Genomic DNA, 57671 nt, shown 5'->3' with positions numbered 1-57671 from the left:
AAATCCTGTCATCAAAATTACATCGTTATGCATTCCTGTTTCCGTTGCACATTTTATTGTTCCATCAGTATTAATCGAGACTTTATTTTGAGATGGATTATAGACAGTAGATAAAACTGCGTTATTGGCTGTTTGAATTGGTAAATCATTGGAGTCAGTGGCATCAAAGACAATTTGAGAGGCCGAACTTCCCACACTTGAACAGACAATTGGAACTCCTGCCTGAAAACCGACTTTAGCCGGCGAAGGAGCTTGATAGTTATAGGTCACATTCCCAATAACATGCAAATCCTCTGATCCGTTAAGCGAAACTTGAACCGCACTTGACGATCCTGTAAAAATCACAGAAAAAAGTGTGATTTTTGAGATTCTGCTGATATATGAATGAATTTTCATATTTTTCATAATATTAAATTGTTTTTAAAGGGTTTTAATTAACGTTTGCACGCATTTTATCTTCTTTTAAATTTTACTGTGTTAAAAGTTCGTTATAGGGGTTAAAATATTTGCAGATTTTCAATAAAACAAGAGGATTTCATGAAAAAAATTGCAACATTGCTTCTGATTCTACCATTTTTTGCTCTTAAAGCTGAAAATATTTTTGATAAAATGGATGATAAAGATGCTATAAGTACTGGAATTTACAAACTTTCTGATGATGAAAAGGAAGCGTTAGCGAAGTGGTTAAAGCACTCTGAAAAAGAAATCATAAAGAAAGAAAGACAAAGAAACGTAGGTTTTGACCCAAGCACCAGAGAAAGAGATGCTATCTATTCTTATGTTGAAGGAGAGTTCAATGGTTGGCAAGGTGATGAGGTTTTCAAATTAGGAAACGGACAAACCTGGAAACAAATGGACAACGGTACAACATTCTACATTCCGAAAAGAACCAATGCAGAAGTTGTCATAAAACCAAAATCCATGGGAGCATGGTATCTCTACGTTACCGGTTATAACAAAGGGGTCCGCGTTAGAAGAATAGAGTAAAACTTTCGAGTTTTACTCTATAAAACCTACTTCATTAATTTGCTTTGAACGATTTTTTCTAGTTTTTAATCGATCCAGTATCACATACCAGACAGGGATTAATAGCAGAGTTATTACTGTTGCAAATAAGATACCGAAAGCCAGTGATATTGCCATAGGAATAATAACTTTAGCTTGGAGTGAGGTTTCCATTAACATCGGAACTAACCCAAAAAATGTTGTTAGCGAAGTTAATAAGATCGCTCGAAATCTGTGAGTTCCGGCTTTCATTGCCGCTTCCAGCGTTGAATGACCGGTCAACCTGTATTTGTTAATGAAGTCAACCATCACCAAAGAGTCATTCACAACCACTCCACCAAGAGCAATCACACCGAATATCGAAATCATACTCATGGTATATCCCGTTATCCAATGACCAAATATCGCACCGGTCACACCAAAAGGAATCACCATCATAATAATCAACGGCTGTGTATAGGATTTTAACGGAACAGCCATCAGCATATAAATAAACAACAACGCAATCACAAATCCTTTCATCAATGAAATCGCCAGTTCAGCCATTTCTTTGGAAACTCCATCGGCAGCCGATTTAACTGAAGGGTATTTTTTCATCAACTGACTAACAAAACCACCTGGAGCTCTCAATTCGGACATTATTGAATTAGGATCAACCAACCTTAAATCCGCATCTCCTGTAATTGTACTGGCTCGTTTGCGGTCAATTCGGGTAATTACATCACTGGCTTTGCCCAAAGTAATATCTGCGACGCTGGTAATTGGAATAGCCGTTCCGTCTTTTAAACGGATACGCATATTATCCAAGGTTGCCATTGTTTCTCTTTCTGCCAAAGGATATTTCAACATCACTTTGACTTCGTCAACTTCGCGTTGAATCCTTTGAACTTCCTCTCCGTAAAAAGCCTGTCTGACCTGATTGGCCAAATCCCTTTGAGTTAACCCTAAATTTCGACCTCTTTGCTTGAGAGTTAATTGAACCTCATCTTTACCCTCTTTCATGGAATTACGAATATCAGTCACTCCGCTGTACTCGCGAATTTTGTCGGCCAACTCAGCTGATGCCATGCTTAATTCTTCAATGTTATCCGAAGTCAGCTTGAATGCAATTTCAGGACCATCTCCGGGACCAACTAATGAGCCATATGCCAAAACTTCCGCTCCGGTAATTTGACCGACTTTTTCTCCCCAAAGTTTTAAAACTTCGTCACCGTTAAGAACCGCACTATCATCTTTAATCAACTCAACGACAATTCGTCCATCCAGTTGGTTTTGTTTCACAACAGACATGTGTTCAACAACCAAACCTTTGTCCTTACCATTTTTTGCGGAATACTCTTTATCAATGTCTAAAACAGCTTGTTCAACCAAAGCCAAAGCAGCTTCGGTGTCTGAATCGGATGTTCCTTCAGTCATTTGAACCTGTGCAAACAAGAAATCCGCCGTAAAAGCAGGATTCATCACAAAACGAACCACTCCGGTTTTCACCATGGCTATAGAAAGAACAAAAACACACAGAAACACAAGGCTCGATAAATAAGGTCTTCTGACCGCTTTGTGTAGAATCGGTTGATAAATCTTTTCAATGAAGTTATCTAAAACACGATTGACTCTACGTTGAATTCTTAACAAAAATCCCGGATGGTCAGTTCCCATATCCTCAACTTTCATGTGAGCCAGATGAGCCGGCAAAATCAATTTAGACTCAACCAGAGAAAACAGCAAATTAAGAATCACCACCCAACCAATAGCTTCAAAGAAACTACCAAACATCGTTCCAACAAACAACAAAGGTACAAAAGCAGCAACGGTCGTTAAAACTCCAAATGTCGCAGGTAAGGCGACTTTTTGAGCTCCTTTCACTACACTTTCGACCGAATGTCCTTTGTGCTGAACTTCTTTATAAGCACTTTCACCAATAACAATGGCATCATCAACAACAATACCCAGCACCAGAATAAAACCAAAAAGGCTGAGCATATTGATGGTGATACCCATATAACCCATCACCATGAAAGTTCCTAAAAATGCAACCGGCAATCCAACCATCACCCAGAAAGCCACTTTCATTCTCAGAAATAGAGTTAAAATCAACAATACCAGAATTGCACCAAGAAAAAGGTTCTTAGTCATCAAATCAATACGTCCATTGACATAGTGAGAAATATCCGACCAATGCGCCATTTTGATTCCTTCAGGCAATTTGCTTTGCTTTGCAGCCACATAACCTTTCACTTGATTGGTCACATTGATAATGTCATCATCACCAATCGCATCAACGCGAATCGAAATGGTTTTTAACCCGTCAAAAGTAGCAAAACGGGAAGACTCAGCAAATCCATCGGTGATTTCAGCAATATCTTTCAGTTTCAGAATTGTTCCATCAGCATAGCTGCGAACCACAATTTCGCCAAAATCATCTTTCGTATCCGCCTGACCCAAGCTGCGAAGCAACACATCGCCTTTATTGGTTTTAACAGCACCGGCGGGCAAATCCAGAGAAGATGAACGAATAGCCAAAGCGATTTCATCAAAGGTCAGTTGATATTTTCTCAGAGTGTTTTCGCTCACTTCAATCCTGACTTCCAAATCATTCGCACCAACGACTTCTGCTGAAGAAACTCCGTAAAGATCATTGATTTCATCACGAACATCCATGGCGTAGCTACGAAGTTGCTTTTCATCAACGTCTCCGTACAAGGAAACAAAGATTGCCTGCATTTCAATATCAATTTGATTGATAATTGGTTTCTCAACCTGCTCGGGAAAGGAGTTAATGCCATCAATTTTGTTTTTAATGTCATTGGTGACATCACCTAAATCATAAGCATCATCGACTTCAATAAGAGTTGTTCCGACATTTTCTGAGGCTGTACATGTGAGTTTATCAATTCCATTCACCGGTGATAATGCTTGCTCTACTTTCAAACAAACAGCTTCTTCCACTTCTGAGGGCGATGCTCCGGGAAAAGCAACGGTCACATTCACCATGTTGATTTGTGTGGATGGAAACATTTCTTTACGAATGGAAGATAAAGAGAACAGTCCGACAATAATAATGATAGCCATCAGCAAATTAGCTGCAACCGGATTGACCGCAAACCAATAAATCAGACCTTTACGCCAGTTTAGTATTTCTTTCATAGTATAGAGTCTCGGTTATAGGTTTGGGTTCGTATCCAATTTCAATTTGCTACCTGATTTCACGCCGGATAATTTGGTTGTGATGATTTCACTACGACTCGTCAATCCACTTGAAACATAAAAATTTTCCTCATCCGAATGAGCTATCTCCAACTGCTTAATTTCCAACTCTGATTGAGAATTCAACAAATAAACCTTATTACCAAGCAACACATAATCTCTACTCACAGGGTAAACAGAATTCAATGTTTTACCGGCAAATTCAACATTTACGAAACTATTAAAACGCAATGGAATATCGTTTTGTGAGAACGGTTGATTCACCTCAATAATGGCATAATTTAGCAATGTTCGAGAGTCTCTTTGAGCTTCAATATGAGCCACTTTGCCTTGCCAAGTGTTGTTATTTGTTTCCTCGCTAGTGATGGTTACAAGAATTTCATTGATTAATGTATTCAACCGGCTGTTTTGCATTTGTTCATCAGACAGTGCGATTTTGATTTCAGCAGTTTCAATAGAAGCAATTGTTGCCAGCGTCATGCCAATATTGACAAATTGTCCGATATCGACACTTTTACCAATAATAACTCCATCAAAAGGAGCTTTGATGCCGGTTTTTTCCAAATTACGCTGTGCCAGCAACAAATCAGCTTGTGCACCGGCAAGAGCCGCTTTTGCACTATCGACTTGTGGTAAATTCAAATTCAAAGCTGATGGTTCACCTTTTTTACCATACTTTCCCCAGTCAGATTTTGCCAAATCAGATTTTGCTTGCTCCAAATCCAATGCAGCCTTTTGAGCAGCCACATTAGCTTTCGCACGGGTGATTGCCAATTCATAATCTCGAGGATCAATCTGCACCAACACATCATCTTTTTTAAACTGACCACCATTGGTGAATTGCGGAGCCACATAAGAAACTTTTCCGCTGATTTCTGAAGCAAAACTGATTTGTGTTTTTGGTAACACCATGCCTTCAGTAACAATTGGCACCACATAATCAATCGGTTCCACTTTAATCGTTTTCACGGTCGGAATGACAACTGCGTCTGCTTTTTTCTCATTGACCGGTTGTCTCATTTTCATCAACATGATAAGTACAACTGTGATTGCTACCACAATTAACACAGGTATCAATGAGCTTTTTTTTCTGCCTCCGGTTGGAGCAATTATAGGACTATTTTCTGACATGGTTTTTTCTTTAAAAAGTTGTAATTTTAATATGTTGATGAAATGATTCAAATAGACCAGAAGTCATTTATTTGTCGGTTCAACTCTTCACAAGCCATTGAAGCTCTGCTTTTGTAGTTCTCTTGACTGTCCCCGGCAAAAATAATTCCTCTGGAACTGGAAATAATCAACCCGGAATGCTCCGAATTTTTTATCAATCCACTTTTCAGAGTGGCTTCAACATCGCCACCTTGAGCACCTATTCCGGGAATCAACAACGACATATCGCCAACTATCTGACGAATTTCAGCCAATTCCTGCGGATAAGTCGCTCCAACCACCAACAAAACATTGTTATTAGAGTTCCATTGGTTTGCTGCATTCTCAGCAACTTGTTGAAATAAAAACTGACCATTCTCCAGTTTTAAGTTTTGAAATTCATTAGAGCCACCATTGGATGTTTTACAAAGTGCAATCACACCTTTATCTGCATAATCTAAAAATGGTTGCAACGAATCCTGACCCAGATACGGATTGACTGTGACTGCATCCGCTTGATATCTTTCAAAGGCTTCCAAAGCATATCTTTCAGCGGTCGATCCAATATCTCCGCGTTTAGCATCAAGTATCACCGGAACATTTGGATAGTTATCGTGAATGTATTTGATTATTTCTTCCAGTTCATTTTCTGCTGAAAGTGCCGAAAAATGAGCAATTTGTGGTTTAAAGGCACACACTTTATCTGCAACAGCATCAACAATATTTCTCAACCAAATCGAAAGTTCAACACCTAACTGATTGATTCTGGAGATATCAGGATCTAATCCAACGCAAACTAATGATTGATTCGATTTTTGACAACTGTATAGTTTCTTGATGAATTTATTCATTCGACAGCTTGATATTTTCAAACAGGGACTTATTTTAACTGAACTTTATTGCTATTTGTTAGACTATTAAAGTTATGAGACAAATTATTCTAATATTCGGTTTTATTTTTTCTGCCAATATTTTCGCAGGATTGCCAACAGAAGTTGATGGTATCAAAGTTCCGTCTTTAGCTCCAATACTGCAAAAAGTCACGCCGGCAGTGGTTAATATTCACTCAACATCCAGACAAAAGATTAATAGTAGAAGCCAATCTTTTTACAGCTGGTATTACGGTTTACCAAACTATCCTCAAGAACGTGTGACTCAATCGTTGGGCTCAGGCGTGATTGTGAATGCCGCAAAAGGCTACATTCTTACCAATAATCACGTCATCGAAGACGCGGATGATATTCAGGTTTCCTTACAGGATGGCAGAAGCCTTACCGCCAAATTGATTGGAACCGATGAAGGAACTGATGTCGCCGTGATACAAATTGATGCGGATAATTTATCCGAACTCAAACTGGCAAGTTCTGAAACGATGCAAGTTGGTGATTTTGTGGTCGCCGTTGGAAATCCATTCGGATTGGGTCAAACCGTCACCTCAGGAATTGTTTCCGCATTAGGTAGAACCAATATTCAGGGCTTAGGCTATCAAAACTTTATTCAAACCGATGCCTCAATCAACCCCGGAAATTCAGGCGGTGCATTAATCAATCTCAAAGGTGAACTTGTAGGAATTAACACCTCAATTTATTCTCCAAGCGGAGGAAATGTCGGAATCGGTTTTGCCATTCCTTCTTCTCTGGCAGAAAGAATCATGAGACAACTTGTTCAACACGGACAAGTTCGTCGTGGCTCATTAGGCGTTGAAGTTCAGGATATTACAGAGAATCTGGCTCGGGCGTTTAACCTGGTCAAAAACAGTGGAGTGATTGTTACCAATGTTGAAGAAGATTCACCGGCTCATATTGCCGGTCTAAAACCCGGAGATATCATCACTCACTTGAACAATACAAAGGTCAGTAATCAACACGACTTTGAAAATCAAGAAGGCTTATTTGAACTGAACACTCGCATAAAAATCAACTATATTCGTGATGAAGATGAAGATCAAACGACTGCCAGTATCACAACTTTTGATAGAAAAGAATTCGATGGAGATGAACTGCATTCAGGATTGGAGGGAGCTCACTTCGTCAATCTTCCGTCACGATTGAAAGACACTTACCAAGGTGTTTTAATTGATGAAATTCAACGAGGAAGCCCAGCCTGGAATCAAGGATTAAGAAGTGGAGACCTGGTGACCTCAATCAATAAAAAGTCCGTTAACAACCTCAAACAGGTAAAAAATATCCTTGATAATTCAAAAAAATCACCGGTTCTGAATATTTATCGAAATTATCGCAACTATATTTTGGTGCTTGAATAAACTAATTTGACAATCTAATAGACATTGAGTGGGTAAAAATTTAATATAACGCTTGTTTTATCGACTCAATGTTTGCTGGTGAATAATTCACAAATCGACCATATCTTTGAATGTTGCAAAAAAGGTGACACTCAACAGCTACTGGATGCGCTCAACAGCATTGAAAATACCCATATCACCGACGACAGAAAAAATTCTGTTCTGACGCTTGCCCTAAAAAATGGCCACTTCCCAATGGCAAAAGCCTTATTGGAGAACAATTTCACATTCCATCAAGCTGAAAAACCACTACTTATTTCAGCCTGTCAATGCATGCAGGATGATATTTCAGGGATTTCCATGATATTGAACGTATTTGATGACGTTAATATTCAGAATGAACAAAAGCGCACCGCTCTGATGACTTCTTGCCTGATGGGACATGAAAATAAAACCAAAAAGCTCATTGAACAAGGAGCAGACTGTAATATTCAGGATTATTCCGGCAATACGGCGTTAATTGATGCCGTGCATTCAAGAAACAAAGATTTAGTGCGTCTCATTATCGAACAAAACCCCGAAATTGATCAAACCAACAATAACAAAGAAACAGCATTAATTTTAGAACTTAAACAAAAACAGCCAATTGATGATATCGTCAAACAATTATTAACTGCCGGCGCTGACCCCGAACGAGCTGATAAGGACAGTAAATCTGCTTGGTTAATTGCCAAACAAAAACACCCTAAAATTTCTCGTTTGATTGAAACTCACTTAAACTCCATCAATCAAATTGAGTTACCCTTTTTTACCAACGATTATCAATCTGAAATTTCCACTCCAAAAGCCGAAAAAACTGAATCAATATCCAGAACTGAATCGACAGAGGAAAATAAAACAGTTGTTCCAAATGTTACAGCAGAAGATGTTGAAGCAGCCATTGAACAACAAACTGAGAATGACAAAGACCCTAAATACGTTCTCTTTGAAAAACTCAAACAAACTGTTTCTAAAAAATCAAACAAGCAGGAATGGTTTCATGCCGCTAAAACAGGAAACTTAGGCGGCCTTAATCGAATGATTGTTGAAGGTATTGATGTCAATTGTCGTGATGAAAATGGTTGTACAGCATTAATACGTGCCAGCGGTCATTCCAGACGAGCCGTTGTTTCTTTTTTAATTCAACAGAATGCTGATATTGAAGCGAAATCTGAAAATGGCAGCACTGCATTATCATCCAGTATTATTGGTAATTGTCGTCATGTTGCCGGGTTATTATTGGAAAACGGCGCCAATCCGAATGGTACCGGACCGTCCAATTACAACTACGTTACCATAGCAGCCGCCCAATGGAATGATTCGTTATTAAGTATTTTGTATCGTAATGGTGCGGATATCTTTTTTGAAAGCAAAAACCAACAAAACCTGCTTCATGTGATTGCCATGGGTGCCGAGTATTACAGCAATATCAATAGTGCCAAAAACTCCATCCAGTTTTTAATGGATCACGGTATGGATATTAACGCCAAAGATAAAGAAGGAAACACTCCTTTGATGATTTTATGTGGAGTACATAAATTAAAATATGCCGTAGATGACAGGAATATCGCTTCAATTGTTCATTTTATGATTCGAATGGGAGCCGCCGCTGCCATGACTAACAACTTAGGAAAATCGGCAATGGATGCCACTCGAAATCACAAGCTCCAGCAAACAAAAGGAGTGATAATGAACGCTCTTTCATGGAATAATTAAACCAATGGGACTGAGCAAAGCACAAATTCATCGTATTTTTGCCGAACATCATGAGCATGTTGTGAAAGCTGTCGCTGTGCTGCGTCCTGATGTTAAAGGAGTCACTGCCGAGGATGTTGAACAAGAAGTCAGTATTCGCCTGTTAAAATTAATCGAAAGTGACCGAGAAATTGAAAACATCTCGTCTTACATATACAAGATTACGGCTAATGTTATTATCGACTTGGCTCGCAAAAACCAAAGGCATACCAACGAAACTCAAATGCCTGAAGAAGCGGACGAGGACAATTACAAACCCGATTTACAGTCTGAGGAATTGGGACCTGAAAATATATTAGCCAATGAAAAGCTCATGAAGCTGATAATGCAAGCAATAGAAACTCTGCCGGAAAGCAGAAGAATTGCGGTAAAGCTAAGACTTCAGGGTTTTTCAGTCAAAGAAATGTGTGAGATGACCGGTTGGTCATTTTATAAAGCTGAAAACCTCTCCAAAAGAGCAATGGCAGCATTAAAAGATAAACTTGTTAGTTTAGGAATAGATTATGAAATTAACTGAAAAACAACTTGCTGAAATGTTTCAAAAAAGTCACGATAATTCTATCAATGAAAGTACTGACTTTTTATATGATTCTGCGGAGTTATCCAATACAAGATTAGCAAATGTTGAGAAAATTGCTGACAACACTCAACTCAGTATGAGTTATCAAGTGATTAACCAATTACAAGATTGGTCAGTGGCTGTCGGTCAATCTGTTGATTTGAAACTCAAACCCAAATTTACAACTTCATTCTTGTCATGGTTCAAACCGGCATTGGCAACTGCTGCGGTGGTTACGGCTGTCTATTTTGTCACTCCCGAGTTAGATCAGAAAAATCCAATCAATAATTCTTCTGATGTGATTATGTTTTCAGCCAGCTTTGATGAAAAAAGCGACAAAATAGTCACTCTTTCATTCGATAAAAGTTCTTCAAAACCAGCTAAAGACATGATTTCAAAAAGTTCTTTTGGTTAAATTGAATTAAAACCTTATCTTTAAGGCTGGTGTTATCCAGCCTTTTTTATTTTCAATGTCAACACATCAACCTTTAAAATACTTTTATCAAAACACCAAATTAGAGAAACGCGAAATTGATTTGGTAATTTGTCATGTTCTCAAAATTAATACCGCAGAACTATTTATCTGGAATAAACAGCTCGAAGAATCTCAGATGAACCAAATCCTAGAATTCATAAAACAAAGAGAAAACGGCAAACCTTTAGCTTATATCACCGGTCATAAAGAGTTCTGGACACTGGATTTAATCGTTAACGAACACACCTTAATTCCAAGACCTGAAACTGAACTGATTATTGAAACCGTTTTAGAGTTAACTGATGATAGTTTTGGCGGAAATATTCTGGATTTAGGAACCGGAACGGGTGCCATAGCTTTAAGCATTGCTAAAGAAAGACCACATTCTCAAATCACGGCAATCGATTTTTCAAATGATTGTGTAGAAATCGCTCGCAAAAACCAAATTCACAATCAAATTCACAATGCAAAATTTTTGCAAAGCAACTGGTTCAGTAATTTAGACAATAAACAATTCGATATCATCGTATCCAACCCTCCTTATATTGAAGAAAACGACCCGCATCTACAAGATCTAAAATACGAACCTATAACTGCTCTAACATCATCTAATTATGGCTTCAAAGACTTGTTTCAAATAATCTCAACAGCAAAGAATCACCTAAAATCAAACGGATATTTGATTCTTGAACATGGTTATAATCAACACCAACAGGTGACTGATTTTATGAAATATAATGATTATTCTGATATTAAAACCCTCAAAGATTTAGCTTTAATACCCAGAGTAACGATGGGAAGAGTCTAACATTGTTATGTTTGTTTGTGCAAAAAACCTCCCGGTGAGATTTTTCACGCAAACTATTATGGATGATGGAGAGTATCAGGACGATAGCAATAAAAACAACATCACATCATTCTATAATCCCACACTCCAAGTCAATTCGCTTTTGCATTTCTTTGGTATAAAGACATTGCCCGTTTTCTTCTATCAGCAAGACCTGTGTTAAACCCAGATTTTTGATAATCGTTTTCCGGTCGATATCTTCAGCAATAATTAAAGCGGTAGCTGCTGCATCAGCGAGGGTTCCGTTTTTTGCTATAACAGTTGAGGATATAATGTTTTCAATTCCATATCCGGTTTTTGGATTAATAATGTGAGCGTATCTTTTGCCATTGAATTCTTTATAGCGTTCGTAATTACCGGAGGTGAAAATTGATTCATCACCTTTAACTTCAATGACTGCTACAACATCTTCTGAGTTGGGTTTTCTAATTGCCACTTTCCAGTCTTTTTGTCCTTTTTTACCTATACTTCGTAGATCTCCACCGGCATTGACTATAGCGTTTTTAATATTGTGTGTTTGCAGAATCTCTATGGCTCGATCAATGGCATGACCTTTTGCCACTCCTCCAAAATCCAGCCAAATTGAAGTGTTTTTACTACTAAATAAGTTTCCATTAACAATCAAATCCTGCATGGTTGGAGTTTCTCTGAGATATTCCTCAATTTGAGATTCAGTCGGTGGTGGCGTAGTAATTGGGTAATTATCAGTGTGAAATCCCCAAAGATTTATCAGCTCACCAATTGCAGGGTTGAAATAATTTAATGATTGCTTGGATAATTCTTGGGTTTCCTGCAAAAACGCTGATTCATAATCGGATAATTTGATGCTTTCACCTTTCCTCAGAGATTGATTGATTTCTAGCAAGCGCCCAGGTTTCCATGCATGCCATTGATTGTGCATGGAATTGAGCATGGCTTCTACTTTCTCAAGGGCGGTCGATACCTGATTTTCATCATCATCCCAAATGAGGACATCAACGATTGTGCCAAAGATGAAATACTGTTTCTTAAATAATCGCTCTGTTTTCTGTGAACACGAAACAAGTGATAAAAACAGAATAATCGCGAAAAGTTTTATTTGAATCTGAAAAATCATCGGTGTATTTTAGCGATAAAAATTTTTTATGAAAAAGAATTCCAATAAAAAAGGCAGCAATATGAAATATCACTGCCTCCAAGAGAAGAGAAATGAAGTTTCCGGCACTGTAAATAAATCTGTGTATCTGCTTTAATTGAAATTTGTTAAAGTAGGTACATTATGAAAAATAGAAAAGAACTTGAAGCCTTAGGCAAAGAACTTGCCAAAGGTATAAAAACTCAAAAGGATTTGGCTGAATTCAGCCAAATCCTGAGCAAAATAACTGTTGAAGCAGCCCTCAATGCTGAATTGGATGACCATCTTGGTTACGATAAAGGGGGTTCACGGATTTCCGGAAATGCCCGCAATGGATACACTTCCAAAACAGTGAGAACCGATACCGGAGCATTTATTCTGGACACCCCTCGTGACCGTGATGGGGAGTTTGAACCGGAACTCATCAAGAAGAACCAAACCCGGTTCACAGCCATGGATGACAAGATTCTGAGCCTTTATGCCAAAGGCATGAGTACCCGTGAAATCGTTGATATGTTCCAGGAACTATACAGTGCTGACATATCAGCCGGCCTGATTTCAAAGGTCACCAATGCAGTCATCGACAGAGTCACCGAATGGCAGTCCCGCCCATTGGATGCTGTTTATCCCATTGTTTATCTGGATTGTCTGGTGGTTAAGGTTCGACAAGATCGAAAAGTAATCAACAAGTCCGTTTATCTTGCTTTGGGCGTTAATATGGAAGGTCATAAGGAGCTTTTAGGCATGTGGCTTGCTGAAACTGAAGGTGCCAAATTCTGGCTGGGAGTCCTCACAGAATTGCAAAACAGAGGCGTTAAAGATATTCTCATTGCTTGTGTTGATGGATTAAAAGGTTTCCCCGAAGCCATTGAGACTGTTTATCCTGATACACAAATCCAGCTGTGTATCGTGCACATGGTGCGCAACTCCATCAAGTATGTTCCATACAAGGATTACAAGGCAGTTACAGCTGATTTGAAGAGCATTTATAAATCCATCACAGAAGATGAAGCTTTGCTTGCATTGGATAAATTCTGTTCCAGTTGGGACGGTAAATATCCACAGATTGGCAAATCATGGAGAGCAAACTGGAACAATCTCAACACCTTTTTTGACTACCCTGAAGATATTAGAAAAGTCATTTACACCACAAATGCGATAGAATCACTCAATAGTGTTATCAGAAAGGTGATTAAAAAGCGTAAGATATTCCCTACTGACGATTCTGCCAAAAAGGCGATATTTTTGGCTGTAAAAGAGGCCTCCCGCAAATGGACTATGCCCATTCGCAACTGGAAGCCTGCTTTGAATCGTTTTGTGATAGAATTTGAAAGTCGCTTAGGTGATTATTTATGAGCGCAGATACACAGAATTGTTTACAGGCTCAAGTTTCCCTTTAGGTATTATTTAGTATGGTTCTTCTGAGCCGGAGTATTTAATCACTTCCGCATTTTCGAAGTCATCATCATATTTTGCAGTATCATGAATATATAATTTAACCGGTTTCTCAAATATCAAATCGCCATCAACAACCACATCTTTTCCTAAAACAACAACCGGTTTCTTGGATTTTGTGCTATTAAAGAAACCTTTGCTTTTTTCAATAATAACATCATCATGTACATGTGTTCCATCAAGTAGCAAAATCTTGCCATTGACTGCTTTTACATTTCCATGAATTTCAGCGTTAATAGCTTTAAGTTTCCCGTTGACAGTTTCATAATTTCCCTTCACTTTGCAACCGGATTCAGCAATGATTGAACCATTGACTGTTTCCACATCTTCTTCAACTTCACAGTTTGTTCCTAGGCGAATCGAACCATTGACTGTTTCTGCTGAGTGAGCTTTTACACCATCTGTAAAGTTTATACTTCCGTTCACTGTTTCTGCCGAACCAACTTTGGTTCCTGGAGAAACATTGACGGAGCCATTAACTGTTGATAGATCACCAACTTCTGAATTCGCCCCTACAGTAATGCTGCCATTGACGGTATCATAATCCTTATCAGGAGATTGAGTTCCTTCCGCAATGTTTTTGCTTCCCAAAAAATTTCCGCAAGCAGTCAGAGAAAATGTTGATGCTAAAATTAGTACCAGAATATTTTTCATGTTGTTACCCATTCGTTTGTTTTTCAGATATAAAACGAACTACTGATGAATTTGTTACAAAAAAAATGGCAATTAAATTTAATTGCCATTTGTGTTTTGATTGAAGCACTTATTATGCCAATATTTGGCTTTTCAGTTTTTTCATTGCTGCTGATTCCAGCTGTCTGATTCTTTCAGCTGATACATCATATTTCTCAGCAAGTTCTTGCAAAGTGGCTTTTTTGTCTGTCAACCATCTGCTTTCTATAATATCCAGACTTCTGTCATCTAATTTATCCAAACCTTTGAATAGTAATTCGTGATTTGAATCACTTTCTGTTTGTTTCTCCAACAATTGTTCCGGGCTTGGATCAGAACTTGTCAACCATTCTTGTGGTGAGTAGTTATCATCATCACTATCATCTGATGACAAATCAAAACACACATCTTGTCCATGCAAGCGAGATTCCATCTCCACAACCACTTCCGGTTTGACATTCAAATCTTCTGCAATTTGATTGATTTCATCGCTACGCAACCAACCCAAACGCTTTTTGTTTTTACGCAAATTGAAAAACAATTTTCTGTGAGCTTTGGTGGTTGCAACTTTTAGAATTCTCCAGTTTTTCAGGATGTATTCGTGAATTTCTGCCTTAATCCAGTGCACTGCAAATGAAACCAGTCTGACTTTATGTGAAGGATCAAATCGTTTAACGGCTTTCATCAAACCGATATTTCCTTCCTGAATTAAATCACCGACCGGCAAGCCATAGCCTGCATAAGATCGTGCGATAAACACAACAAAACGCAGATGCGAAGTGACTAATCTGTGAGCCGCTTCCAAATCGTTATCATGAAAAACTTTTTTACCGAGTTCGCGTTCTTCCTTTTTGGAGAGAACAGCTATTTGATTAACTGCACTGATGTAGCTATCCAAAGATCCTGTCATTACAGGGATTGGCGCGAGTTGTGTGCTTGTTGAGTTGTTTTCTGTCATTTTTTTACTCCTAATTACTCCCGACTTTGCGGCAAATAAATATGTTTTAAAAACTTCCGCCCTTCTTATGAAGCAGCAGGATTGTGAATTATATATAAGACACTGCTAAAATACAATAGTTCCAATGTCATGGTTTAAATACAAACAAAATTGATTATCATTTGCACTCTTATTACAAACCGTTCGCGTCTCAAAAAACTACAACTCAAATCTTTGCAACTGCTCTCCCAAAATTTGGTAGTTTTCAATCACTTGAACTTCTTGAGTGAATATTTTAATGGTGTAATATCCTGCAGGCAATTCAATGGGTTCACCATTGACAGTTCCTTCGCTAACGAGCTCTCCATTCCTGTCAAAGACGGAATAAGGAACCTTTAGAGCTTCATTCACTGACTGTTTGAGAGATTCCGGATTATTACTGTCAAAATATTTTCCGCCACCTTGAGTGGACCATTGCTGAAACTGCTCTTTCAGTTCCTCATCATCAATCGCAAAACCAACGATATTGAGGCGAATATCCATACCATCTTCAATCAATTTAGCAATCACTTCCTGAGGATTTCCGTCGCAAGTTTCTTCCCCATCTGTCACAAGAATCACTATTTTTTGACCTTGATGAGACTTCAAGTCACCGGCAACCTTTGCCAGAGAGTCAGCAATCGGTGTTTTTGCCAGATTCTTGGCATTGATACTATCAATCACTTTGACTGCGGCTTGGGGCTGCAAAGGCTGAAGTTTGATGGCTAAATCCGTTCTGCAAGCATTAGCTTCTTTATCTCCAAAGACTCGCAATGCTACCGGAGTTCCTTGTGGAATCACTTCCGTGACTGTATTTTTCAAGACATCTTTAGCAATATTGATTCGGCGATTACCGTTCAAACGCTTGAGCATACTGCCAGAAGCATCGAGAATCAATTCAACTGCTCCGCCAGATTGTGAACTTGCCGATTGTGAAATTTGCAGTTGTCCCGGTCCGGGTTGTTTTATGTATTCGCTATCAACAACAAGCTGATAATCTGCCGGCATACGCAATTTAGCTGCTGCTCTGGCAAATGCTTGATCAGCATCATTTCTATCCACAACTTTGATAAACTCTCCGTTATTGACGTGAGCCCAAGACTGGAGTAAATCAACTTGGTCCTGAAGTTTGCCTCCGAACCCCGGAGTTCCCACTAAACCGAGCGAAAATACTCTCGGATGAACCTCTCTCAAACTATCCCAAACTTCAGGAGTTCTGTTTGTGAGAGCATCGGTGATTAAAATAATTGCTTTGCTTCCTTGTCTGCCAGCCAATGCTTTTGTTGCCTGGGAAAGCGACCATTCAGCCTGACTGGAATCATCTTTTCGCGAATAGCTGTTAATAATTGTTTTCAGATAATAGGGCTCTCCATACCATTGATCCATCAATAATTCACCACCGAATGGTAAGAAATTCACCATATCTCTATCAGGAATTACTTCATTGCTATAGCTGTTTAATGCCTGATAGATTATATCCTCGTAACTAAGTGTGCTGGGGCTGGTATCCCACACAAAAACAGTCGACCTCGGAGGTTCTTCAACTTTGATAAAATAATTTTTCCCGCTTTCAACAGGAAGCTGGTATTGGATTAAATTTGTTTCTTTGGCAACAATAAGTAATGGCAGTTGAATACCTTGTTCGTCCTCAATATGTAAAACGGTCTCAACTGTTTGTTTGCCCGATAGTCTGATGTTTAAGGTGTTGTGATCTTCGGCAACCGAAAATTTGAACCAATCCGGATTGTCAGCATATTCCAGTTGAACCTGACCTTTTGTTGTTTTTACCTGACTGATATCAAAAGCCGTATTTTTGCTGTGGTTTTGCCTTTCATCTTTAACAGTGAGCTTATTTGCTGGATTGAGTTTTTCATACAATGCCTGATGTGAAAGCTCTCCCCACTCTCCTAAAATACTTTGATAATCACTACCTACTTGCTTTTCAAGGATTCGGATTGTTTCAGGAAAATAAGCATAGTTACTAATTTTGACGTTATCAGTTACAAATTTCACATAGCGAGCCCAAACCGGTTTTTCAAAGGTAATTTCTTTGAGTGATTTGTCAGTGTCTAGTTTTTCATCGGCGACTAATTGCCATGGTCCCACATTTGAAGATGAGGAAACAAACACTTTTACAGATTTCATCGGTTCTACATTCGACCTGTTACCGGTGTCAGCTTGTGATGGCAACCATTGTATTTTTTCAATGAACGCCGCTCGTTGATTGTGAAACCCGATAACCCATTGCCAATCATCATTCGATCTGGAGCGTGCTGAAGCGTGTTCCAGTTCTTCTGTTAAAATTGGCTTATCCCAATCTCCTGAAATTTGTGGTTTTGACCAAACAACAAACCCGCCATGATTTGGGCTCGCAATATTGAAGGAATCAAACACTGTATCAGGAGCTGCAATCACTTTCCACTCACCTAAAGACAGATTGGTTTTAACGATATCATCCTGAGAGTTAATCATATACAAACGAGCAAACCGTGCTTTGTAAGGTTGTGATAACACGAAGGATTGCTCAGCTCCAACCGGCTGCAAACTTCCCTGAAGCACATTTTGGAAATTGACCCCATCAAGAGATAGATGCAACTCGAAATCTTTCAGATATTTATAAGAGCTTCCACCGGATAAAGGGTTAAGTATAGTTCCTACCACATCAACAGGTTTGTTACCTGCGAATTCAATTGTGACAATATCTTTTTCGGTTTTTCTTCCACCTCGATATTTTAAACCCGAATTTAACGCCGTCATATTGTCAAATAATTCATCAAATCCATAACCAACGGATGAAACATTCATCGCAATATCTTCTTCCGTTCGTTTCGCTCCCATTGAATGTGCGGCGACATTAATACCACCTAACAAAGGTTTTTGAACTCCCCAGAATTCTTCAGGATTGACCAATTCTGCATTTGTATCCGCTTTAATTTCATGCGAATATTGCTTTACAACAACTCCTTTTGTTTCAGCAACAAAAACGATTCGTGTGATAATTGTGTCTATCAATTCAGCCGGAGTCAAAATAGAAATTGGTATTTGTTTCGTTTCTCCTGGCTGCAATTGCAATTCATCTGTGGAAATATCTGTTATCCACCGGTAGTCACCGGTATGGATTTTTAAATGAACATCAACGATTTCATGACCTTTGTTTTCAACCATAATTTGGCCTTTAAGTCTTTGGCTTTCAGGGCTAAATGCCTTTATTTTCTCAGGCAGCCCGCTAACTGACAAGCTCACATCAGCTGAGATTATTTGTTGTTGAACCGGTTGATTATCAATTTTAATATCAAACTCATAATCTGATTTCGACACTTGGATTCGGAAATATCCGGCTTTATTTACAGGAATGGTGAAATCTATGAGTTGTTCTTTTGAGTTTCTCTCTGTGACTAAGCTTGTTTTTCCATAATCGGTAAAGCCGACAATTCCGTTAATGTTATTACCAACTTTATCGACGAAAGTAACCTTTCTTTGTACTTCGGATTCCGGTAGAAAATACCAGTCATAATCATCATGAGTTCCTGATTGCCCTTTGACTACCGAAACTCCACTCATATTATTGGCTTGATACGGATTATCATTCGGTTCACAATCTTCAATACAAGTGTAAGCGTCATAAGTTTTTAATGAAACCTCGTATAAATCATCGCTCAAATCACGATGAGGTTGGATTCTTATTTGATACTCTCCCGGTTTTAACAGTCCTTTAAACTCCACTGCCTCACCTTTTTGTGAGACTTTTCTACCAACACGGACTCCTTCTCTGTCCAACTGATAACTTAATGCGCCGTCTGCAGGAGGCTGTATCTTTAAATGGAGTCCTTGTTCACCATTAATACGAAAGTGGTATAAATCGACATCATTCGCATCAGCAAGCAACCCTTTTTTAGTTTCACCAATATTTAAAGCTGTTGCTTGTATATCACTATCATTAGGCTCTCTTTCAAGAGATTCATCAATTTTTCCGGCGGGAAATACTCTAAGGACATACTTGCTATCCGTACCATTCAAGCTGACAACATGCTCACCCGGGGAAAGAATGAGGTTGCTTAATTTGAGCCTGTTGCTTTTTGCCTGATTGGTTGCTCTCTGAATAGCATCACCTCTGGAGTTATAAATCATCAATCGATCCAAATTACTTCCAACTGCTTGAATCGTCCACATCCTATCACTATCATCAACATCAAATTTATAAAAATCATACTCGTTGCCAACCGTTGTGCCTTTGACTAATCTTTTTTCATTCATAGCAACAGCTTGAGGAAAGCTGTCATTTGGTTCAGTTTCCATGATAGGATTTCTTGGGCCGACATCCGCTACGTTAACACTATAAGGAGCTTCATTGGCAGATCGTGATAGTGATATAAAGTAACTCCCTGTACTTAATGACAAATTGTCTAAGATGATATCTTCTTTTGTGTCATTGCATTTCAATCTTTTTTGATTATCATCCCACAAACAAAAACGTAGATTTTCTTTATTATCGTTAACGACTGATAGTTTCAATTGTTTATGTGACAGTTCTTCGTCAACTTCAAAAATAAAATAGTCTTCATCTCTATTGTCAGACAATCTTCCAGATATTGCCTCTCCAATTTTGATTTGGTTAGCAATTTTAAGTTTATTGTTGGGTTCTGCTTCATTCCCCGATACAAACTCACCTGTATTGGCGACCTCTATAATAGCTGTGCTTGAATCCTGAGATATCAACTCAAGCAAGTAAGAACCTACTGATAGTTTTAAATCAGAAAGATAAAAAGTTCCTCTTTTGTCAGACTGGTGAGAGGCTAATAAATTATTTGCAGAATCATACAGTTTTAAAGTTAATGGTTTTCCTAGTTCCGATTGACCATGAACCTTCCAAACTTGGTTGGTTTGTTTCTCATTTATTTTAAAATCCAACCAGAGTGACTTATTAAAGAAATAAATACCTACCGTAGAGTCTGCACGAAGTGAGTATGGAGACTCTTTACTGTTTTTATCTTCCTTAATTCTTGCCTGATTGATTTTATATCCCTTGGTAATTCTGATTTTGTAGAAATCTTGCTCTTTAACCTCGATAGAGTCTATTTGATTGTTTTCCTGCTGAATTTCGGATTCCATATCTTCTAAACCAATATCACCAAATAATGGAGATGCTGATGGCTTTGATTGTCCTCCGGCATAAGACAAACCTATATAATATTTACCTGGTGTAACGACCAAATTATTTGTTTGTAATGGTACTGAGCCATCTGGACTCGACATTGAGAAAATGGTATCTACTTTTGTGACTCCGCTTCCGTCTTCAGTAAATTCTACTTGCATTAAATCTAAACGGGTTAATTTTCCAGGCAAACCTTCAAACTCAATATTCCATTGAAAATCAGCATCGCCATCTGATACATTCCAGATAAACATGTCCTGATCTTTGCCTTGCATATCACCAAGAATCGTTTGTTCTGATTTGAAATGGTTACCATCAATCGGTGAGTTATTCGGTTCTTGTTCATAGAAAAACTTCTCAGCCGAAACATTATACGCAAGTAGAATTAATACCCAAAATAGTTTCATTATTGTGTACCTCTTAATAATTTTATACCTTTAGCTTATTGATTGAGGTTTGATTAAAAATCAGGAATTGGACCGACTGCCTTACAAACCGCACCATTTGTTCCCGGTGCAATTCCTGAGCCTGTTCCCAATTCATGAGTAAAATCAACAATATCAAAGACTGCTGCACCGGCTGTTCCTATACTTCCGGCTAATGCTCCGCCAAATGACAAACCAACCACATTGTTGAAATGAGCCTCAGCCATACAACACATTTTCTCGAAATTATTCATACTTCCATCCATATCGCATTTTTGTAAGTTACCCAAAGACCTTGCCAACATTAAGGCAATCTGGGCCAGTTCAATTTCGTACTCTGTGATTTCTTGTCCGCCACCATCAGCCGTCATTCCCAGACTTTCACCTGTTTTATGATTAAAACGCCACCAACCTGACATTTTTAAATTTTCAGGTTTTTTCTCAGGAACAATTAATGAGTATCCGGCATTGATATCTGCCATTGCACTTTCGTAAGCGAGTGAATCTTTGCTGAATAGTTTTGCCAGACTCTCCTCAACACCTGTTTCTGGTTTTAGCAAATGCAAAGATATGTTCTGGCTTTCCGCAGCACTTGTCACTCTCAATGTATCAACTTCGTTGCCTTCAAGACTTAAAAAACGGGATGGTAGCCATTCACCGGCAGTGTCCCAAACTCCCTGCTCAAATGTTTGTTTGGTGTCGTTATAAACTTTGCCATTTTTCACTCGAAGAAACTTTTTGGAGTTGCTGATAATATCAACTGCAAAAAACTCTGTTTGAGCATCTATAAACCCCTTTTTAAATGCAATCAGGTTTGGCTCTGAAATGTATTGAAGAGTTTCAGTATTTGCAGTTGGATTTTGTTTCATCCAGCGGTTCTGTAATAACAAGTCGAATGAACTTTCAGGAATCGACTTTGGAAACGCACCTTGTTTTTTGTCACTAAACAGCTTATCAACCGATGCTTTTAACCAAGGCAACCCTTTTTCAACTGATTGCAGATATAAATCTGCTAAATAAGCAAGAGGTTGTTCACCGGTATTCACCATCATTTCATAGCGGGTTAAAAGTTTAGTTTTAGCCAGATTTTCATCAACGGATTCATTTTTATCAGCTTTATAAGTGTATCTTTTAACAACTTTTTCCTTTCCATCTGGCGAAATAAATGTGAATTGCAACCATTGAGCGGTGAGTTCCAATTTTGGTTTTTTATTGTCTTCAAGTGCATCAATAGCATTCATGGTTTTATCGCCAACAGTTTTAAAAATACCGGCAGCCGGTGCGCTCATAGCATCCGAATCAACTAAACGACCTTGTAAATCAAAAACTTTTCCGCCAACAGGCTGACCGTTAAATGTCGGCATAAAAACCTGTGAACGATTGATAATATCTCGCAGATTAAAATCAGATTTAATATCAATACCCAAAGGCATATTGGCGTAGCTAAGGAAAACTCCTTGCAAGTTAGCAGTCGGTTTTGTCCATGCTTTCATCAAACTGTGTGTTTTGTAATCCTCACCGATTCTTTGTTCGATAAATGATTCAATTTTGACTTGATGCAGGTATTTTTCTGGAATAGTTTCGCTCAATGTTTCTGTTACAGTGACATCAAAACTTTCTCCTTTTTTAAGTGCCGGATGAGCATTTTGCCAGGACTCTGTCACTCCCATGCGATATTGAACCCAGAAATATTCCATGTTTTCTTTGACCATTTGTTCTGTCACATCAACTTCTGCCAAATCAATTTCATACTTTTTGAGCACACTTTGTAATTGATTGAGAGAATTGTTGTACCTCTCAAAGGTTTTAGTGTTTTTCCAATCAAAAGCAGATTTCGAATCCGGGTTTTTCTTCGCAAGAACTGAAACAGCCTTTTCAAAACCTTCGCCATTTCCAATGTTTTGCGGAATACTGGCATTTGAAGATTGCACAAGAAGTTTTAAAGATTGCTCTTCAGTCAAAACACCTCTGGCAATCCGAGCTTCAAATCCCGCATCTTTTAATAACTTCGCCAGTAAAATACTTTGATCCAAAGAATTACCGGCTCTTGAGTTTAAAGTCCCTTGCACTCCTCTTAACAATCCTTGATAGGGTTGAAAAGCCACTTTTTCTTGCATGAACTGAATAATAGTATCAGCATCAAAGTCCAATTTGAGCAAGAGTTCCTGATCATCGAAAATACTGTTATCAAGGTTTTGACGGATTGTTTGAATCTTTTGCTGGTAAGTTTTTAAATTCTTTTCCAGCAAGTCATAAGACAATTCTGTGTTTGCATTGACTGTTGTGCAAACAATCATAATTGCAATGATGTGAGTGATATATTTAAACATATTTCCCCCTGATTTCCTCTGTATACAACATTATATACGCTTTTTTCGTATAAGCAGTGACACATTATTGAGCTATAGTTCAATCTATAGCTTAGAGAGAATGGTTAAAATAGAATAAGTTTGTTTGAGAAACGCAAGAACGCCACTTCACATTTTATAATGAAGCGGCGTGGATTGAGAAAAAATAAGATTGGTTAAGAAGTCCAGCTCTCACATTTCATGAAAGCGGCTTTTTCCTCACCACCGGCATGTTTACAACATCCTTTGTTAGCAGAAGACGAAATTTGAACCTCAGAACCATCAGCTTTGAATGTTCTGTCGCCTTCCCAATGCTTGCAAGTTGAACAGTTTTTAAATGTAATTGGAAATGTTGGTGCCATAATAAACCCCCTGTGTCGATTTAAAATTACAGTTACTTTCTAGTAGCTTGACTATGAGTCAATTTTTATCATAAGAATAAAAACGTGATAAATTTCACATTTTTTGATTAAGGATACGCAAGATTTTGTCAGGAATTGAACTTTTAATGTGATTTTTACATACGTCTGATTCTTTAAATTTTATTATGACATTTTTTGTTATAAAGAATTCATTGGCAGAAGTTACACCTTCAACTATAATCACATCTGACTCATACGAAATAATAAGAATGAACCTAACGAAATCCTTTTTTGATAACCTAGACAATAAACAATTCCAACTTCAAATTGGGGAAGAAGAGTATCTGGATTTGAACCTTGTTGAAATAAAATCAATTAAATCTGAAACAATCCCAAATGGACAAATTGAACCGTTCTCACTGCTATTTCAGTCAACGGACAAAAGAGTTTTTGAGCAAAATACTTTTTTGATAAAAAGCGATTCAACTGACGATATCCATCTCTTTCTGGTTCCAATTGGAGCCAATGAGCGAGGAACCCAATACGAGGCAATTTTTACTTAGACGGTTTTGGGATGCCATTCCATGTATTGATAAACACCTTTGTCTTCAATTTGTTGGAAACCGTGTTTGACATACCAGTTATAGGCAGGGTTAAAATTTTCAACATGGATGGTTATTTTCTTTTGATTTGATTGAGCTTCATTAATGAGGTTTTTTAAGATTTGAGTTCCAAACCCTCTGTTTCTAAATTCAGGTAGAAAGGCAATATCTATCAAACAAATTGACGTTTCATCTCTGTCCAGATAGATGCGGCCAATTTCTTGGTTCTTATACGAAATTAACAAATAGTCCGATTTCGGATAATGCGATTGGTAATGTTTATGTTGTGCATCAAACTGCATTTGCAGGAAATTCTGCTTTTGCTCCAAACTCCATGGAGTCTGTTCTAGTTCTTTCCAACGAGTCGATGCATAAAGCTGTGAAAGAAAAGCCATATCCTTGTCAGATATGGCTTTATATTGCAAATCACCAGGAAACAATTGATGATTCAATGTTTCCGAAACACTATCAGGCATTCAGCCTCCTGTTGAACACAGCTTGAAGTTGTGTTTCATTTATCGGAGTCATAAAAACCTGATAATTTTTACCTTCGGAAGATTTTAAATCATAGATTTTTTCTTCCAGCCGGCCTTGCAGGTTTTGGACACTATAAGTCAGGATAAATTGCTTCTCATCCTGATTGTTAACAGGATGAATCTTGCTATCTAGTTTTAATTTCAATCCATCAGCTGAGGTTATTATGTTTTCTTTGATTAAATCTGACTCAGTTTTTGACACCGCCAAAGAAACGCCTACGGGCATACTGGAAACACCTAGAGCTGCAATTAAAGATTGTGTAAAATTTCTTCTTTTCATAATTAACCTCTAGAAGGATACAAACCTTGTAAAGCAATAATGTAATTAATTGCAATGACGGGCTGTACATTGTTGTGCGACTGGCTTCCACCGGCTGTTGTAACCTCACTCATGGGAGCGACATTTGAACTGCCATTCGCATAAAACTGACCGCTGGCAGATGTACTTGCAAGATAGTGATTGACCGGATCTGGAGTATCCGCTCCGCCACCACCAAATCCTCCCGGATTCGCATCAGCTGTGACACTATGATTATGATTCGGAATCTGTGCTTCAGTCAGAGTTACTGACTGCGTGCCACCTCTTTCGCCCAATCTTCTGGCTGTTAAACCCGGACCTCTTCCCGGATGCATCGGAGCTCGACCTTGTAAATTGGGAAGTGCTGTCGTTGATAGCCCATCACCACCATACGTTGTGCCAATGAGTGAAAATAAAGCGGTATTCTGCGAAATTGGTAACAACTGGCCATTACAAAATGCCCAGCTTCTTGGAGCAAAATTACCTGCGAAAATTCTAATTTCTGCTATAAATGGTTCTGACATACAATTCTCCTAATTTCGTGATGGATAAATACCAACAAGGGCGATAATAAAATGAATGCACAGATAAGGCATTAAGTTTGTGTGTGATCTCGATCCTCCGGTATTTGTAATCATGTTTGAATTCATGGATGCTCTGGTACTCGATAAGGAATTGATATACAAATTGGAGTTACTGACATCTTTGGCAAAATAACCCGATGGTGAGCTTGAACTCCCTGCAACATTATTACCACCAACACTATGAGTGTGAGATGGCATTTGATTCACTGTTAAAGTCACATTCTCTGCACCAAACTTTGCTCCCAACCGCCTTGGACTCAACCCAGGACCTGTTCCTGCATGCATAGGCAACCTCCCTCGCATATCAGGCAGTCCAAAAGTCGTTCTTCCATCACCGCCATAAATTGTACCTAACAAACTAAACAAGGCATCATTTTGTGAAACCGCCAATAACTGACCATCACAAAACGCCCACCCACGCGGAGCAAAATTGCCCGCAAACATACGGATTTCTCCTACAAATGGTTCTGACATACCAGCCTCCTAATTTCGTGACGGGAATAATCCCTGTAAAGCAATACAAAAATTCAAAACAATGGAAGGTTGCATATTTTCATGAGCCTGGCTTCCACCGACATGCGCAACCATCCCTGAGCCCATTTCTCCTGAACTTGATGAAGAATAAGGTTTTCCATTATTTGTAGCTGCAAGTAATGTGTTATTAGGAACGGCTTGATTTGCAATATTAGAGGTTCCCTGCATCACATGGCTGTGACTCGCCAACTCATTTACCGAAAGTGTATGAGTTTCTTCGCCGGTTTTCTGACCTTCGCTATAAGTCATTCCTCCGGCACCATCATTACCAACATGAACAGGAACACGCCCTCTTATATCCGGCAAGGCAAATGATGTCCTGCCATCACCTCCATAGGTTGTTCCAAGTAGTGAGTATAATGATTGATTTTGATTGATAGGTAATATTTGTCCGTCACAAAACGCCCACCCTCTGGGTGCAAAATTGAAACCCATAATTCTGATTTCTGCTAGAAAAGGCTCAGACATAGACACCCCCCGACTAAAGTGGTTTTCGAGTATTTCTTATTCATATTATTTCCCCTTTTTTTATAGTGAGTGTTGAATTTTAATTAGCTATTCAACAAAAGCTAAAGCAACCTGAATGTATCAGGTCGCCGTTTTTCTTATAAACAACTATTAACTCCATTCATAGTTCCATTATTTGCATCCACATCAGCACCGGTTGTAATGATTCCTGCATCTAAGTCATTGGCTGTTATATAGGCGTCAACTTGTGCATCAGTAACTACACCAATTCCGGCTCCCTCAATATTTTTAACTGCTGCCCCAAACTGAACAAAACCATAATGACCAAATGATCCAGGGTTCGTATTATCAACATCATTTCCAAGAACATTGGAACAGAACGTATTATTGTGTGGACCAACTGAATTCGCTCCTGCTACAAAGACCATACCGGCAGAGAATCCATTGGCTCCTGCATAGCTGATTGTATTTCCTTGGACATTCGCATACAAACCACCAAAACTATTTGAAGCGTTCATTTCAATTCCGGCAATAGTTTGGTTTGCACCGGAACCACTCATATTCATGCTATTATTCGTAATAGAAATCTGATTGGTCGAAACAGCGCCGTCTCCTGTAAAGTTAGTAAACACACCATCAACATATTCATCATCAGAAGATATGGTATTTGAACTCACCAAGCCATTGATTATAGATGACCCACCTAATGCAGTAACTTCACGACCGGTACCACCGGCACCACCATCTTCTTGTATCATAATATTTGAGTTTATGGACAACATAACATCAGAATTAATAAAGCTTGACTGTCCTGTCACACCAACGAACATCACGCCATTGGTACCGGAACCTGGTCTGTTAATTGACGCAATTCCAACTCCTTGATAAATTGTAGCATTTCTGACTGTTGAGGTTAACGAACCTCTTTCGGCAAAGAACGCAGCACCAATATTGGTGTTCTCAATAGTAAATGAACCTCCAACTGCCGACCCTAAAATAACAGTTAAATCGGCATTATCTATAACGGTGCGTGCTTCAAAGCCACCTTCTAATGCATTTTTAATTTCTGAAACACCATCAATTAACAATTCGCCGGCAATTGGTGTGTTTTGTGCGATAAGAATAGCTGTATCACCAACCGTATTATCAACTACTAAGTTCTGCCAATGACTTGAATTAGCTCCTGTGCCAAGAAGATTAATAAGATAAATTCCATGTTCGTTAATCTCATCGGATGTATTTTGAACGGTTACACCACTCATATCAAAATTAGTTACATTCAATCCATATATACCCAGTTCATCAGATGTGTCACCATTTCCGTCAACAAGTACATTATTCAGTACAATATTACTAACATTCTCAAACTCTATTGCCGCATTACAGTTCTCACCCGGGTCTATGACTCCTCCCACATCGGCAAAACATCCCGGTGATTCATTGGTGGCATTCACAAAGCTCATATTTGATAAGTTGATATTGCTTGAGTTTTGAACAACAATTCCATTTAGAGATTTGTTTTGGATAATACCACCACTATTATTCGTTGTACCTATCCCTGTTACATTGAACGAACCAGTTCCTCCAAGGAGAGATAGAATAATACCCCTATTCCCCCCGTTTGATTCTACTCTTTCAAATGTAACATTAGAAGTGCCAATATTTATATTGCTTAAGTTAACTGCGGTTGCTGTTGTGGTTACAATACTGTTGCTACTTCTCTGTCACATTCAAGGTTCCACCGCCAGTAGCTGTAAATGCATCATTTGTAGCAGTGGAAAGAGTCAGTTGTCCTGAAATATTTATGGTTGCGCCTGTATTATTATTTATATAAACGCCGGTACTGCTTCCACTAGTGCCAAGAATCGGGCCTGTCAAATTAATTGTCCCTCCGTCATTGTTAAGGACTTGCAAGGAACGACCTGACAGACTGACAATACTCGCAGCAAAATTTACGGTTCCCGAACCTGAAGATATACTGACATTAGGTCCGCTAGAATTGCTAACAGAACCTCCGTTGACATTAATTGTTGCTCCGTCATTGTTGGATAGAGCCATGCCTGCGCTGTTTGAAAGCTGATTATCAATTGAGACATTAGCTATAGTTATAGCACTTCCGGCAGTCACTATATTATCGATAGCAAAACCAGTTGTATTATTGGCAGCACCACTATTAATGATGGTAACATCACCAAATACTCCGGTTTGTACTCCACCGGTGAAAGCATTGATAACAATACCAGCCTTTTGTCTGCCGGTAATTTGTATATTGCCGAATGTATAAACTAAATTGGAATTTTCAATCAATATCCCTTCTTCAACAACTGAATTAATAAATGTTGAACCTGTAACTGTAAACACACCGGAAACACCAGACAAACGAATTCCATATCCGCTTGAACCATTGGCTGCAACTGAATCCAGAATTATATCCGCAGTTCCGTTCTGAAGATTAATGGCTTCTCCATTTAGTATCAAGTCAACATCTCTAACCTTTAAAGTCCCAAAATTTGAACCAACAATTTTCTGATGGGCATTGACGATTTCGAAACCTCGAATTGTGTTTCCGCTTGCGACATTTACACCTGTCGCACCAATCAATACTGGTTTCAACCCGCCTGTGGCAGGTAATGTATTACTAAACGGAGGGACTATAATTCCACATTCAGCAGCTAAACCTGTAACCGATCCTTCTCCAATTAGTTTTTGGTTATCAAGCAATGTAATCACACTTGAGTAATTAAATCCGCCTGCACGGGCGACATAGATACAATCACCGTTTCCATCTGCCGCTGTTGACATAAAGTCAGATGTGTTTACAAAAGGAGCAGCCAGACTTCCGTCACCTCCGGCGGCGGCAGTCCCATCTATAAACCAGATTTTGTTAGCGACGGTTAGAGTTACAACCGCTGAATCCGTGACAGTACCGTCTGATATTGTATAAGTAAAACTATCAGCTCCTGTGTATCCTGTTGGTGGAGAATAGATGAAACTACCATCACCATTAACAACAACAACTCCTCCTTGAACACTTGTCGCGTCATAAGCTGTTACTGTCAATACATCCATATTGGGATCAGTATCATTTGCAATAACACCGGATACTGCCGGAACAGTAATTCCAACATTACCTATGGAGTCATAAGCATCATTTACTGCAACCGGCGGTTGATTATCGTCATCGGTAATTGTTGCTGTATGTGTAGACTGTACTCCAATAGAAGATAAAACAGGTCCATTCAAGTTCTGTAATAACAAATTAACCGTTTCATCACCTTCGGTGTCAGGGTCATCAATAGGAATGAGAACCGCATTCAGTGTATTTCCGTTAACAGCTCCAAATGAGAAAGTGAATGTTTGTGTTCCAATTGCTGAATAATCTGTAGTGCTGGTTGCAGAACCACCTCCTGCATCAACCACATCTATTGATAAAGGAATTTCAAGTTGTCCGCCGACCGGGATTGTTAATTGGACGCCAATATTCAAAGGCGTAGATTCATCAACAGTGGCACTAGTCGCTGCAAAGAAACTCACACTTGCTGCATCATCCTCAGTGATAGTTGCAGTATGTGTCGATTGAGTTCCTATGGAACCAGTACCAACTAGATTTTGGAGTTGAAGATTGACACTTTCGTTATTCTCAACATTATTATCATTTATTGGAACAAGTGATGCATTCAGGGTTGTTCCATTTGTTGATCCGATTGGGAATGTTAAAGTTTGAGTTCCAAAAGAAATATAGTCAACCACACTCGTAGCTGATCCGGTTCCTGCATCTACCACATCCACACTCAACGGAGCTGTTAATGGTATTGGTGTAGTTAGTACCACGCCAACATCCAATGCAACCGCTTCATTCACAGTAGCACTGGAAGCTAAAGAAAACTCAACTGTTGCTTCATCATCCGTAATAGTTGCTGTATGAGTTGTTTGTAATCCCAAACTCACAGATGAATTCGCGACCAAATTCTGCAACGCCAAATTAACAGTTTCATTGCCTTCGTTACTAGCATCATCTAATGGAGTTAGAGTCGCAGTTTGTACAGTGCCATTGGTGGTACCAATAGGGAATGTGAGTGCTTGCACTCCAAACACATTGTAGTCCACACCACTGGTAGCACTTCCGCCACCGGCATCAACAACATCAACCGTAACCGCGGTATCCAGTTGACCACCACCCGGAATATTAATGACGACGTCTATATCTAATGGTGTCGCCTCATTGACCGTTGCACTGCTCGCCAATTGGAAACTGACCTCAGCGAAATCATCATCGGTAATGGTCGCAGTATGATTGGTTTGAACTCCTAAGGTTCCCGGACCGGAAACATTTTGCATCAATAAGTTTACAGTCTCATCACCTTCAACATTGGTATCGTTATTCGGAGTTAATGTTGCATTCAGAACTGCTCCTCCGGTAGCACCTATTGGGAATGTAATGGTTTGTGTTCCAATAGCAGTATAATCAGTACCACTTAAAGCCGAGCCACCGCCGGCATCAACCACATCAACACTCAGAGGAGCTGTCAAAGGCGCTAAAGCTGTTAGTTCAACTACAATATTCAACACCGTTGCTTCATCAGTAGAGCTACTTGATACACTTTGAAACTCAACGCTGGCATCATCATTGATATCATTGGTTACAGTAACAACAATATCTTGAACATCTGTTAAACCACCGGAATCAGTGACAGTCACTTGTATATCATAATTGTTATCAGCACCGGAGTCACTTGGTGCTTCAAAGTCCGGAGCCACTAAAAAGGTAACGACTCCAAAGTTCACATCTATTGAAAATAAAGAATCATCAATTGCACCTGTTAACGCATAAGTCAGTCCGGCGCCTTCAATATCTCCATTGACATCTGTTGATTCAACATCAATTGCAGATGTTTGGTTTTCCATCACACTGGCAGAATTTGCAGAAATAATTGTTGGCGCTTGGTTTTCAACATCAACCACATCCATTCGTGCAGTAAAATAATCTTGCTCCAGAATAGCAAAAACTTTGGTAATATCAGAAAAATTTGCCGGTGCGGAATTATCACCAACCGGATCATTGATTGGGTTAAAACTACTCCAATCGTTCGCCTCTCCATCAATGACAAACAGGAACATTCCCCAAACCATTGTTGAAAAAAGCATTACTGATGCCAAAATCAATGCTTTGTTTTTGTATGCCTTCTTGGCAACAATAAAAACAATCAAACATAAAAATAGTAGTGATATTGTTGATAAAGTAGGTATAGGAAAAGCCACGTTGACAAAAATTCCATTTCCTGAATTATTCACAGTCACAATATCTGAAGATATGTCAGACTCAACTGAGAAGTAAAGCTTGGCTGTCGAGCTGGAACGAATGCCTAAATCTGAAGTGCCGATTTGAAACTCAAATACATCATCGCCATTTGCCGCTGTGTTAAACCCTAATGCTGACGTAACAACTGCACTCCCGCCATCAAAACTACCACCAACACATTCGTGATAAAGTGAACTACTAATTACCACCGGAGATGCGCTCGTCGTTACAGAAATGTAACCGTCAATACCATCAAATTGCGTTGCAAAATCGGGTTGAACAACACTACAACCGGTAGTGGTTTTGTTGTCTTTATCGATGTAGATGTTATAGGTTCTATTTTGCGCGGATACAGAAAAACTGAATATGACTAATAAAGTCAATACAACATTAGTGCGTAGCATTAGTGCCCCCTCGGATTCTTATTAGGATTGTTAATTATTGTTAAATACTAGCAGAAATGTGAATACTTACGGAAGAAAAATTTGACTTTCAAAGATGCAAACTTAAAAAAAATATATGAATTGCTTCACATTTTGCACAATGATGGCATTTATTCTGACTCAAAATTGACTAAACCCATACGAGTCGCTTGCAAAGTTGCTTCAGCACGAGAGTTGATATTGAGTTTTTGATAGATCTCTTTAACATACCCATAGCAGGTTGAACTCTTTATTTCCAGAAGCTCAGCAACCTTAGGAACATTTATCCCTTTTGCAATCAGAGTCAATACATCCTGTTCTCTTTGGGTGAGTTGGTTTTCCTGCGGTTTAGGATTAAAAAAACCAAGAAGTTTATTAGCGATTTGCGGTGAAATTGGCAGTTGTCCTTTTTCAATATTCAATAACATTTGCGCCAATTGGTCTTTATCCTGGTCTTTTAGAATATAACCCTTGGCTCCTTTACGAAGTGCATTGAACACATTTTGGTCATCATCAAAAATTGTGGTCATAACTATCAGCGTTTCTTTTTGGTTTTTAACCAAATAATCAACCACATCCATACCACTTCCATCCGGCAAACCGATATCAACCAAAGCCATGTCAAAATCTCTTTCCTTTACCTGATTCATTGCTTCGGAAAGGTTTATCGCTTTGAAAATTTCAGCGTCCGGATAACTGAGACAGGCAGACTGCTCAACCCACTTCATTACAGCAGGAATATCTTCAATGATTAGAATGGATTGCATCATATTGGTGTTTCAAAGTGTATGAAGTTCCTTTATTTTTTTGTGATTCACATAAAATTTCAGCATTGATAGATTTAACTCTTTTCTCAATAGTTGATAGTCCTTTACCGTGATTGGTTTTCAAAATTCCTATGCCATTATCCTCTAAAACAATGGTTATGCCATCATTTGTTTCCGAAAAAATCAAACGAGCCATGGAGGCTTTGGAGTGTTTGATAACATTATTGACTAATTCCCGCACAATTCGGCTGATTGTTGCCGGAATTTGATTGGATAAACTGCGTTTATGGTTCTCAAAAATACTTTCAAACTCCAGCTTAATACCTGCTGATTCCAGTCGCAATTTTGTTTCGGCATGAAGCTCATTGGCTAATTGACTGACTGAGCATTGAATATTGGTTGTAGTAGCAACAGCATTGCGTATTTTTGACATGATTTCTTTTGCAGTCGATTTTGTTTCTTCATTCGGTGCCGAATAAATCAATTCCAGTAACTTTGCTCCTACATCATCATGCAAATTCGCATAAATACGGGAACGCTCTTGTTCTCTCGCCTGTTCGATTAACAAGGTATCATTGATTGATTTTTCTTGTATATCACTTTTTGGCTGTTTAATTATCAACAGCAAAACCAACACTAACATCGTTGAAATTACAAAAGTTTGAATTTCAAATGTTTTCAACATCTGCAATGTCAATAAGACCAGGATTGCAAAATTTAGCACCAATGAAGTCAAACTCAGTTTTTTACCTAAATAACTTCGCCAAATTTGAAGTAGCAATAAAGAGACCGCAAAAATGATATTTAGAATTGTGATAAGTTCAAATATCAGAACTTTATTCATAGATAGGTTTAGTTTTCAAGTCGAGTTGCGGAACGACTGTACTCAAATTTAATTTCAGGAGATTTAATCATCACTTTTCTGGAGTGAGATTCAATCAATTCAGCATATAAGGTATGCTCACCATCACCAACATCCGCAATCAATTGAGAGTTAGAACGAACCTTGCCTCGAGCCACGCCATCAAGATAGAACTTAATTCGGTATTTTGAGGGCAAGTTGCCATCAACATGCACGCTTGCCAATATATTACCGTTAGCACTCGTTATCCGCGTGTCAGGTTTGGGAGAAACGATATTAAACTCTTCAAATTGATTGGAAGCCTGCTTTTTTTTATGTTCATAACGCTTCCACGAAGAGTTCGGCTCTAACTCATCTTTCTCAATTATAGTTAGTGACTTCACTGCATCCGCTTTGCTTTTATTCAATTCAGGGTCTTTGTCAGTGTAGTGAACTTGACCGTTTTCATCAACGTACTTATAAATCTGAGCATAAACAAAAGTCGTTGATGAAAACATCAAAACCAACAAAAAGAGTTTAGTCATATAAACTTATCCGGAAAATAATAAACTTTCCCTTTTATACAATTTAATCGCAATAAGTGCAAGCACCAAGCCCACAAATAATGAACCAACAATAGCAGCAATGATTGAAATTGTCGAAACCGTCTCACCTCTCATGATTTGATTGATGATTAGATTCTGACTAAGAACCGGTGTTGCCATCATCCATAATTTTTCCTTAACCGGCATAAAAATCAGTGCCATACTTGGAATCATTGGGATAAACATCAACAAGTTTACATAGGTTTGTGCCTCTTTAAACGACTTGCTGTAAGTTGCAACGATTGTCTGTAAAGACGCTGCCATCACCGTTAATGGAGCTAAAACCAATACCAAAATACTAACATTTTTTAAACCAAAATCAACAGTCATACCCAAGTCAGCTAATGGCATAAAAGGCATCGCTACTTTAAATGCAGCGATTGTTGCAAACATGGTGATAATACCGAATGTGATGGTTGCGATGAGCTTTCCAATCAATAAATTGGATCTTTTAATCGGATTTAACAACAATGGCTCCAGTGAATTTCTCTCCTTCTCACCTGCCATTGTATCAATTGCCAGATACATACTTCCTAAAAACAACCCAATAATCAAGACATAAGGAAGAAACGTCATGACCATCGCACCTTTGGATTGAGCCGTTGAAACATCATGATCTTCAACCATGACCGCTCTTAACAACATCGGACTCACTCCGCGAAGTTGTAAACGAGTCATACCAATATTGCTTGAATACTCGGCCAACAATGCTGTAATTCGACTCTGAGTGACATTGGTTGCACCTTTTGCCGTTTTGTCATAATACAATTCCACTTTTGCCGGAACACCTTTTTCAAATTGTTCGGCAAATGTATCAGGAATAACCAAAACAGCTTCTTCATCTTTATCAATAATCGCTTGTCTGGCATCTCCGTTAAACTCTTTAATTTCGGCGCCTTTGCTTTTAAAGAATTTAACCAAGCTCATTGCATTCGCAGTTCCTTGAACTGAAACTTTCAATTGAGCTTCAGCTTTATCTTTTTGCATATTGGTTATGAAATTCATCAAAACAACAAACAGAACCGGCATAAATACCGCCCCCATGAATATCGAAGACATCACGGTTTTACGATCGCGCAAGTTATCCTTTATTTCTTTTTTTGCAACTGTAAAAATTTGATTACTCATGGCCTTCTCCATTTGTAACGATATGAACGAAAGCATCTTCAAGACTATTCATATTTGTTTGCTCCATGAGTTGTTTTTCGGTGCCTGATGCACAAACCCTGCCATCGTTAACAATCAAAATTTCATCACTAACAGCAGCAACCTCTTGCATCACATGAGATGAAAACAATATGCATTTTCCGCGAGCTTTTTCTTTCCGTAAAAAGGAGCGAACTCCACGAGTACTCATGACATCCAAGCCATTGGTCGGTTCATCGAGAATAATATTTTGCGGGTCATGGACTAATGCTCGTGCAATAGCAACCTTGACTCTTTGACCTTGGGAAAAACCATCAGTTTTACGGTCAATAAAGTCCTGCATTCGTAAATCCTCCACCAAACTTTCGATTCGTGAATTGATTTGAGATTCTGACATTCCATGTAATCTTCCGAAGTATTGAATATTTTCTCTCGCAGTCAAGCGTAAATAAAGACCTCTGGAATCAGGTAAAACACCTAATAGTTTTCTCGCTTTTTCAGGTTCTTTTTGGGGATTGATTCCATCAATCATCACTTCGCCCGATTCGGGAGTAATTAATGAATAAATCATTCGTAAACTGGTTGTCTTCCCGGCTCCGTTTGCTCCCAATAATGCTGTTACTTGGTTATCGGGTGCAACAAAACTCACCTCTTTCACAGCTTTGACTTTACCAAAACTTTTACTTAATGCTTTTACTTCTATCATTGTTTAGGTCCCATCATGTTAATAAAAAACGGCTCGTAATCGAAGTCACTCATACACTTAGTATCCAGTTCATCTTCCGGATTATTTATAAATTGAGTGATGATGTCAGGCATACAGCCTTTCGGGAAAACATTATGTCCCTGACCTTTTGCTACCAAATGCTGTGAATTAGATAGTGTTTGCATCGCCAGTTCAGCAAATTCAGGAGGAGTAACCGGATCGAGTTCCCCTGATAGCAATAAAACCGGCAAGTCTGAAACGACAGGCTCTTTAAAATCCGCATCAACTGTACTATGAGGCCAAACTTCACAGTTTCGCTTAATCTGCTCAATGGAATCTTCTCCAAATAAATTTTGTGATTCCACATTATACTCATCATAAAACGGCGCATCCTCTGCACAAATGATTGAAATCTCAACATTGCTCATATTCTCTGATAAAAGGCTTCCAATCAAATTCCCTTGTGATGCTATCGTTTCCAGTTGTCCATGATTTGCCTTGGCAATAATTAGTGGCAATAATCGCATTGAATCGGGTGTATAAGCAAACATCCTGATTGCTATCGCCACCATTTGTTTATTCACGGTAATTTCATCATATTCACCGGTCATAAAATTCTGCAAGCGAATTTTGGGTTGATTTTCTTCAACATTGTCTAGAACTTGCCACATTTGCTGTTCCACATCGCCAAAGGCTTCATTGCATGTCGGTTGATTTTTGCAAAGTTCAAACTGTTTTCTTAATGCATTGACAAGATTTTTCTCATGGCTTTGTGGCATCGCTTCTTGTTGTGGCATGACTCCATCAAGAATCACTGAACGAATTGATTCCGGAAACATTTTCATGTATGTTAGTGCTTTTCGAGTTCCATAGGAGATGCCTAACAAATTCCATTTCTCGATAGCTAATGCTTTGCGTACCTCTTCCAAATCTTTGATAGACTCAGGAGTTGTATAAAAACGAGTATCAGCATCCAGTTTATTGGCACAGTTTTGTAATTCCTGAGGAATAAGCTCAGGATTTTCATTTAACTGTTTTTGAGTCTCTTCATCGAATTCGCATTTCAATGGATTGGAATGACCTGTACCTCTTTGATCCACCAAAACCACATCACGATCTTTCAAAATTTTTCTAAATGCCGGATACATCTGTGGAAAACTTTCAACTGCTGATTGTCCTGGGCCTCCTGCCAACATTATTACCGGATCCAGTTGCTTTTTCTTTGAGACTGTACGAACAATTGCCACATTTAAGTCAATCATTCGTGATGGATTGGAACGATTTTCAGCGACTGATAGTTTGCCGCACTCGGCTTTAATTTTTGTACTGTATTCGGTACCAATTCTGCATTCTTTCAATTCAAGCGCGTAAGATGTTTGTACTGAAAAAAATGCGATACCGACAAATAATGTCTTTATCTTCATATTTTGTACTTGAAATTAGAATTATTATCCTTTATTCTAACAGAAGTTGAAGTGCCAATAGTCATAAATAGCTCTTTTGCATTTACAAATAAAAAAGGGTGACCAAAGCCACCCTTTTTTCCATTTAACTTTGAGGTTAAATTAGAACTCGATGCGAACACCCATTTGTGCTTGCCATTGAGATCTTGATTCACTAAAGTCAGGTTATCAAGAAACTCTTCTCTTCCAGTAAAATCTAATACCGCTCTTCCTTGTTCATCAAATCCATGATGCTCTACAACATTCTGAGCAGAATAATAACTGTAATACACATGTCCCCAATCTTTGTTATTCAATAAGTTACCTAGATTCTTAATCGTAAAGAAGACAGAAGCTTTAAACATTCCCATTTGTGGAAGTTCTTGACGAACTTTTAAATCCCACAAATTGATTCTAGGAGCTCTAAATGAATTTCTTACAGGAATTTGACCTCTGTATTGATCTAAACCTGTGTTTGCCAAGAAATTCTCAAACGCTTGTTCATATGCTGCTTACAGCTATCGTAATATCTACTATTGTAGTTTCCAAATACCTATTCCCCTTCATTTATGGCACATAAAGCAAATCATTGTAATTTTATCCCATCACCATTTACATCATTATCATAAGCATAAGAGAACGGCTCTCCATCACTTGATGTCCAGAATAAATTAATACTAGTTTCATTGTCTCCAAAGGAAATTATTATTATAAGCTACCTGAAGTGTAAATGCATTTGGTATATCATATGCTGAAACACCAACTTCCTCCGCATTCGGATTGATAGATGGTCTATTATTCCAGTTAGAGCTTGCCGAGAAGAGGTACCATTGCTCACTTCACTTGTGCTAGTATGTGTGTATGATGCCTTAATAAGTGTTCTGTTTTCTTCTCTAAACTAACGGTCGCACGTTTAGTATTGCCTTTACCAGAATTTGAAAGCAAATACACTCCGGCAAACCTTGGATCACTATTAGCAAGCCTGCCTGACATAATCCAGAGGATCTTCATAATAAGAAACCCTTCCATCTGCAAATACACCAGTTGGATCTCCTAGATTCTCATTTGTATAAAAAATACCATCTTTTTGTTTAGTATATTCATATTCAACTGTTGCCTGTAAACCATACCATGGTAATTCTGCATCTAAAGCAATGTTAGATTTCAAGACTGTAGGTAGTTTAAATCCTTCAGATAACAAATTAACTTCCATTTGTTGGTTACCAGTTGGTTCAATTTGACTATATCCATCAGAATATAATCTCCACTATAACCAAATATACGATAATTATTTACATTATCTCCAGGATTGGTATATGGATTAGACAACCATACATTTGGTGAACCACCTGAGAAAATACCTACACCACCACGCAATTGCATCGCATACTCATCGCTCATATCGCAATTGAAGCCTATTCTTGGTTGTAACACACCTGAATCAATAACACTATTATTAGGATAACCAAAAGCATCAAGAAAAGTTTGATTCAAAGAAGGCTCATCATCAGTTGAAGGGTTTATCCCAACGAAGTCCATACTGAACTGTTAACTTGTCATTTACTAACCAAGTATCTTGAATGAACAAACCTGTATTTCTCCAAGCCCAGTCTGCTGCTGGGTAAGGATTTGCAGGATCTGTACCAATTCTGTAACTTGGAATTCATTTATGTCTCCTTGAATATAATCATCTAAACTACTAAAAGTATAGTATCTAATGCTATGGCATTAAATACATTAAAAATATCCATATCCTGAATGTCTACACCTGCTTTAATTGTGTGATCTCCAACGAAATAGTTTCCTTCTAAATAGAAGTTATCTGTAGTTGTTGCAAGTGAGTTTGAGTGTCTATATATTTCTCTACCATAGTGAATTTGATCACGCCCAGTACCAAAACCTCAATTTCAACTGCTGCTAAATTAGACAATGGGCCATTGATACCTATTGGGTTTTATCAAATTGAGAAGTTGATAATCTTAGTTCGGTATTAAAGCTATCACTCCAGTCACTATATAAATTAATAGCATAAGTCTCTGTTTCAAAATGATTTACATACCAATGTGAACTCAAAGAATACTCATCAGAATCATAGTCAGGTAATATTGGGTTATTATCTTCATTGGTATTATACTTAAATGCCAATCTATGATTTTCATTAATAATCCAGTCTAGTTTAACTAAAAGATTTTCTTTAGTATCATCCAACTCTCCAGGTGCATTTGTTGTACCAATATCCAAACCATAAACATCTCTGGCTGCATCGATTACACTTTGAACCTCTGCTGATGATACTCTACTAAACGGGAATTTCCGTTCTTGAAGTATCTTCATAACCTATAAAAAAGAACAATTTATCTTTAATAATCGGACCGCCAAATGTTGCATAATTGTGTATTAGTAAATTCATCCAAATCTCGAGTTAATCCCTCATTACCATACTGATAATTCAAGAACCAGTAAACTCGTTTGTTCCACTCTTTGTGACACCATTGATATTTACACCAGTAAAGTTTGACAATGCCACATCATATGGAGACATTTCAACATTCAACTGTTCAATTGTGTCTAAGTTAAAGGGGTTGACCAAAACCAGCAAAACCACTCGCTTCTAAACCAAATGGATCATCTGATTTTACTCCGTCAATTGAAAATTTATTTGAGCGATTATTCACACCAGAAACCGAAAAACCACCATTTTCTCTCAAGTTAATTCTTGAATCCAACCTTAGAAATCTTGAACATCTCTAGAAATAGTTGGAGCATTTTCAAGAGTTCAGTACCAATAGCTGTACCTGAACCCATTGTGTCTGCACTGAAAATTGTTTGTGCAGCTGTACCAAATACAACCACTTCTTCAACATTTTTGATCGTCAGCTGCCAGAGTTACATTCACATCTTTGGTTTCACCCAATACGATATAAACATCTTCTTGCTTACCGCTGTTATAACCATCACTGCTGATTGATACAGTGTATGGACCACCCACACGCAAACCACGCGCTTGGTAGTTACCACTTGCATTGGTTGTCAAAGTTTTAGTTGCGCCTGTTGACTCATGTTTGACTGTCACAGTCGCACCTGAGATAGCATTTCCGCTGGAATCAGTCACAGTACCGCGAATCGCAGAAGCTGTGTCCTGAGCAAAAGAAACGCTAACAGCCAACATGCTCACTAACAGTGAAGCAACCAGCCAGTTAAATCGCTTAATATTTTTCATTTCTAAAGCACCTTTAAGTTAAGTTATTTATCAAATTATCATCCTGTAAGTTCTCACCCACAGAAACAACCGTCGTATTTTCGCATACAGTCGGGCAGTCTAAAAGTATTTTGTTAAGATTTCGTTACATTCATGGCGAAATACCCCTTACGGTTGCTAATTTGCTCGAATTATTTTATTGATGAATAACATTTGTCAATATGAAAAGTCTCTATACTCTGCTACAATTTCTGGCTTTAAACATAATTAGAAATAGCCCAAAATGAAATATTTATCAATTCTTCTTATCATAATCAGCGGAACGCTTTCCGCTGCCACTTTAAAATCCGGGCCGATGCTTGGTCACACTGCTTTGAGAGGTGCAAATATTTGGATAGAGACCAATGAGCCGACAGTTGTAAAAATCAAATACTGGCAAAAAGATGATGCTAAAAACTCATACGTTGTTTCAGCAAAAACATCCAAAGAAACTTACAATATGCATACATTTAAACTGGATAATTTGGAACCCGGATTGAGTTATGATTATCAAATTATCGTCGATGGAAAGGCTTTTCCGGAAAAAAAAGAAACTTACAGTTTTACAACTCAACAATTATGGATGTGGAGAACTGATCCGCCTGCATTTTCCGTACTGACCGGTTCTTGTAATTTTGAAAATGAAGAAGCTCATGACCGCGCAGGAACACCTTACGGCGGAGGCTATGAAATTTTTGATGCCATCGCCAAGCAAGATGCAGAAATGATGTTGTGGCTTGGCGACAATTGGTATTATCGCGAAGTTGATTTTGATGCCGAACAAAATTTAATTTATCGTGCCAGCAAGGATCACGGGCGTGATTTTCTACAGCCGATTTATCAGAAATTCTCCAACTATGCGATTTGGGATGATCATGATTTTGGACCGGATAACAGTGGTAGTTATTTCATTTTTAAAGAAAAAGCATTGGATATTTTCAAAAATATTTGGGCAAATCCCAGCTATGGCATGCCGGAAGCAGATGGAATATTTACAAAAGTCCGATACAACGATGTGGATTTTTTCCTCATGGACGGAAGATATCACAAAAGCAATGAGAATTTTCCGGATGGGCCTGAAAAACAAATGTTTGGACCGGAACAAATGCTATGGTTAAAAAACCAGCTTGTTGCGTCCAGACAACCTTTCAAAGTCATTGTTGGTGGGAGTCAAATGCTTAACGATTATCATCGTTGGGAAGGCTGGGATAAATATCGTTATGAACGTGATAGTTTTTTAAAATGGCTTGACGAAACCAAAATTGAAGGTGTTATTTTCCTCAGTGGCGATAAACATCATACAGAACTTCTTAAAATTCCTCGTGAGAATGCTTACCCTCTATACGAACTAACTTGCTCTCCATTTACAGCCGGAACTCATGAAAAATACATTGATTCAGAAAGAGAAAAGCCAATCTTAGTTCAGGATACGCTCGTCGGACAGAAAAACTTTTGCAAACTCAGTTTTGATGGTCCTCGCAAAGATAGGAACATCACCATTGAGTCTTTCGATGCCGATGGCAAAACGCTTTGGAGTAAAAAATTCAAACAAAGTGTTTTAACATACTCACAGCATGGAAATTAAACCGACACGAAACTTAAAAAACGACCTGAACAGTATCCGCTACCTCAATCTGTTCAGGTTGCTGTTGGGTGTTTTTTTTCTATTTGTTTACTTCAACAAAGCTGACAGCCTTGTCGGATTATCTTATATCCAAAAAAATAGTTTAACTCAGTTTCTTGTCGGCTTTTTCTTTATTTATTCCGTTCTGGTTTGGGTTGCATCATCGTATTTTAAGAAAAAAAACATACTCATAGGCTTGATTGCTCTGGCGATTGATTTGCCTGTAATTATTTTATTGACCCTATTATTCGATGGAGTTCATGCCGGCTGGGCAATATTGCCTGTTATTACCATTGGCTCATTTGCGATGCTCAGTCGCAGACCTTATGCCATTTTGGCAATGCCAATTGCTGCCTCGATTTTATTGTGGTCCTTATCTAAATTGCTTCTTTCAGATGTGCAAAGTTTTCCGTCATCTTCGATTCTTCTTTATTCACTCATATATTTCGCCATTGCATTAGTAGGAATCAGACAATCTCAGAATTACCACCAGACTTTACTCATCACACAAAGTCAAAAAAAGAAAATCATTGATTTATCACTGTTGAGCAAACAGGTTATCGACCAATTGCACTATGGTGTTATTGCTTTTGATAAAGATTATCAGGTTGTTCTCATTAATAACAAAGCACAGGAAATTACCAAAATTTCCCGAAAAAGTCTTTTGCCGACTTATATTATAAAAAAAATTATTGCAGCTCGTGACACTCAATCCAGAAACATGGTTATTCGGGGAGAAGATATTATTTATCATGTCGAAAGAGCCGTGGGGCAATCGGATTTGAGTTTGCTTTTTCTCGAGACACAACGACAAATCAATGAAAAATCCCAACAAAGCAATCTGGCAACGATTGGACAATTATCAGCAACTGTCGCCCATGAGTTACGAAATCCAATGGCTTCAATCTACTCAGCGGCTCAACTATTACAAGAGTCTGAAAATCTCGACGAGAGTGATAAAAGTTTAGCTGCAATCATCAGTAAACACATTGAGCGCTCCAATCAGATTATTGAAGACATCTTATTAATGTCCAAGCCCCACATTCCGCAAACTTCCAAAATTGTTTTATTTGATTTTTTAAATAAATTCAAGCAAGACTTCATCAACAAAGAACAAAAAGATAATGTTTTCGGTATCGTAATTGAACCAATCGACAAAAAGCTATCAGTTCATTTTGATAGCAATCATCTCAATCAGATTCTATGGAATCTCACAAATAATGCTATTAAGCACGGAAGCGATGGAAATGTAACCATAACTATTAGCAATTTAGCTGATTATGTTTTAATCGATGTAAAAAATAATGGCGACAAACTGGAACCTATTGTTGAAGAATCTTTGTTTATTCCTTTCTTCACAACACATACTCAAGGGACAGGATTAGGACTCTATATTTGTCGAGAAATGTGCAAATCAAACAATGCCAAGCTGGAATATCTCAGACTTGAATTCCAGCATGTTTTCAGGCTGCATATAAGTAAATAAAATTACTTTTGTGTGATTTTCGCAGTGAAAATCCTGCTTTCGTGCAAGATATGAACAAACAACCAATCATGCAACAAGGTGAAAACCTCATCTATTAAAGAGCCGTTTTGTTCAAAATCATCTTTCAATTTGAAAATATTATTGATGAATTTTTCATGAGCTTCAGCATGAATGTCTTTTTCTCTAATACTTTGTTTTTCAAGCAATTCTTCTTCGTAAGTAAAATGCGCTATCGTGTGATCAATAACCTTGTTAAATGCTTCTATCAAATCTTCTTTTTGAACGCCGGATTTATTTGATAAATCATAGAATTCATTGATTGACTCCACAATATCTTTATGTTGCTCATCAATCTCTTTGATACCTGTACTCAGCACATCTTTCCATGTTATAAATGACATTTTTATTTTTAGTATTTTTAAGATGTGGAGTCATTTTACTTGAATATATTTAAAGCAACAAAGTTAGCCCAATGATTTCCAAAGATAGAAGTTGAAATAGGACTTCCATCCTTCAAATGGTCTAAATATTTCGTCAATTGTGACAATATTTGGCTTTTTTTCAGTGCTAAAATACTTATGCAATACCGCACTTAAGCCAGTATCCCCATACGCGATGCAATTCATATTTCTTAAGCATTTCATCGCTGCGTAATTGGATGTCCACTTACCAATTCCTTTTATAGTTTGCATTTGTAAAAGTTGTTGTTCTGAGCTCTGATTCAGTAGCTTTTGCTTATCTAAAGCTCCGGAAACAAATGCTCCGGAAATATTTTTGAGATAAGATATTTTTTGTTTAGAAAGCTGCATTTCAGCCAGCATGGAACTATCAGCTGAGATAATTTTTTCAGGCTCAGGAAAACAATAGTAGGTGTTTTGGTCGTGATTAACACAATCTCCAAGTGAATGAACCAATCGTGTTTTGATTTTATGTGCAAAGGTCAAATTGATTTGCTGACCAATCACACACCAACAAAGAACTTCAAATAAATCCACAATCCCCATCAATCTCAAACCATGATACTCTTGAGAAAAATGTCTTGTTTCCGGTGTCTTTTCCAATAACCGGTAGAACTCTGATAAATCACGTTCTAAATCAAACCATTGAGTAACATAGCTAGTTAATTCCTCGTCATCAGAAACAGATAAACAATCTTTGAAAACCTTAACCACAAGTGAATCACTATAATCTGATACTTCAATCATAGCTGGCCCGGATTTTAAACGAATCAAACGAGTGATTTTATTGTCATTAACTTGATACAAGCACTCTTTGAAACCTCTATCAAGAAAATCATAGCACGCTTGAAAACTGAAAATTTCAGGCTTGGGGATTAAAATTTCAATATGAGAACTAATGAGTCTGCACCCAACTTAAAAAAGCATCGACAAACCTCTGTGGAGCACTTTCATCCAGATTAAAATATAGTGACGGTTCAATTAATTCAATCTCCATTATTTTGTAAGTTCCTTGAAAATCGACCAAGTCCACTCTTGCGTAAAGCACTTCTTCAGGAATGGTTTGTAAAGCTTTCTGACCGGCTGTCAACAATTCTTTACAAGGTTGAATGCTTTGTAAAATTCCACCATGTTCTTCCTGAACTCTGAAATCACCTTGTTTCGGCGTTTTAAGAATGCAATGGCTGTACTCGCCGGCAAAGTAAAAAAGCGAATATTCCCCATCTTCAATAATTGCCGGAACAAACGGTTGTACCATCAATTGACGATTCTTTAAACTCTGATTGAGTAGGTCTTTATACGTTAAGTAATTATCTTTCTTCAGCCAAAATGTATTATCTGAATTCGCACTGATTGTTGGTTTAATAATAATTTGATTGGTTTTAAACTTTTCAAAATATTCAGGAATTTTTTCAAACTGAAATTTTTCAAGCCAGATTGTCGGGATAATTTCAGCACCTTTACCTTCTACTTCTCTCAGGTAATTTTTATTGATATTCCATTTTGCAATGGCATAAGAATTATATAGCGGAACTCCTGATTGTTCAATATTCTTCAGGACTTGCATAAATTCATCTGCACGCTCCTGATAATCCCAAGTCGAACGAATAACCACAGCTTCATAATCCTCCCAGCTAACATTTCTCTGAGTCCATGGAATATGAAAAGTCTGCCAACCGGACTTTGAAAATGGCTCATCTAACAATTTGTCATAAATCACAAAATCATCAGGTGCATTCATTGTCAGGATAACGATTTTTCTCATGATTCTTTTAATCTCCAAATAATGGTCAGTAAAATACCCGCAATTACAACCAGCATTATCTGCAAACCGATTCTTTGATACAAAACAGCAATTGATGCCGCAAAGGTAATCGCTATGACCCATGTCGCTTTTTTCTTGGAGGATCGTGAAATGGTTTTGGTTTCTTCCCATTGACGAAGTCCGGGACCGAACCATTTATTTTCCAGTAACATTTTATGAAATCGGGGCGAACATTTGGAAAATATTCCCAAAGCAATGATTAAAAAAACTGTTGTCGGCATCAAAGGTAACACAGCTCCGATAGCACCAAGCAGGACGAAAAACCATCCCAAAGCAATCATCAGTTTTTGTCTTAAACCCTTATTCATTGTTTTATTATCCATAATTTCTTACGAACACACAAAGAATATCAATCCCTTTCAAAATACTTCACAAAAAGATGTTTAAGAGCATTGTGATCCAATTCAAAAACTAACGCTAATTGTCGCCCTAATTTGTTACTTGGAAATCCTTGCCGGTTAAACCAAGCCAGATAATGTCCGGGAAGCTGATAAAGCCTGTGACCTTTGTATTTGCCATAGGGCATAATTTGATTAAGAGCAGCTATAAATTCCTGCTTTTGTTCAATACTGAAGTAACTCACTTAACCTTGAATTTGATAAACTCAAGTATGATAACGAGAAAGATAGTTTCAGTGAACTAACAACTGAAAAAATATCAGATTATTTACTTGCAGACTCCACGTTGAATCTGACCTCCACTCACTTCAATATTTGTTGCATTGATTGCCTTGTTTTTCCAGATAAACCAAAGAGTCTCTACGATTTCTTCTCTAGTAATTAATCTCTTTGCGGCAATGTCATCAATGATTGCCTGTTTAATTTCCGGTCTTATTTTATCAAGAATAGGTGTTTCAACATAACCCGGTGAAATACTCACAACTCTAATATTGTTGATATTTTGCTTATGAAATTCACCAACAAGAATTTTAGGCCATTGTGCCAATGCGTGCTTTGTGGAACAGTAATTCAACTGACCCAATTGTCCGGTGTGATTAATTGATGAAACCAAATAAATCACTCCTTCTGAGTTATTATTTATCATACGAATTGCTGCTTGCTGAATCGTATTGAATGTTCCGGTCAAATTGACATCAACCACTTTTCGGAACTGTTCTTCAGACATACAGCTTTTAACTTTATTAGTCTCTCTATCTACTTTGATGAATAGAGAATCACTGACAATGCCTGCCGCCGGCAGTACGGCATTGATAGAACCAAAGGTTCTTATACATTCATCCATTGCATTAGAAACATCTTGAGAGTTGGTAATATCGCAATGTTTTGTTTTTAAACTGTCAATATATGCAATTTGTGAAGATTCCAGTTCTTCAAGTAGCACTTGGTTATTATCAAGAACAAAAACATTGAATCCTTTAGTTAGAAATTTTTTCACCGCGGCCAAGCCTATTCCGCTTGCTCCGCCACTTATAACGATTGTATTTTTCATATTTCAATCTGTTTCATTAAATCCAAAAAAAGAACCAGCAATCTAAAATCGAGAAAGATTGCTGGCTAAATATACTCAAAAAAGAGTCGAGACTTAAATTAATTATTTGAAGTTATAACTAAAACTGGCAATAAACTGCCTTGGGTTTCCGTAGAAAGCTGATTTAACACCCTCCAAACCCAAAGTTGGAAAGTCGTAAGATGCTACTTTATATTCTTTATCTGTCAGATTTTTACCATGAAGACCGATTTCTATTTTCCACTTTCTTCAGTCCAAATCAGACTGGAGTCAACCAATGAATATGCTTTCTGATCAAGCAAAGGATCAGGAATCTCAAATTGATAAACATCATCCTGATAGGCAATACTACCAGTCCAAACCAATGTTCCTGACTTACTGAACAAAGACATGTCCCATTCGTTTCTTAAACTGAGACTCGCAGTCCACTCAGGAGTATTTTGGAAAACGCGATCATCGGAAACATCAGTTCCATTAACCATCCATTCAACATAATCGGCATTGATATATCCCAAAGAAAAATTTGCTGACATCGAATCAGATAACTGAGCGACAGACTCTAACTCTGCTCCCCAGATATCGGCCTTACCGGCGTTTGTTGTCGTTCCTGCAAAACTATCGTTGACTCCATCATTATCTGTATCAATTGGAATTGAACCGGGAATTTGGACATTGGTGAAATCCATAAAGAACAAGGCAAAATTGGTAGAAACTCGACCATCCTTCCACACAGATTTTGCACCAAATTCAAGTGAAGAAACTTCTTCTGGTTCATATCCGCGTTGGACTTCAGGATACTGATAAGCTCCCCTTGGATCAAATCCTCCGCCTTTAAATCCTTCACTATAGGTCGCATAAAAATTATGCTCATCCACCGGAGAATAACTGATACCGGCACGCATAGTAAACGCATTATCCTTGCGACTTCCTGTAAAAGTTGGGACCAAACCCTCGACAGGTACTGTAATTGATAATGCGCTACTATTTCCAAAATATGGAGAACCTCTGCCAAGAAAAGACTCACGTGTTACCTGTACGTCATCAAATCATTTTAGACCACGGCCCTCATAAATTAAGAGACACTTTGATTCATTTTGTTTAAGCTATCATAATGTAATTTTCGCCTCAAGGCGATTGTATTCTGTTTAATTAATTTTCTCTGCTCAGTATCTGCTGTCCTCTGCCATAATAGACATCAGCTGGTGTTAAGTTGTCCAGAGACTCATGATACCTCTGGTAGTTATAATAGCTGACAAAGCGATGAAGCTGCTCTTTGAGATCACCCGGCATGTAATAATTGTCCAACAATATCTGGTTCTTCATTGACCTGTGCCACCGTTCAATCTTGCCCTGTGTTTGAGGATGATAAGGACGGCCACGAGTGGAGACATTCGTTCTTGTTGTAAATAATCAGCCAACTGGACCGGATATGTAGCATGGGCCATTATCACTGAGCAGTCTCGGTTTATGATCCACATGAGCCCGATTCAGCCGGTAAATGCCAAAGCATCATCTAGTGTATCTGTAACATCTGATGCACTCATGGTTGTGCATAATCGCCATGATATAATGAACCTCGAATAATCATCCAGCACAGTGACAGGGTAGCACTAACCCCAACCAATGATTTTAAAATAGGTAAAGTCTGTTTGCCAAAGCTCATTAACTCTTGTGCTGGGTTGTTGGAATTTATCTCTGACCTGCATAAGAATATAAGCAGGGATGTAATCAGATCCTGAGACTTCAAAAGCCTGTACATGCTTGATTCTGAAACATACTCTTTTTGTTTCAGTGTATTTAACAGCCAGTTCTCTGGGAGAAAGTTCTGTCTCATTCAGAGCCATTTCAAGCATGGCTTGTTGATGCTCTTGGCTAATTTTGTTCAATGTGCTCTTGTTTAGCAGGTTTGTCAGACAAACCTGCTAAACCGTCAGTCTCATCTTTTGAGCCAACCATAAAAGTGACCGATTTATTGATAATCGATCTAATGTTTGGCGAACCGAAAGGTCTGAGTTCTGAACTAACTGTATGAGCTCATTTCTCTGAAGCTGAAAACCTCATATATCGTCTCCAGAGTTCCCAATCATGCTTTTTTAGCAATCGGTTCTCCAAAATGGTTTCTCCAAGGCTTCTTTCAGTGTTTGTGCTTCGGCACGCAGAGTTTGACTTCATCTGTACTGGCTTCACGAACAGTATCACCGGCAAGGCGTTTCTTACCTGCTTCCAGAAAGTCTTTGACCAGCGATAATACAGATTGGCGTTAATGCCTTCAGCAAGATAACGTTATAGTGTCCGCCACGTAAGCCTTCAATGACTATCCGGATTTTGTCTTCTGCCGAGAAGCGTCTGCGTGTATTGCGACGAATGCCTCTAACGGTTTTTTCGCTTCTTTCTTTTTCGTTTTCTCCTGTGTTTAGAGTTTACAATGAACCAAAACTATCTCTTAGTAATTTGGGCTAAATGGTCCACATAGTGCTGACGGGATACATGTGTAATAAACCCCAGGTTTTGAATGATTTAAGGTTTTTTCTTTGGTGATTATTTTTTTAAATGCATTTTGAGAAAATGGTTCAATAACTGAGGAAAACGTGCCATACCTTCATATTTGCAATGCTTTACAGACACAACCTAAAATTTTAACTGATTTGGGTTTTGAATACAGAATGTAAGTTCATCATTAGTTCCAAACATTACAAATGAAACTATTTCTTGATGGATCGTTGTCAAGGTTGTACGATTAGTGTGTTTTGGTTGTAGTTAGATGGATCATATACGAGCATTAAATTCATTAAGAGGCTTGCGGCAATGGTTGTTGTCATTGCTCATTATGAACGCTCAATTAATGCCTTTGAGGATTTTCAGGAAGAGGTTCAGGGTAAATCGGTGTAATGATATTTTTTGTCTTAAGTGATTCTTAATGTCATATCTCTATTACAAGAAAACTTTAATAAAACTCAATTATATAAATACTTTGTCGCACGATTAGCAAGAGTTGCACCATTATTTATTGTAGTCGTGGTATCCTATTTTTCCAGATCACAAATATTAAAGGTGTTTTTTATAATATATCCAGTTTAGAGGAAGTCGCATCACATGTACTACTGCTTAGTGGAAAGTCTGTTTTATGGACTATTCCTCCGGAAATACACTTTTATATTTTATTTGTTTTTTTATGGTGTGTATATTCAAAATCACCAAAGCTGATGTTGGTGATAATTGCAGCTTTTGTATTTCTAAATTATCTAGACTATCCGGTCATAAGTGGAGAACGAGCTGGGTCTACTAATTGATTTCAGGTTGCCAAAGCTATTATCATATTTTCTTTTAGGTGTTCTCATTGGAGCGATTTATAACAGTTGGCACACCTCTGAAAAAATAAAAGCAATTATTATGCTGTTATACTAGTTATTATTCCTTTACTTTACCCCAAAGTTTTTACTGCTGTTTTTGGCTTTACTCATGAAATGTGGAAAGATCTTATTGTATTATTTGGGCTGGGAATAATGTTTGTTTCAATTCTTTTCTTAATTCCTGCTCGCAATTTTATATTATCCAATAAATTAGGAGACTTTCTTGGAAAAATTTCATATTCATTGTATTTGTTACATTTACCGACTCGTAAGCTGTTGCAAGAACACGCTGTAAATGCACCGGTTTTCTTTTTTGTTATATATATTTTGTCATCAATAATGATAGCTTACTTATCCTACTTGATAATAGAAAATCCCTTAAGAAAAGCTATTCGGAAAAAGCTAAAAATTAACTAAAGAATATTGTGAAAAGGGCTAAAACGATAATTGTTTTGGAGCTCAATAAGTAATTCGGAATTAATAATACCGCTTGACCCTTGCAGTCTCCAAGAGTTTTCAAGGCCTGTTATTCTTAAGTGGGTTAAAAACTTTCCTTGTTTTAGTTTTTTGAAGCTGTACGTCGTCAAATCATTTTGGACCACAGCCCTCATAAATTAAGAGACACTTTGATTCATTTTGTTTAAGTTATCATAATGTAATTTTCGCCTCAAGGCGATTGTATTCTGTTTAATTAATTTTTCTGTTTCAGTATCTGGTCCTCTGCCATAATAGACATCAGCTGGGTTAAGTTGTCCAGAGACTCATGATCTCTGGTAGTTATAATAGCTGACAGCGATGAAGTCTCTTGAGATCACCCGCATGTAATAATTGTCCAACAATATCTGGTTCTTCATTGACCTGTGCCACCGTTCAATCTTGCCCTGTGTTTGAGGATGATAAGGACGGCCACGAGTGTGAGACATCGTTCTGTTAAATAATCAGCCAACTGACCGGATATGTAGCATGGGCTATTATCACTGAGCAGTCTGGCTTATGATCCACATGAGCCTGATCGCCGGTAAATGCCAAAGCATCATCTAGTGTATCTGTAACATCTGATGCACTCATGGTTGCATAATCGCCATGATATAATTACGTCGTCAAATCATTTTGGACCACCGCCTCATAAATTAAGAGACACTTTGATTCATTTTGTTTAAGTTATCATAATGTAATTTTCGCCTCAAGGCGATTGTGTTCTGTTTAATTAATTTTTCTGTTTCAGTATCTGCTGTCCTCTGCCATAATAGACATCAGCTGGTGTTGTTGTCCAGAGACTCATGATACCTCTGGTGTTATAATAGCTGACAAAGGGATGAAGTGCTCTTTGAGATCACCCGGCATAATTGTCCAACAATATTGGTCTTCATTGACCTGTGCCACCGTTCAATCTGCCCTGTGTTTGTGGATGATAAGGACGGCCACGAGTGTGAGACATTCGTTCTTGTTGTAAATAATCAGCCAACGGACGGATATGTAGCATGGGCCATTATACTGAGCAGTCTCGGTTTATGATCCACATGAGCCTGATTTAAGCCGCTAAATGCCAAAGCATCATCCAGGGTATCAGTGACATCAGATGCGTTCATAGTTGTACACAATCGCCATGATATAATGAACCTCGAATAATCATCCAGCACAGTGGACAGGTAGTACCAACCCCAACCAATGATTTTAAAATAGAAGTCGTTTGCCAAAGCTCATTAACTCTTGTGCTGGGTTGTTGGAATTTATCTCTGACCTGCATAAGAATATAACAGGATGTAATCAGATCCTGAGACTTCAAAAGCCTGTACATGCTTGATTCTGAAACATAATACTCTTTTGTTTCAGTGTATTTAACAGCCAGTTCTTGGGAGAAAGTTCGTCTATTAGAGCCATTTCAAGCATGGCTTGTTGATGCTCTTGGCTAATTTTGTTCCAAATGCTCAAGTTTAGCAGTTTGTCAGACAAACCTGCTAAACCGTCAGTCTCATATCTTTTGAGCCAACCATAAAAGTGGACCGATTTATTGATAATCGATCTAATGTTTGCGAACCGAAAGGTCTGAGTTCTGAACTAACTGTATGAGTCATATTTCTGAAGCTGAAAACTCATATATCGTCTCCAGAGTTCCCAATCATGCTTTTTAGCAATCGGTTCTCCAAAATGGTTTCTGCCAAGGCTTCTTTCAGTGTTTGTGCTTCGGCACGCAGAGTTTTACTTCATCTGTACTGGCTTCACGAACAGTATCACCGGCAAGGCGTTTCTTACCTGCTTCCAGAAAGTCTTTGGACCAGCGATAATACAGATTGGCGTTAATGCCTTCAGATAAGGCTGTTATAAGTGTTTCGCCACGTAAGCCTTCAATGACTATCCGAATTTTGTCTTCTGCTGAGAAATGTCTGCGTGTATTGCGACGAATGTCTCTAACGGTTTTTTCTGCTTCTTTCTTTTTCATTGTTTTCTCCCGTGTTTAGAGTTTACAATGAACCGAAATTATCTCTTAGTAATTTGGGCTAAATGGTCCACATAGTGCTGACGGGATACAATCACTTGTCTGTATAGTTGTAATTTCCAAAAGGAAAAAAATCTAATGCTGCTTATTTAATAATTCGTTTAATGCGATTCATTCCTTGCCAATAACATAAATCAGCCGGATTTTGACAGTTCCAGAGGACTAAATTGGCTTTTTTCCCAACTTCGATACTACCGACTTCATCTTCGATTCCAAGCGCCATTGCTGCATGAATAGTCACTCCAGCCAACACTTCAACCGGTGTTAATGAGAACTCTACACAGGCTTTATTCATAGTCGTTAGCAGAGAGCTGCTTGGGGCTGTTCCCGGATTGCAATCCGTCGATACTGCCATTGGAACATTATACTTTCGGAAATCTTCAATCGGTGGTAACTTTGTTTCTTTCAGGATATAAAAGGCATAAGGAAGCAATACCGCTACAGTTCCTGATTTAGACATTGCTTTCACACTTTTGCTATTGGTGTATTCCACATGATCCGCGGATAAGCCAGAAAATTCGGCAACCAAAGCGGCGCCGTTTAAATCGCTGAGTTGGTCGGCATGGAGTTTTACAGGTAGTCCCCAACGAACTGCGGCATCGAAGACTTTCTTTGTCTGTTCATAACTAAAGCCAATACCTTCACAAAAAGCATCCACACAGTCGGCTAGTTTCAGCGATGCCACTTTGGGAATGATTTCTGAACAAATCAAATCAATATAGCCATCAGCATTTCCTTTATATTCTGACGGAACTGCATGAGCTGCCAGAAGTGTGGTTTTAACCTGAACCTGAAAATCTTCGCCGAGTTTTTTTGCCACTTGAAGCATTTTTATTTCAGAATCAAGATTTAATCCATATCCGGATTTGATTTCGATAGTTGTTACACCTTCATTCAATAATGCCTGAAATCTGGGAAATGATTGCTGATACAATTCTTCAAATGAGGATTCCCGAGTGGATTTTACGGTTGAAAGAATACCTCCACCTTGCTGAGCAATTTCTTCGTAACTCACTCCATTAAGTCTTTGCTCGAATTCATCAGAGCGGTTGCCGGTAAAAACCAGATGCGTGTGGCAATCTATCAATCCGGGAGTTAATAAATTCCCATGAGCATTAATGACTTCTTTTGCCAGCTCATCAGGTAATTTATTCAGGGATTTTGACGAGCCAACCCATTGAATTTCTCCACTTGCAATTGCAACTGCTCCATTTTCAATCATTCCATAGGAGTTCGCTCCATCACTCATGGTTGCCAGTTTGGCATTGATAATTAATATATCCCACTTAAACATTAGTCAATATCTGTATTTTGCATTGCAGCGATTTTTGCCAGAAATTTTTCAGGAACTTTAACTTTCTCATGCGTGGTATAATCAAGCATAACGATTCTGCCGGTTCCGATGGAAGTCACTCTAGAGTGCTTTTCACTATAAACAGCATATTCCATCAAAAATCCAAACTCTTGATTTTCTATAACTCTCGCACCAACTTTAATAGTATCGGGATAAGTCAAAGGAAACTTATAACGACAGCTAGTTTCAGCTAGAATTGGAGCGACTTTATCCGGTTTCATCTCCATATCACCAATTTGCTCAAAGAAAGCTATTCTTGCCGATTCAAAATAACGGAAATACATGATGTTATTCACATGATTGAAAGCATCCATATCTCCCCATTGAACTTTTAAATCAATAATAACGGGGTATTTTTTTTCAAAATTTTTTAAGTGATTCATTTCCAGATTTTCTTTATTTCATCATCAATCGGCATCCAGTCAACGTGGGTACTGAAGTAAGCATTTGCTTGTGGCTTTTTATCCAACTCTGTATCAAAATTTGCCAAGGTAATATGCATTTCATCCGGCCATTGTTGCGATTGAAATAAAAAATTACTTCCACACATTGAACAACTTCCTCTTTGTGCTTCTTTAGATGAATGATACCAGGTTATTAAATCTGCACCCTTGGTAAATCGAATATTTTTATTCTCAACACCAACCCATGTCACATAACCGGCGCCATGAAATTTACGGCACATGGAGCAATGACAATGTGCCACCCATTTAGTAGGGAGCTTTATTTCAAAACGAACTTTTTTACACAGACAACTACCTTTGGCCAACTGATTCATAATTATTTGTGATTATAACCAAAATTTCCTTTGTATTCTGCTGCCAATGAAACAAAAACAATCCATGCTGCGACATTTTGTGCCATCTCTTCAGGAGCAATTTTGTCAAATGTATCATCAGCTGTATGGTGCAAATCAAAATAGTTTGTTCCATCTTGTCTCAATCCCATTGTAGCAATTCCATTTTTCTTTAACGGAATAATATCCGGGCCATATTTGCCGGTGTTGCCTTCATATATAATTCCAAGCGGTTCTAGCAACTTTGCCATTATTTTAACAACCGCGAGAGAATCTACTGAGACTCCGGAAGATAATGCATAAATCGGTGCTGCTCCAAAGTCGGATTCAGCAGCTATTATATGGTTTTGCATATCATTTTCATGTGCCTGCGCGTAGGCTTTGGCTCCATCCAATCCATATTCTTCATTCGCCCACAAAACCACTCTGATTGTTCGGTATGGTTTAATTCCTGCATCTTTAATTAGCTTGGCTGTTGCCATTGTTATGGCACAACCTGAAGCATCATCAATGGCGCCTGTTCCTAAATCCCAGGAATCTAGATGTCCGCCAATGACAACAACCTCTTCCGGTTTTTCTCTACCTGTAATTTCACCAATCACATTTTGCGATGTGTACTCTTCACCCCAATGAGATAATAATGTCATTTTTATCTTTATTGGCTTATTCCGTTTTAACATGTTTACCAATAAATCTGCATCCGGATTTGAAATCGCACCTGCGGGTACCAATTCATGCTCCGTTAAATTATGAATTTCACCAGTTAATTCGTCAGTTATTGAAGCCATCATTGCACCGGTATGAGGGTTTCTTGAATGATAATCAGTACCTATGGAGCGAATAATTGTTCCAACTCCGCCTTTTTGTGCTGTCACATAGGCTGATTTATAACGAGCTGTATTTGCTTTGCCATACCCACTGCCATCTTTATGTCTTTCCATTCTATTACTGATAAAAACAATTTTATCTTTGACTTTTGAATCTTCCGCTTTTTCTAAGTCTTCAAACGTTAGGAAATGAACAATTTCAGCAGTAATTCCTTCATCCGGTGTTGGGAAAGACCGACCCAGTGCTGTGATTTTCAATGGTTGAGGAAACGGAGAAACGACTTCAGCTAGTTCTAATCCCCTAACCCATCTTTTGAATGTAACCGGTTCGGTATAAACTTTATCAAAACCGAGTTCTTTAAATTTATTAACAGCCCAATTAACCCCTTTTCTATCATTCAAACTACCGCCTAGTCTGTGACCCACTTCAGTCGTTAAGGACTCAGTAAGGTTATATGCAGTATTATCTGTTTTTGCAAAATCTCGTAATTGCTCAACTTTCTTAATATAGTCTTGAGTAAATAAATCTTCGCTAAAACTTATAGTTGAAGTAAAAATGAATATTAGAGTAAATATAAATTTGGACATTAATTTCACTGAATTTTTGGTACAGTGATTATCTAACAAAATAAGAATGATGTATAGAAAGAACTACAAAATTATGTTTTGATAAATTCCACACATAAAAAAAGCCCCTGTACGAAGTACAGAGGCTTTGGT

Annotated in this window: 52 protein-coding genes and 2 pseudogenes (1 of these 54 running past the window's edge); 10 read left to right on the top strand and 44 right to left on the bottom strand. The window is 38.1% G+C overall.

What is annotated here, in order from left to right:
* A protein-coding gene (locus tag R3F25_10500; GenBank protein MEZ5497234.1) for a hypothetical protein crosses the window boundary here: on the bottom strand, nucleotides 1-405 show its start. 1485 nt of this gene lie to the left of the window's left edge; 405 of the gene's 1890 nt are visible here — the first part of the coding sequence; its start codon is at nucleotides 403-405; its stop codon lies off the left edge, out of view.
* Nucleotides 406-537: 132 nt separating this feature from the next.
* Between R3F25_10500 and R3F25_10495 the strand changes: the two genes are divergently transcribed.
* Complete coding sequence (locus R3F25_10495) at nucleotides 538-987, top strand: hypothetical protein (GenBank protein ID MEZ5497233.1); 450 nt, start codon at nucleotides 538-540, stop codon at nucleotides 985-987.
* Nucleotides 988-999: 12 nt separating this feature from the next.
* Here the strand turns inward: R3F25_10495 and R3F25_10490 are convergent, their stop codons facing one another.
* Genes R3F25_10490 through pyrF form a run of 3 tightly spaced genes read right to left on the bottom strand, consistent with a single transcriptional unit; the run spans nucleotide 1000 to nucleotide 6209 of the window.
* Nucleotides 1000-4149 (bottom strand): efflux RND transporter permease subunit, encoded by a 3150-nt coding sequence (locus R3F25_10490; GenBank protein ID MEZ5497232.1) that lies wholly within the window; start codon nucleotides 4147-4149, stop codon nucleotides 1000-1002.
* 15 nt (nucleotides 4150-4164) lie between these two features.
* Nucleotides 4165-5340, bottom strand: coding sequence for an efflux RND transporter periplasmic adaptor subunit (locus tag R3F25_10485; GenBank protein ID MEZ5497231.1), 1176 nt, complete (start codon nucleotides 5338-5340; stop codon nucleotides 4165-4167).
* 47 nt (nucleotides 5341-5387) lie between these two features.
* Nucleotides 5388-6209, bottom strand: coding sequence for an orotidine-5'-phosphate decarboxylase (gene pyrF / locus R3F25_10480; GenBank protein ID MEZ5497230.1), 822 nt, complete (start codon nucleotides 6207-6209; stop codon nucleotides 5388-5390).
* A gap of 74 nt (nucleotides 6210-6283) precedes the next feature.
* On the opposite strand from pyrF, the gene R3F25_10475 reads away from it, so the two are divergent.
* The 5 genes from R3F25_10475 to prmC all read left to right on the top strand — a co-directional run bounded on the left by R3F25_10475 (nucleotide 6284) and on the right by prmC (nucleotide 11236).
* Nucleotides 6284-7621: a Do family serine endopeptidase gene (locus R3F25_10475; GenBank protein ID MEZ5497229.1), complete on the top strand. Its 1338-nt coding sequence runs from the start codon at nucleotides 6284-6286 to the stop codon at nucleotides 7619-7621.
* Between the two features lie 78 nt (nucleotides 7622-7699).
* A complete protein-coding gene (locus R3F25_10470; GenBank protein MEZ5497228.1) occupies nucleotides 7700-9355 on the top strand; it encodes an ankyrin repeat domain-containing protein in 1656 nt (551 codons plus the stop codon).
* 4 nt (nucleotides 9356-9359) lie between these two features.
* Nucleotides 9360-9911: a sigma-70 family RNA polymerase sigma factor gene (locus R3F25_10465; protein MEZ5497227.1), complete on the top strand. Its 552-nt coding sequence runs from the start codon at nucleotides 9360-9362 to the stop codon at nucleotides 9909-9911.
* Nucleotides 9898-10368 (top strand): hypothetical protein, encoded by a 471-nt coding sequence (locus R3F25_10460; GenBank protein ID MEZ5497226.1) that lies wholly within the window; start codon nucleotides 9898-9900, stop codon nucleotides 10366-10368. The genes R3F25_10465 and R3F25_10460 overlap by 14 nt, the downstream gene beginning before the upstream one ends.
* A 55-nt stretch (nucleotides 10369-10423) precedes the next feature.
* The gene (gene prmC, locus R3F25_10455) at nucleotides 10424-11236 is read left to right on the top strand and encodes a peptide chain release factor N(5)-glutamine methyltransferase (GenBank protein ID MEZ5497225.1); all 813 of its coding nucleotides are present in this window, start codon (nucleotides 10424-10426) and stop codon (nucleotides 11234-11236) included.
* Between the two features lie 106 nt (nucleotides 11237-11342).
* Here prmC and R3F25_10450 read toward each other — a convergent pair whose 3' ends face one another.
* On the bottom strand, nucleotides 11343-12371 hold the full coding sequence (locus R3F25_10450; protein ID MEZ5497224.1) for an FAD:protein FMN transferase: 1029 nt from the start codon (nucleotides 12369-12371) through the stop codon (nucleotides 11343-11345).
* A gap of 162 nt (nucleotides 12372-12533) precedes the next feature.
* Between R3F25_10450 and R3F25_10445 the strand changes: the two genes are divergently transcribed.
* Nucleotides 12534-13745, top strand: a complete 1212-nt coding sequence (locus R3F25_10445) for an IS256 family transposase (protein ID MEZ5497223.1) — start codon at nucleotides 12534-12536, stop codon at nucleotides 13743-13745.
* A 51-nt stretch (nucleotides 13746-13796) separates the two neighbouring features.
* On the opposite strand, the gene R3F25_10440 is transcribed toward R3F25_10445, so the two are convergent.
* The 5 genes from R3F25_10440 to R3F25_10420 all read right to left on the bottom strand — a co-directional run bounded on the left by R3F25_10440 (nucleotide 13797) and on the right by R3F25_10420 (nucleotide 23779).
* Nucleotides 13797-14498: a hypothetical protein gene (locus tag R3F25_10440; GenBank protein MEZ5497222.1), complete on the bottom strand. Its 702-nt coding sequence runs from the start codon at nucleotides 14496-14498 to the stop codon at nucleotides 13797-13799.
* A 112-nt stretch (nucleotides 14499-14610) separates the two neighbouring features.
* Nucleotides 14611-15474, bottom strand: coding sequence for an RNA polymerase sigma factor RpoH (gene rpoH, locus R3F25_10435; protein ID MEZ5497221.1), 864 nt, complete (start codon nucleotides 15472-15474; stop codon nucleotides 14611-14613).
* 198 nt (nucleotides 15475-15672) lie between these two features.
* Nucleotides 15673-21051, bottom strand: a complete 5379-nt coding sequence (locus tag R3F25_10430; protein ID MEZ5497220.1) for a VWA domain-containing protein — start codon at nucleotides 21049-21051, stop codon at nucleotides 15673-15675.
* A gap of 53 nt (nucleotides 21052-21104) precedes the next feature.
* Nucleotides 21105-23399, bottom strand: a complete 2295-nt coding sequence (locus R3F25_10425) for a hypothetical protein (GenBank protein ID MEZ5497219.1) — start codon at nucleotides 23397-23399, stop codon at nucleotides 21105-21107.
* Nucleotides 23400-23593: 194 nt separating this feature from the next.
* A complete protein-coding gene (locus R3F25_10420) occupies nucleotides 23594-23779 on the bottom strand; it encodes a hypothetical protein (protein MEZ5497218.1) in 186 nt (61 codons plus the stop codon).
* 269 nt (nucleotides 23780-24048) lie between these two features.
* Between R3F25_10420 and R3F25_10415 the strand changes: the two genes are divergently transcribed.
* A complete protein-coding gene (locus R3F25_10415; GenBank protein MEZ5497217.1) occupies nucleotides 24049-24342 on the top strand; it encodes a hypothetical protein in 294 nt (97 codons plus the stop codon).
* Here the strand turns inward: R3F25_10415 and R3F25_10410 are convergent.
* The 19 genes from R3F25_10410 to R3F25_10320 all read right to left on the bottom strand — a co-directional run bounded on the left by R3F25_10410 (nucleotide 24339) and on the right by R3F25_10320 (nucleotide 41249).
* Nucleotides 24339-24857, bottom strand: a complete 519-nt coding sequence (locus tag R3F25_10410; GenBank protein ID MEZ5497216.1) for a GNAT family N-acetyltransferase — start codon at nucleotides 24855-24857, stop codon at nucleotides 24339-24341. The two genes, R3F25_10415 and R3F25_10410, sit on opposite strands and share 4 nt — an antisense overlap.
* Nucleotides 24850-25197, bottom strand: coding sequence for a hypothetical protein (locus R3F25_10405; protein ID MEZ5497215.1), 348 nt, complete (start codon nucleotides 25195-25197; stop codon nucleotides 24850-24852). The genes R3F25_10410 and R3F25_10405 overlap by 8 nt, the downstream gene beginning before the upstream one ends.
* A gap of 2 nt (nucleotides 25198-25199) precedes the next feature.
* Nucleotides 25200-25739 (bottom strand): tail fiber protein, encoded by a 540-nt coding sequence (locus R3F25_10400; GenBank protein MEZ5497214.1) that lies wholly within the window; start codon nucleotides 25737-25739, stop codon nucleotides 25200-25202.
* 9 nt (nucleotides 25740-25748) lie between these two features.
* On the bottom strand, nucleotides 25749-26273 hold the full coding sequence (locus R3F25_10395; protein MEZ5497213.1) for a tail fiber protein: 525 nt from the start codon (nucleotides 26271-26273) through the stop codon (nucleotides 25749-25751).
* Between the two features lie 9 nt (nucleotides 26274-26282).
* Complete coding sequence (locus tag R3F25_10390) at nucleotides 26283-26801, bottom strand: tail fiber protein (protein ID MEZ5497212.1); 519 nt, start codon at nucleotides 26799-26801, stop codon at nucleotides 26283-26285.
* Nucleotides 26802-26938: 137 nt separating this feature from the next.
* A complete protein-coding gene (locus R3F25_10385; GenBank protein MEZ5497211.1) occupies nucleotides 26939-28264 on the bottom strand; it encodes a hypothetical protein in 1326 nt (441 codons plus the stop codon).
* A gap of 250 nt (nucleotides 28265-28514) precedes the next feature.
* On the bottom strand, nucleotides 28515-32504 hold the full coding sequence (locus tag R3F25_10380) for an Ig-like domain-containing protein (GenBank protein MEZ5497210.1): 3990 nt from the start codon (nucleotides 32502-32504) through the stop codon (nucleotides 28515-28517).
* A 149-nt stretch (nucleotides 32505-32653) separates the two neighbouring features.
* Nucleotides 32654-33292, bottom strand: a complete 639-nt coding sequence (locus R3F25_10375) for a response regulator transcription factor (protein MEZ5497209.1) — start codon at nucleotides 33290-33292, stop codon at nucleotides 32654-32656.
* Nucleotides 33267-34133, bottom strand: coding sequence for a hypothetical protein (locus R3F25_10370; GenBank protein MEZ5497208.1), 867 nt, complete (start codon nucleotides 34131-34133; stop codon nucleotides 33267-33269). The genes R3F25_10375 and R3F25_10370 overlap by 26 nt, the downstream gene beginning before the upstream one ends.
* A gap of 8 nt (nucleotides 34134-34141) precedes the next feature.
* The gene (locus R3F25_10365) at nucleotides 34142-34675 is read right to left on the bottom strand and encodes a DUF4124 domain-containing protein (protein MEZ5497207.1); all 534 of its coding nucleotides are present in this window, start codon (nucleotides 34673-34675) and stop codon (nucleotides 34142-34144) included.
* Nucleotides 34676-34681: 6 nt separating this feature from the next.
* Complete coding sequence (locus tag R3F25_10360) at nucleotides 34682-35863, bottom strand: ABC transporter permease (GenBank protein ID MEZ5497206.1); 1182 nt, start codon at nucleotides 35861-35863, stop codon at nucleotides 34682-34684.
* Complete coding sequence (locus R3F25_10355; GenBank protein ID MEZ5497205.1) at nucleotides 35856-36587, bottom strand: ATP-binding cassette domain-containing protein; 732 nt, start codon at nucleotides 36585-36587, stop codon at nucleotides 35856-35858. The genes R3F25_10360 and R3F25_10355 overlap by 8 nt, the downstream gene beginning before the upstream one ends.
* Nucleotides 36584-38011 (bottom strand): alpha/beta hydrolase, encoded by a 1428-nt coding sequence (locus R3F25_10350; protein MEZ5497204.1) that lies wholly within the window; start codon nucleotides 38009-38011, stop codon nucleotides 36584-36586. The genes R3F25_10355 and R3F25_10350 overlap by 4 nt, the downstream gene beginning before the upstream one ends.
* Complete coding sequence (locus R3F25_10345) at nucleotides 38008-38511, bottom strand: hypothetical protein (protein MEZ5497203.1); 504 nt, start codon at nucleotides 38509-38511, stop codon at nucleotides 38008-38010. Before R3F25_10345 ends, R3F25_10350 begins: the two co-directional genes overlap by 4 nt.
* Nucleotides 38512-39002: 491 nt before the next feature.
* Nucleotides 39003-39197, bottom strand: coding sequence for a hypothetical protein (locus R3F25_10340; protein ID MEZ5497202.1), 195 nt, complete (start codon nucleotides 39195-39197; stop codon nucleotides 39003-39005).
* Nucleotides 39194-39568, bottom strand: a complete 375-nt coding sequence (locus tag R3F25_10335; GenBank protein MEZ5497201.1) for a hypothetical protein — start codon at nucleotides 39566-39568, stop codon at nucleotides 39194-39196. The genes R3F25_10340 and R3F25_10335 overlap by 4 nt, the downstream gene beginning before the upstream one ends.
* A gap of 405 nt (nucleotides 39569-39973) precedes the next feature.
* Nucleotides 39974-40363 (bottom strand): hypothetical protein, encoded by a 390-nt coding sequence (locus R3F25_10330; protein MEZ5497200.1) that lies wholly within the window; start codon nucleotides 40361-40363, stop codon nucleotides 39974-39976.
* A gap of 239 nt (nucleotides 40364-40602) precedes the next feature.
* The gene (locus R3F25_10325; protein ID MEZ5497199.1) at nucleotides 40603-40737 is read right to left on the bottom strand and encodes a hypothetical protein; all 135 of its coding nucleotides are present in this window, start codon (nucleotides 40735-40737) and stop codon (nucleotides 40603-40605) included.
* Nucleotides 40738-40886: 149 nt separating this feature from the next.
* Nucleotides 40887-41249 (bottom strand): carboxypeptidase-like regulatory domain-containing protein, encoded by a 363-nt coding sequence (locus R3F25_10320; protein MEZ5497198.1) that lies wholly within the window; start codon nucleotides 41247-41249, stop codon nucleotides 40887-40889.
* Between the two features lie 262 nt (nucleotides 41250-41511).
* Between R3F25_10320 and R3F25_10315 the strand changes: the two genes are divergently transcribed.
* Both R3F25_10315 and R3F25_10310 read left to right on the top strand, forming a co-directional pair.
* Nucleotides 41512-42852, top strand: a complete 1341-nt coding sequence (locus R3F25_10315) for an alkaline phosphatase D family protein (GenBank protein MEZ5497197.1) — start codon at nucleotides 41512-41514, stop codon at nucleotides 42850-42852.
* Nucleotides 42842-44377, top strand: a complete 1536-nt coding sequence (locus tag R3F25_10310; GenBank protein MEZ5497196.1) for a histidine kinase dimerization/phospho-acceptor domain-containing protein — start codon at nucleotides 42842-42844, stop codon at nucleotides 44375-44377. Before R3F25_10315 ends, R3F25_10310 begins: the two co-directional genes overlap by 11 nt.
* Nucleotides 44378-44379: 2 nt before the next feature.
* Here the strand turns inward: R3F25_10310 and R3F25_10305 are convergent, their stop codons facing one another.
* From R3F25_10305 to R3F25_10235, 15 genes and pseudogenes are all read right to left on the bottom strand, one after another.
* Nucleotides 44380-44778 carry a bacteriohemerythrin gene (locus R3F25_10305; GenBank protein MEZ5497195.1) on the bottom strand — a complete coding sequence of 133 codons (399 nt, stop codon included), beginning with the start codon at nucleotides 44776-44778 and terminating at the stop codon, nucleotides 44380-44382.
* A 63-nt stretch (nucleotides 44779-44841) separates the two neighbouring features.
* Nucleotides 44842-45642: a DNA glycosylase gene (locus tag R3F25_10300; GenBank protein MEZ5497194.1), complete on the bottom strand. Its 801-nt coding sequence runs from the start codon at nucleotides 45640-45642 to the stop codon at nucleotides 44842-44844.
* 88 nt (nucleotides 45643-45730) lie between these two features.
* Nucleotides 45731-46600, bottom strand: a complete 870-nt coding sequence (locus R3F25_10295; GenBank protein MEZ5497193.1) for a hypothetical protein — start codon at nucleotides 46598-46600, stop codon at nucleotides 45731-45733.
* Nucleotides 46597-46983 (bottom strand): YbaN family protein, encoded by a 387-nt coding sequence (locus R3F25_10290; protein ID MEZ5497192.1) that lies wholly within the window; start codon nucleotides 46981-46983, stop codon nucleotides 46597-46599. The genes R3F25_10295 and R3F25_10290 overlap by 4 nt, the downstream gene beginning before the upstream one ends.
* 26 nt (nucleotides 46984-47009) lie before the next feature.
* Nucleotides 47010-47243, bottom strand: coding sequence for a DUF3820 family protein (locus R3F25_10285; protein MEZ5497191.1), 234 nt, complete (start codon nucleotides 47241-47243; stop codon nucleotides 47010-47012).
* An 83-nt stretch (nucleotides 47244-47326) separates the two neighbouring features.
* The gene (locus tag R3F25_10280; GenBank protein MEZ5497190.1) at nucleotides 47327-48109 is read right to left on the bottom strand and encodes an SDR family NAD(P)-dependent oxidoreductase; all 783 of its coding nucleotides are present in this window, start codon (nucleotides 48107-48109) and stop codon (nucleotides 47327-47329) included.
* A 251-nt stretch (nucleotides 48110-48360) separates the two neighbouring features.
* On the bottom strand, nucleotides 48361-49074 hold the full coding sequence (locus R3F25_10275; GenBank protein ID MEZ5497189.1) for a TonB-dependent receptor: 714 nt from the start codon (nucleotides 49072-49074) through the stop codon (nucleotides 48361-48363).
* 125 nt (nucleotides 49075-49199) lie between these two features.
* Nucleotides 49200-50493, bottom strand: a pseudogene (locus R3F25_10270) (IS3 family transposase).
* Nucleotides 50494-52407: 1914 nt separating this feature from the next.
* On the bottom strand, nucleotides 52408-52545 hold the full coding sequence (locus R3F25_10265) for a hypothetical protein (GenBank protein MEZ5497188.1): 138 nt from the start codon (nucleotides 52543-52545) through the stop codon (nucleotides 52408-52410).
* A gap of 389 nt (nucleotides 52546-52934) precedes the next feature.
* A complete protein-coding gene (locus R3F25_10260) occupies nucleotides 52935-53174 on the bottom strand; it encodes a DDE-type integrase/transposase/recombinase (GenBank protein ID MEZ5497187.1) in 240 nt (79 codons plus the stop codon).
* 429 nt (nucleotides 53175-53603) lie between these two features.
* Nucleotides 53604-53917: pseudogene (locus R3F25_10255) on the bottom strand (transposase).
* 142 nt (nucleotides 53918-54059) lie between these two features.
* The gene (gene hutI, locus R3F25_10250) at nucleotides 54060-55268 is read right to left on the bottom strand and encodes an imidazolonepropionase (GenBank protein ID MEZ5497186.1); all 1209 of its coding nucleotides are present in this window, start codon (nucleotides 55266-55268) and stop codon (nucleotides 54060-54062) included.
* On the bottom strand, nucleotides 55268-55711 hold the full coding sequence (locus tag R3F25_10245) for a thioesterase family protein (protein MEZ5497185.1): 444 nt from the start codon (nucleotides 55709-55711) through the stop codon (nucleotides 55268-55270). The genes hutI and R3F25_10245 overlap by 1 nt, the downstream gene beginning before the upstream one ends.
* Nucleotides 55708-56106: a GFA family protein gene (locus R3F25_10240; GenBank protein ID MEZ5497184.1), complete on the bottom strand. Its 399-nt coding sequence runs from the start codon at nucleotides 56104-56106 to the stop codon at nucleotides 55708-55710. The genes R3F25_10245 and R3F25_10240 overlap by 4 nt, the downstream gene beginning before the upstream one ends.
* Before the next feature lie 2 nt (nucleotides 56107-56108).
* Nucleotides 56109-57539, bottom strand: a complete 1431-nt coding sequence (locus R3F25_10235; GenBank protein MEZ5497183.1) for a M20/M25/M40 family metallo-hydrolase — start codon at nucleotides 57537-57539, stop codon at nucleotides 56109-56111.
* Nucleotides 57540-57671: the final 132 nt, after the last annotated feature.

The organism is Gammaproteobacteria bacterium (assembly GCA_041395445.1).
In the GTDB taxonomy this organism is placed as follows: Bacteria; Pseudomonadota; Gammaproteobacteria; order Xanthomonadales; family Marinicellaceae; genus NORP309.
This window is presented reverse-complemented; position numbering and strand designations above follow the sequence as displayed.

Bases quoted from the DNA above. Each gene is read 5' to 3' on its own strand.
- R3F25_10445 (MEZ5497223.1), top strand. From the start codon at position 12,534: ATGAAAAATAGAAAAGAACTTGAAGCCTTAGGCAAAGAACTTGCCAAA.
- R3F25_10295 (MEZ5497193.1), bottom strand. From the start codon at position 46,600: ATGAGAAAAATCGTTATCCTGACAATGAATGCACCTGATGATTTTGTG.
- R3F25_10350 (MEZ5497204.1), bottom strand. From the start codon at position 38,011: ATGAAGATAAAGACATTATTTGTCGGTATCGCATTTTTTTCAGTACAA.
- R3F25_10440 (MEZ5497222.1), bottom strand. From the start codon at position 14,498: ATGAAAAATATTCTGGTACTAATTTTAGCATCAACATTTTCTCTGACT.
- R3F25_10490 (MEZ5497232.1), bottom strand. From the start codon at position 4,149: ATGAAAGAAATACTAAACTGGCGTAAAGGTCTGATTTATTGGTTTGCG.
- R3F25_10420 (MEZ5497218.1), bottom strand. From the start codon at position 23,779: ATGGCACCAACATTTCCAATTACATTTAAAAACTGTTCAACTTGCAAG.
- R3F25_10430 (MEZ5497220.1), bottom strand. From the start codon at position 21,051: ATGAAACTATTTTGGGTATTAATTCTACTTGCGTATAATGTTTCGGCT.
- R3F25_10235 (MEZ5497183.1), bottom strand. From the start codon at position 57,539: ATGTCCAAATTTATATTTACTCTAATATTCATTTTTACTTCAACTATA.
- hutI (MEZ5497186.1), bottom strand. From the start codon at position 55,268: ATGTTTAAGTGGGATATATTAATTATCAATGCCAAACTGGCAACCATG.
- R3F25_10335 (MEZ5497201.1), bottom strand. From the start codon at position 39,568: ATGGACTTCGTTGGGATAAACCCTTCAACTGATGATGAGCCTTCTTTG.
- rpoH (MEZ5497221.1), bottom strand. From the start codon at position 15,474: ATGACAGAAAACAACTCAACAAGCACACAACTCGCGCCAATCCCTGTA.
- R3F25_10315 (MEZ5497197.1), top strand. From the start codon at position 41,512: ATGAAATATTTATCAATTCTTCTTATCATAATCAGCGGAACGCTTTCC.
- R3F25_10310 (MEZ5497196.1), top strand. From the start codon at position 42,842: ATGGAAATTAAACCGACACGAAACTTAAAAAACGACCTGAACAGTATC.
- R3F25_10375 (MEZ5497209.1), bottom strand. From the start codon at position 33,292: ATGATGCAATCCATTCTAATCATTGAAGATATTCCTGCTGTAATGAAG.
- R3F25_10385 (MEZ5497211.1), bottom strand. From the start codon at position 28,264: ATGAGCTTTGTGAATGCCACCAATGAATCACCGGGATGTTTTGCCGAT.
- R3F25_10450 (MEZ5497224.1), bottom strand. From the start codon at position 12,371: ATGATTTTTCAGATTCAAATAAAACTTTTCGCGATTATTCTGTTTTTA.
- R3F25_10360 (MEZ5497206.1), bottom strand. From the start codon at position 35,863: ATGAGTAATCAAATTTTTACAGTTGCAAAAAAAGAAATAAAGGATAAC.
- R3F25_10245 (MEZ5497185.1), bottom strand. From the start codon at position 55,711: ATGAATCACTTAAAAAATTTTGAAAAAAAATACCCCGTTATTATTGAT.
- R3F25_10390 (MEZ5497212.1), bottom strand. From the start codon at position 26,801: ATGTCTGAGCCTTTTCTAGCAGAAATCAGAATTATGGGTTTCAATTTT.
- pyrF (MEZ5497230.1), bottom strand. From the start codon at position 6,209: ATGAATAAATTCATCAAGAAACTATACAGTTGTCAAAAATCGAATCAA.
- R3F25_10280 (MEZ5497190.1), bottom strand. From the start codon at position 48,109: ATGAAAAATACAATCGTTATAAGTGGCGGAGCAAGCGGAATAGGCTTG.
- R3F25_10465 (MEZ5497227.1), top strand. From the start codon at position 9,360: ATGGGACTGAGCAAAGCACAAATTCATCGTATTTTTGCCGAACATCAT.
- R3F25_10425 (MEZ5497219.1), bottom strand. From the start codon at position 23,399: ATGTTTAAATATATCACTCACATCATTGCAATTATGATTGTTTGCACA.
- prmC (MEZ5497225.1), top strand. From the start codon at position 10,424: ATGTCAACACATCAACCTTTAAAATACTTTTATCAAAACACCAAATTA.
- R3F25_10395 (MEZ5497213.1), bottom strand. From the start codon at position 26,273: ATGTCAGAACCATTTGTAGGAGAAATCCGTATGTTTGCGGGCAATTTT.
- R3F25_10415 (MEZ5497217.1), top strand. From the start codon at position 24,049: ATGAACCTAACGAAATCCTTTTTTGATAACCTAGACAATAAACAATTC.
- R3F25_10265 (MEZ5497188.1), bottom strand. From the start codon at position 52,545: ATGAGTGCATCAGATGTTACAGATACACTAGATGATGCTTTGGCATTT.
- R3F25_10330 (MEZ5497200.1), bottom strand. From the start codon at position 40,363: ATGAAGATACTTCAAGAACGGAAATTCCCGTTTAGTAGAGTATCATCA.
- R3F25_10495 (MEZ5497233.1), top strand. From the start codon at position 538: ATGAAAAAAATTGCAACATTGCTTCTGATTCTACCATTTTTTGCTCTT.
- R3F25_10460 (MEZ5497226.1), top strand. From the start codon at position 9,898: ATGAAATTAACTGAAAAACAACTTGCTGAAATGTTTCAAAAAAGTCAC.
- R3F25_10400 (MEZ5497214.1), bottom strand. From the start codon at position 25,739: ATGTCAGAACCATTTATAGCAGAAATTAGAATTTTCGCAGGTAATTTT.
- R3F25_10370 (MEZ5497208.1), bottom strand. From the start codon at position 34,133: ATGAATAAAGTTCTGATATTTGAACTTATCACAATTCTAAATATCATT.
- R3F25_10410 (MEZ5497216.1), bottom strand. From the start codon at position 24,857: ATGCCTGATAGTGTTTCGGAAACATTGAATCATCAATTGTTTCCTGGT.
- R3F25_10475 (MEZ5497229.1), top strand. From the start codon at position 6,284: ATGAGACAAATTATTCTAATATTCGGTTTTATTTTTTCTGCCAATATT.
- R3F25_10320 (MEZ5497198.1), bottom strand. From the start codon at position 41,249: ATGAAAAATATTAAGCGATTTAACTGGCTGGTTGCTTCACTGTTAGTG.
- R3F25_10380 (MEZ5497210.1), bottom strand. From the start codon at position 32,504: ATGCTACGCACTAATGTTGTATTGACTTTATTAGTCATATTCAGTTTT.
- R3F25_10305 (MEZ5497195.1), bottom strand. From the start codon at position 44,778: ATGTCATTTATAACATGGAAAGATGTGCTGAGTACAGGTATCAAAGAG.
- R3F25_10355 (MEZ5497205.1), bottom strand. From the start codon at position 36,587: ATGATAGAAGTAAAAGCATTAAGTAAAAGTTTTGGTAAAGTCAAAGCT.
- R3F25_10485 (MEZ5497231.1), bottom strand. From the start codon at position 5,340: ATGTCAGAAAATAGTCCTATAATTGCTCCAACCGGAGGCAGAAAAAAA.
- R3F25_10290 (MEZ5497192.1), bottom strand. From the start codon at position 46,983: ATGGATAATAAAACAATGAATAAGGGTTTAAGACAAAAACTGATGATT.
- R3F25_10405 (MEZ5497215.1), bottom strand. From the start codon at position 25,197: ATGAAAAGAAGAAATTTTACACAATCTTTAATTGCAGCTCTAGGTGTT.
- R3F25_10365 (MEZ5497207.1), bottom strand. From the start codon at position 34,675: ATGACTAAACTCTTTTTGTTGGTTTTGATGTTTTCATCAACGACTTTT.
- R3F25_10240 (MEZ5497184.1), bottom strand. From the start codon at position 56,106: ATGAATCAGTTGGCCAAAGGTAGTTGTCTGTGTAAAAAAGTTCGTTTT.